Annotated in this window: 56 protein-coding genes and 2 tRNA genes (1 of these 58 running past the window's edge); 21 read left to right on the top strand and 37 right to left on the bottom strand. The window is 66.9% G+C overall.

The genetic code is table 11. The features are described 5' to 3' along the window. Positions 1-20 precede the first annotated feature (20 nt). The 3 genes from SCH01S_RS00805 to pspF form a co-directional block, all read right to left on the bottom strand. Positions 21-665 (bottom strand): superoxide dismutase, encoded by a 645-nt coding sequence (locus tag SCH01S_RS00805; RefSeq protein ID WP_046346838.1) that lies wholly within the window; start codon positions 663-665, stop codon positions 21-23. Between the two features lie 96 nt (positions 666-761). Further along, positions 762-1,316, bottom strand: coding sequence for a tetratricopeptide repeat protein (locus tag SCH01S_RS00800; RefSeq protein WP_046346837.1), 555 nt, complete (start codon positions 1,314-1,316; stop codon positions 762-764). A 32-nt stretch (positions 1,317-1,348) separates the two neighbouring features. Beyond that, on the bottom strand, positions 1,349-2,383 hold the full coding sequence (gene pspF, locus SCH01S_RS00795) for a phage shock protein operon transcriptional activator (protein ID WP_046346836.1): 1,035 nt from the start codon (positions 2,381-2,383) through the stop codon (positions 1,349-1,351). Positions 2,384-2,561: 178 nt separating this feature from the next. On the opposite strand from pspF, the gene SCH01S_RS16695 reads away from it, so the two are divergent. The 8 genes from SCH01S_RS16695 (at position 2,562) to SCH01S_RS00760 (ending at position 5,615) form a co-directional block, all read left to right on the top strand. Then, positions 2,562-2,705 carry a hypothetical protein gene (locus SCH01S_RS16695; protein ID WP_169746338.1) on the top strand — a complete coding sequence of 48 codons (144 nt, stop codon included), beginning with the start codon at positions 2,562-2,564 and terminating at the stop codon, positions 2,703-2,705. 73 nt (positions 2,706-2,778) lie between these two features. Continuing rightward, positions 2,779-3,447 (top strand): phage shock protein PspA, encoded by a 669-nt coding sequence (gene pspA / locus SCH01S_RS00790; protein WP_046346835.1) that lies wholly within the window; start codon positions 2,779-2,781, stop codon positions 3,445-3,447. A 2-nt stretch (positions 3,448-3,449) separates the two neighbouring features. Further along, positions 3,450-3,728, top strand: coding sequence for an envelope stress response membrane protein PspB (gene pspB, locus SCH01S_RS00785; protein WP_046346834.1), 279 nt, complete (start codon positions 3,450-3,452; stop codon positions 3,726-3,728). A gap of 3 nt (positions 3,729-3,731) precedes the next feature. Further along, a complete protein-coding gene (gene pspC, locus SCH01S_RS00780; RefSeq protein WP_046346833.1) occupies positions 3,732-4,112 on the top strand; it encodes an envelope stress response membrane protein PspC in 381 nt (126 codons plus the stop codon). 183 nt (positions 4,113-4,295) lie between these two features. After that, entirely contained in the window at positions 4,296-4,496 is a 201-nt protein-coding gene (locus SCH01S_RS00775) for a hypothetical protein (RefSeq protein WP_439645791.1), read from the top strand. Positions 4,497-4,521: 25 nt separating this feature from the next. Beyond that, positions 4,522-4,779, top strand: a complete 258-nt coding sequence (locus SCH01S_RS00770; RefSeq protein WP_046346832.1) for a hypothetical protein — start codon at positions 4,522-4,524, stop codon at positions 4,777-4,779. A gap of 54 nt (positions 4,780-4,833) precedes the next feature. After that, positions 4,834-5,046, top strand: coding sequence for a hypothetical protein (locus SCH01S_RS00765; RefSeq protein WP_439645790.1), 213 nt, complete (start codon positions 4,834-4,836; stop codon positions 5,044-5,046). A gap of 164 nt (positions 5,047-5,210) precedes the next feature. Beyond that, positions 5,211-5,615 carry a SufE family protein gene (locus tag SCH01S_RS00760; protein WP_046346830.1) on the top strand — a complete coding sequence of 135 codons (405 nt, stop codon included), beginning with the start codon at positions 5,211-5,213 and terminating at the stop codon, positions 5,613-5,615. 265 nt (positions 5,616-5,880) lie between these two features. Here the strand turns inward: SCH01S_RS00760 and SCH01S_RS00755 are convergent, their stop codons facing one another. Next, positions 5,881-6,411 carry a J domain-containing protein gene (locus SCH01S_RS00755; RefSeq protein ID WP_046346829.1) on the bottom strand — a complete coding sequence of 177 codons (531 nt, stop codon included), beginning with the start codon at positions 6,409-6,411 and terminating at the stop codon, positions 5,881-5,883. A 36-nt stretch (positions 6,412-6,447) separates the two neighbouring features. After that, the gene (locus SCH01S_RS00750; RefSeq protein WP_046346828.1) at positions 6,448-7,248 is read right to left on the bottom strand and encodes an LD-carboxypeptidase; all 801 of its coding nucleotides are present in this window, start codon (positions 7,246-7,248) and stop codon (positions 6,448-6,450) included. A 46-nt stretch (positions 7,249-7,294) separates the two neighbouring features. On the opposite strand from SCH01S_RS00750, the gene SCH01S_RS00745 reads away from it, so the two are divergent. Beyond that, positions 7,295-8,689 (top strand): glutamate ligase domain-containing protein, encoded by a 1,395-nt coding sequence (locus SCH01S_RS00745; RefSeq protein ID WP_046346827.1) that lies wholly within the window; start codon positions 7,295-7,297, stop codon positions 8,687-8,689. Here the strand turns inward: SCH01S_RS00745 and SCH01S_RS00740 are convergent. Beyond that, a complete protein-coding gene (locus SCH01S_RS00740; RefSeq protein ID WP_046346826.1) occupies positions 8,652-9,626 on the bottom strand; it encodes an MBL fold metallo-hydrolase in 975 nt (324 codons plus the stop codon). The genes SCH01S_RS00745 and SCH01S_RS00740 overlap by 38 nt on opposite strands. Before the next feature lie 55 nt (positions 9,627-9,681). On the opposite strand from SCH01S_RS00740, the gene SCH01S_RS00735 reads away from it, so the two are divergent. After that, complete coding sequence (locus SCH01S_RS00735; protein ID WP_046346825.1) at positions 9,682-11,064, top strand: L-serine ammonia-lyase; 1,383 nt, start codon at positions 9,682-9,684, stop codon at positions 11,062-11,064. Positions 11,065-11,073: 9 nt separating this feature from the next. Here SCH01S_RS00735 and tdh read toward each other — a convergent pair whose 3' ends face one another. The 5 genes from tdh to cpdR form a co-directional block, all read right to left on the bottom strand. Next, positions 11,074-12,141 carry an L-threonine 3-dehydrogenase gene (tdh, locus tag SCH01S_RS00730; RefSeq protein WP_046346824.1) on the bottom strand — a complete coding sequence of 356 codons (1,068 nt, stop codon included), beginning with the start codon at positions 12,139-12,141 and terminating at the stop codon, positions 11,074-11,076. Beyond that, positions 12,138-13,337, bottom strand: coding sequence for a glycine C-acetyltransferase (locus SCH01S_RS00725; RefSeq protein ID WP_157032750.1), 1,200 nt, complete (start codon positions 13,335-13,337; stop codon positions 12,138-12,140). Before SCH01S_RS00725 ends, tdh begins: the two co-directional genes overlap by 4 nt. A gap of 69 nt (positions 13,338-13,406) precedes the next feature. Then, positions 13,407-13,958, bottom strand: a complete 552-nt coding sequence (locus SCH01S_RS00720; protein WP_217995390.1) for a helix-turn-helix domain-containing protein — start codon at positions 13,956-13,958, stop codon at positions 13,407-13,409. A gap of 58 nt (positions 13,959-14,016) precedes the next feature. Then, positions 14,017-14,091: transfer RNA gene (locus SCH01S_RS00715), tRNA-Val, on the bottom strand. Positions 14,092-14,134: 43 nt separating this feature from the next. Then, entirely contained in the window at positions 14,135-14,512 is a 378-nt protein-coding gene (cpdR, locus tag SCH01S_RS00710; protein ID WP_046346872.1) for a cell cycle two-component system response regulator CpdR, read from the bottom strand. Positions 14,513-14,648: 136 nt separating this feature from the next. Here cpdR and SCH01S_RS00705 point away from each other — a divergent pair, with 136 nt between their 5' ends. Next, complete coding sequence (locus tag SCH01S_RS00705; protein WP_084689318.1) at positions 14,649-15,503, top strand: N-formylglutamate amidohydrolase; 855 nt, start codon at positions 14,649-14,651, stop codon at positions 15,501-15,503. Between the two features lie 154 nt (positions 15,504-15,657). Here SCH01S_RS00705 and SCH01S_RS00700 read toward each other — a convergent pair whose 3' ends face one another. Genes SCH01S_RS00700 through SCH01S_RS00690 form a run of 3 tightly spaced genes read right to left on the bottom strand, consistent with a single transcriptional unit; the run spans position 15,658 to position 18,530 of the window. After that, on the bottom strand, positions 15,658-16,239 hold the full coding sequence (locus SCH01S_RS00700; protein ID WP_046346820.1) for a cytochrome b: 582 nt from the start codon (positions 16,237-16,239) through the stop codon (positions 15,658-15,660). Further along, entirely contained in the window at positions 16,239-17,012 is a 774-nt protein-coding gene (locus tag SCH01S_RS00695) for a SapC family protein (protein WP_046346819.1), read from the bottom strand. Before SCH01S_RS00695 ends, SCH01S_RS00700 begins: the two co-directional genes overlap by 1 nt. A gap of 45 nt (positions 17,013-17,057) precedes the next feature. Continuing rightward, the gene (locus tag SCH01S_RS00690; RefSeq protein WP_084689323.1) at positions 17,058-18,530 is read right to left on the bottom strand and encodes an FAD-binding oxidoreductase; all 1,473 of its coding nucleotides are present in this window, start codon (positions 18,528-18,530) and stop codon (positions 17,058-17,060) included. Positions 18,531-18,578: 48 nt separating this feature from the next. Between SCH01S_RS00690 and SCH01S_RS00685 the strand changes: the two genes are divergently transcribed. Beyond that, entirely contained in the window at positions 18,579-18,992 is a 414-nt protein-coding gene (locus SCH01S_RS00685; protein ID WP_245612120.1) for a hypothetical protein, read from the top strand. Between the two features lie 88 nt (positions 18,993-19,080). Continuing rightward, positions 19,081-20,442, top strand: coding sequence for a DEAD/DEAH box helicase (locus tag SCH01S_RS00680; protein ID WP_046346817.1), 1,362 nt, complete (start codon positions 19,081-19,083; stop codon positions 20,440-20,442). A gap of 2 nt (positions 20,443-20,444) precedes the next feature. Here SCH01S_RS00680 and SCH01S_RS00675 read toward each other — a convergent pair whose 3' ends face one another. Next, positions 20,445-20,867 (bottom strand): Lrp/AsnC family transcriptional regulator, encoded by a 423-nt coding sequence (locus SCH01S_RS00675; RefSeq protein WP_052733693.1) that lies wholly within the window; start codon positions 20,865-20,867, stop codon positions 20,445-20,447. Positions 20,868-20,975: 108 nt separating this feature from the next. Here SCH01S_RS00675 and SCH01S_RS00670 point away from each other — a divergent pair, with 108 nt between their 5' ends. After that, the gene (locus tag SCH01S_RS00670) at positions 20,976-21,542 is read left to right on the top strand and encodes a cysteine hydrolase family protein (RefSeq protein ID WP_046346815.1); all 567 of its coding nucleotides are present in this window, start codon (positions 20,976-20,978) and stop codon (positions 21,540-21,542) included. A gap of 3 nt (positions 21,543-21,545) precedes the next feature. Here SCH01S_RS00670 and SCH01S_RS00665 read toward each other — a convergent pair whose 3' ends face one another. From SCH01S_RS00665 to tgt, 3 genes are all read right to left on the bottom strand, one after another. Then, the gene (locus SCH01S_RS00665; protein ID WP_046346814.1) at positions 21,546-22,451 is read right to left on the bottom strand and encodes a sulfotransferase domain-containing protein; all 906 of its coding nucleotides are present in this window, start codon (positions 22,449-22,451) and stop codon (positions 21,546-21,548) included. A 95-nt stretch (positions 22,452-22,546) separates the two neighbouring features. Further along, on the bottom strand, positions 22,547-23,113 hold the full coding sequence (locus SCH01S_RS00660) for a PilZ domain-containing protein (protein ID WP_046346813.1): 567 nt from the start codon (positions 23,111-23,113) through the stop codon (positions 22,547-22,549). 79 nt (positions 23,114-23,192) lie between these two features. Then, entirely contained in the window at positions 23,193-24,323 is a 1,131-nt protein-coding gene (gene tgt, locus SCH01S_RS00655; protein ID WP_046346812.1) for a tRNA guanosine(34) transglycosylase Tgt, read from the bottom strand. Between the two features lie 72 nt (positions 24,324-24,395). Here tgt and SCH01S_RS00650 point away from each other — a divergent pair, with 72 nt between their 5' ends. Continuing rightward, positions 24,396-25,955, top strand: coding sequence for a spinster family MFS transporter (locus tag SCH01S_RS00650; protein ID WP_046346811.1), 1,560 nt, complete (start codon positions 24,396-24,398; stop codon positions 25,953-25,955). 13 nt (positions 25,956-25,968) lie between these two features. Here SCH01S_RS00650 and SCH01S_RS00645 read toward each other — a convergent pair whose 3' ends face one another. Beyond that, positions 25,969-26,202 carry a hypothetical protein gene (locus tag SCH01S_RS00645; protein ID WP_046346810.1) on the bottom strand — a complete coding sequence of 78 codons (234 nt, stop codon included), beginning with the start codon at positions 26,200-26,202 and terminating at the stop codon, positions 25,969-25,971. Between the two features lie 36 nt (positions 26,203-26,238). Then, the gene (locus SCH01S_RS00640) at positions 26,239-26,685 is read right to left on the bottom strand and encodes a DUF6456 domain-containing protein (RefSeq protein WP_046346809.1); all 447 of its coding nucleotides are present in this window, start codon (positions 26,683-26,685) and stop codon (positions 26,239-26,241) included. Between the two features lie 92 nt (positions 26,686-26,777). Here SCH01S_RS00640 and SCH01S_RS00635 point away from each other — a divergent pair, with 92 nt between their 5' ends. Further along, positions 26,778-27,341: a helix-turn-helix domain-containing protein gene (locus SCH01S_RS00635; protein WP_046346808.1), complete on the top strand. Its 564-nt coding sequence runs from the start codon at positions 26,778-26,780 to the stop codon at positions 27,339-27,341. Positions 27,342-27,347: 6 nt separating this feature from the next. Here the strand turns inward: SCH01S_RS00635 and SCH01S_RS00630 are convergent. From SCH01S_RS00630 to SCH01S_RS00615, 4 genes are all read right to left on the bottom strand, one after another. Further along, positions 27,348-27,423: transfer RNA gene (locus SCH01S_RS00630), tRNA-Val, on the bottom strand. Positions 27,424-27,468: 45 nt separating this feature from the next. Beyond that, positions 27,469-27,864 carry a TadE/TadG family type IV pilus assembly protein gene (locus SCH01S_RS00625; protein WP_052733692.1) on the bottom strand — a complete coding sequence of 132 codons (396 nt, stop codon included), beginning with the start codon at positions 27,862-27,864 and terminating at the stop codon, positions 27,469-27,471. Further along, positions 27,861-28,331 (bottom strand): TadE/TadG family type IV pilus assembly protein, encoded by a 471-nt coding sequence (locus SCH01S_RS00620; RefSeq protein WP_052733691.1) that lies wholly within the window; start codon positions 28,329-28,331, stop codon positions 27,861-27,863. The genes SCH01S_RS00625 and SCH01S_RS00620 overlap by 4 nt, the downstream gene beginning before the upstream one ends. Then, positions 28,328-29,608: a pilus assembly protein TadG-related protein gene (locus SCH01S_RS00615; RefSeq protein WP_046346807.1), complete on the bottom strand. Its 1,281-nt coding sequence runs from the start codon at positions 29,606-29,608 to the stop codon at positions 28,328-28,330. The genes SCH01S_RS00620 and SCH01S_RS00615 overlap by 4 nt, the downstream gene beginning before the upstream one ends. A gap of 185 nt (positions 29,609-29,793) precedes the next feature. On the opposite strand from SCH01S_RS00615, the gene SCH01S_RS00610 reads away from it, so the two are divergent. Further along, on the top strand, positions 29,794-31,569 hold the full coding sequence (locus SCH01S_RS00610; protein ID WP_046346806.1) for a chloride channel protein: 1,776 nt from the start codon (positions 29,794-29,796) through the stop codon (positions 31,567-31,569). 206 nt (positions 31,570-31,775) lie between these two features. Here SCH01S_RS00610 and SCH01S_RS00605 read toward each other — a convergent pair whose 3' ends face one another. Genes SCH01S_RS00605 through SCH01S_RS00595 form a run of 3 tightly spaced genes read right to left on the bottom strand, consistent with a single transcriptional unit; the run spans position 31,776 to position 35,529 of the window. Next, the gene (locus SCH01S_RS00605) at positions 31,776-32,156 is read right to left on the bottom strand and encodes a DUF1318 domain-containing protein (RefSeq protein ID WP_046346805.1); all 381 of its coding nucleotides are present in this window, start codon (positions 32,154-32,156) and stop codon (positions 31,776-31,778) included. Continuing rightward, a complete protein-coding gene (locus SCH01S_RS00600) occupies positions 32,153-32,332 on the bottom strand; it encodes a YnbE family lipoprotein (protein ID WP_046346804.1) in 180 nt (59 codons plus the stop codon). The genes SCH01S_RS00605 and SCH01S_RS00600 overlap by 4 nt, the downstream gene beginning before the upstream one ends. A gap of 47 nt (positions 32,333-32,379) precedes the next feature. Next, the gene (locus SCH01S_RS00595; protein WP_046346803.1) at positions 32,380-35,529 is read right to left on the bottom strand and encodes an intermembrane phospholipid transport YdbH family protein; all 3,150 of its coding nucleotides are present in this window, start codon (positions 35,527-35,529) and stop codon (positions 32,380-32,382) included. A 47-nt stretch (positions 35,530-35,576) separates the two neighbouring features. Between SCH01S_RS00595 and radC the strand changes: the two genes are divergently transcribed. Next, positions 35,577-36,254 carry a RadC family protein gene (gene radC, locus SCH01S_RS00590; RefSeq protein ID WP_046346802.1) on the top strand — a complete coding sequence of 226 codons (678 nt, stop codon included), beginning with the start codon at positions 35,577-35,579 and terminating at the stop codon, positions 36,252-36,254. 117 nt (positions 36,255-36,371) lie between these two features. Here radC and SCH01S_RS00585 read toward each other — a convergent pair whose 3' ends face one another. Together SCH01S_RS00585 and SCH01S_RS00580 are read right to left on the bottom strand one after the other, a co-directional pair. Next, entirely contained in the window at positions 36,372-36,716 is a 345-nt protein-coding gene (locus SCH01S_RS00585) for a hypothetical protein (RefSeq protein ID WP_046346801.1), read from the bottom strand. Next, positions 36,713-37,327, bottom strand: a complete 615-nt coding sequence (locus SCH01S_RS00580) for a hemerythrin domain-containing protein (RefSeq protein ID WP_046346800.1) — start codon at positions 37,325-37,327, stop codon at positions 36,713-36,715. Before SCH01S_RS00580 ends, SCH01S_RS00585 begins: the two co-directional genes overlap by 4 nt. 117 nt (positions 37,328-37,444) lie before the next feature. On the opposite strand from SCH01S_RS00580, the gene SCH01S_RS00575 reads away from it, so the two are divergent. After that, positions 37,445-37,990, top strand: coding sequence for a DUF4142 domain-containing protein (locus SCH01S_RS00575; protein ID WP_084689316.1), 546 nt, complete (start codon positions 37,445-37,447; stop codon positions 37,988-37,990). Here the strand turns inward: SCH01S_RS00575 and mtnA are convergent, their stop codons facing one another. From mtnA to SCH01S_RS00550, 5 genes are read right to left on the bottom strand one after another with little or no spacing between them, the layout of a single operon-like run. Beyond that, positions 37,991-39,025 carry an S-methyl-5-thioribose-1-phosphate isomerase gene (mtnA, locus tag SCH01S_RS00570; protein ID WP_046346799.1) on the bottom strand — a complete coding sequence of 345 codons (1,035 nt, stop codon included), beginning with the start codon at positions 39,023-39,025 and terminating at the stop codon, positions 37,991-37,993. Then, positions 39,022-39,612 carry an acireductone synthase gene (gene mtnC, locus SCH01S_RS00565; protein WP_046346798.1) on the bottom strand — a complete coding sequence of 197 codons (591 nt, stop codon included), beginning with the start codon at positions 39,610-39,612 and terminating at the stop codon, positions 39,022-39,024. The genes mtnA and mtnC overlap by 4 nt, the downstream gene beginning before the upstream one ends. Next, entirely contained in the window at positions 39,609-40,106 is a 498-nt protein-coding gene (locus SCH01S_RS00560) for a 1,2-dihydroxy-3-keto-5-methylthiopentene dioxygenase (RefSeq protein WP_046346797.1), read from the bottom strand. The genes mtnC and SCH01S_RS00560 overlap by 4 nt, the downstream gene beginning before the upstream one ends. After that, on the bottom strand, positions 40,103-40,687 hold the full coding sequence (gene mtnB, locus SCH01S_RS00555) for a methylthioribulose 1-phosphate dehydratase (protein WP_046346796.1): 585 nt from the start codon (positions 40,685-40,687) through the stop codon (positions 40,103-40,105). The genes SCH01S_RS00560 and mtnB overlap by 4 nt, the downstream gene beginning before the upstream one ends. A gap of 4 nt (positions 40,688-40,691) precedes the next feature. Continuing rightward, positions 40,692-41,282, bottom strand: a complete 591-nt coding sequence (locus SCH01S_RS00550; protein WP_046346795.1) for an NADPH-dependent FMN reductase — start codon at positions 41,280-41,282, stop codon at positions 40,692-40,694. A 58-nt stretch (positions 41,283-41,340) separates the two neighbouring features. On the opposite strand from SCH01S_RS00550, the gene SCH01S_RS00545 reads away from it, so the two are divergent. Beyond that, positions 41,341-42,495, top strand: a complete 1,155-nt coding sequence (locus tag SCH01S_RS00545; RefSeq protein WP_046346794.1) for an aminotransferase — start codon at positions 41,341-41,343, stop codon at positions 42,493-42,495. Between the two features lie 73 nt (positions 42,496-42,568). Here SCH01S_RS00545 and SCH01S_RS00540 read toward each other — a convergent pair whose 3' ends face one another. Further along, complete coding sequence (locus SCH01S_RS00540) at positions 42,569-42,829, bottom strand: hypothetical protein (protein ID WP_046346793.1); 261 nt, start codon at positions 42,827-42,829, stop codon at positions 42,569-42,571. Positions 42,830-43,135: 306 nt separating this feature from the next. Between SCH01S_RS00540 and SCH01S_RS00535 the strand changes: the two genes are divergently transcribed. Next, positions 43,136-44,173, top strand: coding sequence for a rod shape-determining protein (locus SCH01S_RS00535; RefSeq protein ID WP_046346792.1), 1,038 nt, complete (start codon positions 43,136-43,138; stop codon positions 44,171-44,173). Between the two features lie 16 nt (positions 44,174-44,189). Here the strand turns inward: SCH01S_RS00535 and SCH01S_RS00530 are convergent, their stop codons facing one another. Both SCH01S_RS00530 and SCH01S_RS00525 read right to left on the bottom strand, forming a co-directional pair. Further along, positions 44,190-44,870 carry a DUF2490 domain-containing protein gene (locus SCH01S_RS00530; RefSeq protein ID WP_046346791.1) on the bottom strand — a complete coding sequence of 227 codons (681 nt, stop codon included), beginning with the start codon at positions 44,868-44,870 and terminating at the stop codon, positions 44,190-44,192. A 707-nt stretch (positions 44,871-45,577) separates the two neighbouring features. Then, a protein-coding gene (locus SCH01S_RS00525) for an LLM class flavin-dependent oxidoreductase (protein ID WP_046346790.1) crosses the window boundary here: on the bottom strand, positions 45,578-46,459 show its 3' portion. Its footprint extends 135 nt past the window's final position; the window shows 882 of its 1,017 coding nt (coding positions 136-1,017); its start codon lies beyond the right edge, outside the window — the gene reads right to left on this strand; its stop codon occupies positions 45,578-45,580.

The following is a 46,459-nucleotide window of genomic DNA, read 5'->3' as shown; positions in this document are numbered from 1 at the left end:
CGCAAGCGGGAGGGGAGGATTTACGCCGGTTCGCCCGCCATCGCCGGCTCCTGATCGGCACGGCTGACGCCTCGACCGTCCAGATTTTGCGCGACGAAATCCCAGTTGATCGCGCGCTTCAGCAGCGCATCGACATAGTCGGCCCGGGCATTGCGATAGTCGATGTAATAGGCGTGTTCCCACACGTCGATCGTCAGCAGCGGCTTCATGCCGTCGTACGCGACGGGCGAGTCGCCGTCGTGCAATGAGGTGACTTTCAGCTGATCGCCGTCGAGCACCAGCCAGCCCCAGCCGCTCGCGAAATGATTGACCGATTCCGTCTTCAGCTTCTCCAGCAACGCGTCGGTCGAGCCGAATGCCTCGTCGATCTTCTGCTTTAGCGCGCCAGTCGGCTGCTGAGCTTCCGGGCTCAGGCATTGCCAGTAGAAGCTATGGTTCCACAGCTGCGCCGAGTTGTTGAACAGGCCTTTGTTGCCGCTCTCCTTCGCGGCGCGGATCACGTCGGAGAGACGGCGCCCGTCAAGCCCAACCTGCGGTGCCAGCTCGTTGGTCTTGTTGACATAGGCGCGGTGGTGCTTGCCCCAGTGAAAGTCGAAGGTTTCTGCCGAAATGATGTCGCCGAAGGCGGACTTGTCATAGGGCAAAGGGGGAAGCTCGAACGCCATTGAAGGTCTCCTTGTTGGGAAGGCTCGCCTACCCAACGCGCGAGCGCGCTCCAAGGGCCTTTCGGAAATCTCGTTCAGGCCATCCGACCCGGTCGATCAGCCGCGCTTGCGGACCGAAAAGCGGGTCAGCTCTTTTTTGGGTTCGGCCCAGTTCGGCGCCAGCTCGCTTGCTTTCTGGTAATCGGCAAGCGCGCCGGCGAAGTCGCCGGCCAGCTCGTTGGTGATCGCACGGCCGAAATAGGCGAATTCGGGTCGCCTGGTGCGATACTGCAGCGCCGCATCGAACAGGTCGCGCGCCAGCCGCCAGTCGTGCTGGGTTTTAAGCACCAGCGCGCCCTTGTTCAGATAGGCTTCGGGCTGCTTGGGATCGAGCCGGATGGCGTGATCGTAGTCCGCCAGCGCGCCCGGCCAGTCGTCCATCCGAGCGCGAATGATGCCGCGATTGACATAGGTCGCGACCTCGTCGGCGAACGACAGCGGCTCGTCGGCGATCGCGCGGTTGCAGGTGTCGAGCGCAGCGGGGCTCGCCCGCTCCGCATCCGCCGCTTCATAGCACATGCGGGCAAGGCCGGAGCCGATCACCAGACTGGATGCGGAGGCGGCGCCGGGGATCAGCACTGCGGCGGCCGCGAGACAGGGGAATAAGCGCATTCCACCCTCCACAGCTTAGGCCGCGGAGAATATCACGAACCCCCTGCCTGCAGCAAATCATGACGGCGCAGCGCATGCCGCAATTGATCGTAGGTCAGCGCCAGCGCCTTCGCCGTCAGCCGCTGGTTGAACCGGCAGCGACGGAGCGCCGCTTCGAGTAATTTCCGCTCGTGCGCGTCGCATGCAGCTTTGAAATCGTCGCACTCAAGTTCGTCGTTGGCGGCAGCGGGCACCAGCGCCTGGGCGGCGGGTGCTGCGGGCGTGAGGGACCGCGCGGCGTCGCCTTTGGGCCGCCACGGCGAGGCGAACGGATCAAACTCGATCGCGTCGATCGGATGCGCCGGATCTTCCCAGCGATAGACCGCCCGCTCGATGACGTTGCGCAGTTCGCGCACATTGCCGGGCCATTCGTAGGCGACCAGCGTGTCCGTGGCGGCTTTTGAAAAGCCCGGCCAGCGCTCCCATTCCAGCTCCGCCGCCATGCGTCGGCCGAAATGATCGGCGAGCACCGGAACATCGCCTTCGCGCGCGCGGAGCGGCGGCAAGGTGATCACCTCAAAGCTTAGCCGGTCGAGCAAGTCGGCCCGGAACCGGTTCGCTTCGACCAGAGCGGGCAGGTTCTCGTTGGTCGCCGCGACGATACGGACGTCGACATTGACCGGCCGCGACGCGCCGATGCGCGTCACTTCGCCATATTCGACCGCCCGCAGCAGCCGTTCCTGCGCCGCGGCCGACAGCGTGCCGAGCTCGTCGAGGAAAAGGGTGCCCCCATCGGCCTCCTCGAACCGCCCCGCCCGCGCCCGCGTGGCGCCGGTGAAGGCACCGGCTTCGTGCCCGAACAGCTCGGCCTCGATCAGCGTCTCGGGCAGAGCCGCGCAGTTCATCACGATCAGCGGCCCGTCCCAGCGCGGGGAGAGGCGGTGAAGGCGCTCGGCAACCAGCTCCTTGCCGGTCCCGCGCTCGCCTATCACCAGCACCGGGCGGTTCAGCGCCGCTGCCCGGCTCGCCCGTTCGACCGAGTCCAGGAAGGCCATCGATTGGCCGATGAATGCGCTTTCCCGTTCCATTCCCACAACATGGCGTATTTTCCCAAGCCTTGGCAAGCATCATCGCGCTGCGACCGACATCAGCGCCTAGAAAACCGCAGTTTTCAGCCACTTTCACGACTTGGCACGCCGCCTGCAAAAGATGGGATGAAGCCGGACAATCCCGGCGAACGGATACACAGGTTCACAGGAGCACGTCATGTTCAACTCGTTCGAAGCCAAGAAGACCTTCTCCGCCATTCTCTGCACGATCGTGTTCAGCGCCACCTGCGTGCTGAGCGCGATTGGCCCGGCGGGTGCGGTCGAGGCCCGGCCTTTCGTCGCCAGCAGCGTTCGCGCCTGACGACATCACCGCCGGGGCGGGCGCTGCCCCCTTGCACCGCCCCGGCACCCTCTTTCGATCCAGGAGTACCCAGATGGGCATTTTTTCCAGAACCCGCGACATCGTAGCCGCCAACATGACCGACCTGCTGGATCGCGCCGAAGACCCGGCGAAGATGATCCGCATGATCATCTTGGAAATGGAAGAGACGCTGGTCGAGGTTCGCGCCTCGGCTGCGCGCACGATCGCGGACCAGAAGGAAATGCGCCGTCACATCGCCAAGCTCGAAAACCTCCAGGCGAACTGGACCGAGAAGGCCGAGCTGGCGCTCAGCAAGGACCGCGAGGACCTCGCCAAGGCCGCGCTGATCGAGCGCCAGAAGGCCGCCGACATGGCCGACCAGCTGAAGGCCGAGATCGAGGTGCTGGACGATGCGCTCCAGGCGTCCGAAGCGGATATCGCCAAGCTGCAGCAGAAGCTGCGCGAGGCGCGCGCCCGCCAGAACTCGATCATGGCCCGCATGGAAAGCGCGCATAACCGGATGCGGCTGCGCGAGGCCTATTCGGGCGCGCGCGTCGAGGATGCGTTCAGCCGCTTCGACGTGCTGGAACGCCGCGTCGACCTGGCCGAAGGCCGTGCCGATGCCGCCGGCATGGGCGAGCCGAAGAGCCTGGAGGACCAGTTCTCCGAGCTGCGCTCCAGCGACAAGGTCGATGCCGAACTTGAGGCGCTGAAGGCCCGCATGGCGAACAAGGAGGGCTGAGGATGGACGAAAGCATCATCATCGCACCGGTGGTCGTCGGCATCCTGTTTATCGGCCTGCCATGGATCATCCTCCACTACATCACGCAGTGGAAGAAATCCGGGAGCATCAGCCGGGAAGACGAGAATCTGCTCGATGACCTCTACGAGACCGCCCGCCGGCTGGATGACCGCCTGCACTCGATCGAGCGCATCGTCGCCGCCGAAACGCCGGAGCTGGAGGTCCGCCGCCCCGCGCCGGAACTGCCCCGTTCCGACATCCGCCAGATCAGGGAGAAATAAGAGATGAGCGCCAGCCGCACCCGCTTTTACCTCGACAAGCAAAACAAGAAATGGCTCGGGGTGTGTTCGGGAATTGCCGACTATATGGGATGGGACGTGACCCTGGTCCGCATCGGGCTGGTCGTGATCACCCTGGCCGGCGCGTTCCCCTGGACGCTGGTCGCCTATTGGGCCGCCGCCTGGGCCGCCAAGCCCAAGCCCTACGGCCTCTACAGCGACAAGGAAGAAGAGCAGTTCTGGCAGGGCGTGCGCCGGTCGCCGGCGCGGACCACTCGCGAAGTGCGGGGCAAGCTCCGCGACATCGATCGCCGCCTGGCCGACGTCGAGCTCTACTATACCAGCCGCAACCGGACTCTGGCCGACGAGATCGACAGCCTGCGCTGAGCCTTGCAGCTGACGCATCGTCAACTGCTACACCGGACGAACCGAAACACACTTTCGTCGAAACATCATAGCCGCTGATCGGGACACCCGGTCAGCCGAGATTGGGGAGCTTTGACTATGAGCATGGGTGCCTTTTCGATGATGATCGGCTTTCTGTTCACGATCGCCTTCATCATCGCCGGAATGGCGAAGCGCTTCTTCGACTTCAAAGAGAAGCAGCTGCAGGCCCATGCGGGCCTCACCGCCGAGAAGGCCGCGCAATATGCCGCCCATACCGAACGGCTGGAACAGCGCGTCCGGGTGCTGGAGCGCATCGCCACCGATCGCGGCGCGGACATCGCAGGCGAGATCGATCGCCTCCGCGACCAGCCGCCGCTGAACTGAACCGGATTACGGGGAGAATAGGATCATGAACCCGTTTGAAATGGTGCTTGGCATCATCATCGTCATCACGATCGGTCGCGTGCTGCAGGCGAAATATGGCTATCGCCATCGCCGCCGCGGCGGAATGGAGCCGATCGCCGACGATGCCGAAACCCGCCGCCTGCGCGACGAGGTCCGGGCTCTCAAGGAGCGGATCGCGGTGCTGGAGCGGCTGGCGACCGACGATGCCGGGCCGCGCGCCCTGGAACGTGAAATCGAAGCTTTGCGGTCCCGCGACGCCTGATCGCGCGCAACCGCATCGAGGAGAAGACGGATGGAACCGAGCGTCTATCTTGAAATGGGCCTGGTAGGACTGGCCGGCATTGGCGTCCTCACCGCCGGCGCCCTGCGCGGCTGGCGCGGCTGGCTGGAGCTGAAGCGGCTGGAACTCCAGGCGCGGACTTCCGACGCCGACCTGCCCGCTCCCACGATGAGCTCCCGCATCGAACTCGCCGACCTGAAGGAACGCATCCGCAAGCTGGAAGCGATCGCCGCGGGGGTGGATATCTGAACGTAAAAATCCTCCCCTGTAAGGGGAGGTGGCGCGCGAAGCGCGACGGAGGGGTGTCAGCGGCGGAGAATGAATCTCGAACGCTGACGCCCCTCCACCACGCCGCTTCGCGGCGCGGTCCCCCTCCCCTTCCAGGGGAGGATCGTCGGCCCTATGTGCACCTCATGCTTGCACTCCAGGATGTCTTTTCCGACTACGAACTGCTCGACTCCGACGACCGCTACCGGCTGCTGATCGACCTCGGCCGGGCGCTGGAGCCGATGCCCGACCCGCTGAAGACCGAAGCGACCAAGGTTCGTGGATGCTCGGCGCAGGTCTGGCTCTATCCGGTGCGGCAGCCCGACGGGCGGCTTCACTTCCTGGCCGACAGCGACGCGCACATCACCAAGGGGATCGTCGCATTGGTGCTGCTGACGGTGCAGGACCATACCCCGGACGAAATCCTCGCGACCGATATCGAAGGCGCGCTCGCCCCGTTCGACCTCAAAAACCAGCTGAGCTCCAATCGCACGCAGGGCGTTCCCAACATGATCGCCCTGATCCGCGCGACCGCGGAGCGCTACGCCTAGGGTGTGTACTCGATAGCCACATCGAGCGTGATCGCCTGGAGAGGCGCGCTGGCGAGGAGCGCGGCGCAGACGCGTAGCTGAAGCTACGCGCAAGCAAGCGACGCGGCCAGCGCGCCTCTCCAGGCGACCCCTTCGGGGCGGGGCGTCTTTTGGCCCGTGGCGGCGTCGCTCGTCGGGCGCGATGTCCCACATCGCCGCCCTCCTCGCTCCTATCCACAGGCCAAAATACGCCCCGTCACGCCGACGTGGCTATCGAGTACACACCCTAGGCTGCCGCTCGCCGCTCCTCGGCGCGGCGGAGCACGTCATAGGCCGCCTGGACCTGGCGGAAGCGTTCGGCGGCTTCCTTGTCGCCGGGCTTGACGTCCGGGTGATTGGCCTTGGCGAGGCGGCGCCAGGCAGCCTTCACCTGGTCGAAGCCGGCGTCCGCCTCCAGATCGAGGACGTCCAGCGCACGCATCTCGTCGCGGCTGCGGGTGCCGTCGCCGGGGCCGCCCCAGGCATAGTGCGACGATTGGCGAAAGCCGGAAGCGTCGCGCTGCTCGTCCGCCTCGCGCGCCGCGGCTTCCTCGGCATTGAGCCCTTCGAAATAGTTCCAGCCCCGATTGTATTCGGCGGCGTGGCTTTCGCAGAAATACCAGCGGTCGCGGCTGTTCGGCGATTTGGGCGCCGGGCAATCGCCGGGCTGATCGCAACCGTCACGATCGCACATGCGCACCTTTGCCGCCCCTCGCTCGGAGCCATAGGAACGCCAGCGGGGAAAGCCCCAGTCCATCGATCGGGAAGAACGCGCCATGCGCGCCCGAGATAGTCGCTTGTGCGCGCGGCGCAACTATCCGAACGGCACGACCTTGTTATCCGCGTCGTGACCGATGTCCGCCGAACCGAGGAACGGTATCCCGGCGCGCGCGCACCAATCGCGCACGACCGCTTCAGGCTGGGCGCCGAAATCCGGATCGTTGTCGGGAACATGGCTGATCCGGCCCATGCGCAGGCCGGCGGCGGCGCGGATCGACGGATGCTGGACGATCTGGGCCAGATCGCGGTCGGTGCGGTAGAGATATTCGGCCACTTCCTCGATCATCAGCACATGCCCGACCAGGTCGGGAAGGTGCCCGGTACCGATCAGGTGCGCGAGGATGACGATGTTGAACGCGGCTGCGGGCGCTTCGCCCAGCGACGGCTCCAGCGACGCCGGCGAGCCGTCGACCAGCCAGTCGAGCGCACGGACGACGGCCGTTTCGCCCCCGTCACGCCGAATGTCGGCCGGCATCGGCCCGTGCGCGACGCGGCCGATTCCGCGGGCGTAGAGCGCGCCGAGCAACGTGCCCGGGTCCGAATAGCCGAGATAGGTCTTGTCCCGCGCCGCCGGGCCGAGCGCGTCGATGACCCGGTCGACGATCCGGCACGCGCCATAGCCGCCGCGCGCGAACCAGACTGCGTCGATCGTGGCGTCATTCGCGACCTCGATCAGCGCCTCCGCCCGCGCAGAGTCAGGTCCGGCGAAATGGCCGTCGGACAGAAAGCATTGCAGATGCCAGACCAGCTCCGCCCGCCCCTCCGCCAGGGCGGAGACGCGGCTCACCACGTCCTCATCGATCCGGCAGCTCGGCGCAACGATGCCGATCCGCATGCCTCTTCTCCTTGTCGGCGGCCCCGAACCGGCTAGTAACGCGCGGATGACGGGTTCCAAATCCTATTTCTTCTGCGGGATCGGCGGCAGCGGCATGCTGCCCCTCGCCTGCATCGTGCGCGCGCAGGGTGCGGAGGTCGCCGGCTCCGATCGGGCGCTCGACCAGGGCCGCACCGCGCCGAAGTTCGAGTTCCTGGCCGGGCAGGGGATCGGCCTGTTTCCGCAGGACGGCAGCGGCGTCACTGCCCACGAGCAAATCCTGGTCGCCTCGGCAGCAGTCGAGGAAACGGTGCCCGACGTGCAGGCCGCGAACCACCTTGGCTGCGCGCGGATGAGCCGGGCCGGCCTGCTCGCGGAGCTGTTCAATGCGGCGCCTGAGCGGATCGCGGTCGGCGGCACCAGCGGCAAGTCGACCGTCACCGGCATGATCGGCTGGATCCTTCACGCGACGGGGCGGGCGCCGACGGTCATGAACGGCGCTGTCATGAAGAATTTCGTCAGCGACGAAACGCCGTTCGCCAGCGCGCTGGTCGGCGGCGGCGCGGTGTTCGCCAGCGAAGTGGACGAAAGTGACGGCTCGATCGCGCTGTTCGATCCGACCGTCGCGGTGCTGGGCAATATCAGCCTCGACCATAAAGAAATGGACGAACTGCGCGCGCTGTTCACCGACTTCGTGCTGAAGGCGCGCACGGCGGTCGTCAACGTCGATCACCCCGAAGTCGCCGCGATCGCGAGCGAGCTGCATCAGGACCGGCTGCTGACCTTCGGCTTCGAGCAGGAAGCGCAGCTGATCGGCCATCACGTCGAGGAGCGCGCCGAGGGCGTGACTTTCCACGTCACCGACCGGTCCAGCGGCGACACGGCCGAGGTGCGGCTGCAGGTGCTCGGCCGGCACAACGCCGTGAATGCGCTTTCGGCGATTGGGGCAGCAGTCGCTGCGGGCGTTCCGTTCGCCGAAGCCGCGGAAGCGCTCGCCGGCTTCACTGGCCTGCGCCGTCGGCTGGAGCGGGTCGGCGAGGCGCACGGCGTCACCGTCTATGACGATTTCGGGCACAACCCGGACAAGATCGCCGCCACACTGGACGCGCTGCACGCCTTTCCCGGCCGGCTGCTGATCTTCTTCCAGCCCCACGGTTACGGTCCGCTGCGGGTAATGGGCCGGGAGCTGGTCGAGACGCTGGGGCAAAAGCTTGGCCCCGAGGACGTGTTGATCCTGAGCGATCCCGTTTATTTCGGCGGCACCGTCGATCGCTCGGTGGGCAGCGGGACCATCGTCGAGGGCATCCGCGCCGCCGGCCGCCGGGCCGAGCATATCCCGGCCCGCCCCGACATCGCGAACCGCCTGACCGCGCTCGCCCGCCCCGGCGACCGCATCGTCGTCATGGGCGCCCGCGACGACACGCTCAGCCAATTCGCGGGCGATCTGGTGGCGCGACTCTGAAGGCCGCGTTCACCTCCGCCAGCATCGCCTGCTCCGCGCCGTCATAGCGGGGCGAAAAATGGAACGACTCCAGCCGCCGCACGCCTGCCGCACGGGCGATTTCACCGGCTGCGCGGGTCGTGAGATGGGCGCGGTCGCGGGCGAGGGCGAAATCCGCGGCGGCGAAGCGGGCTTCGAGGAAAAACAGATCGGCGCCGCGCGCCAGATCGGCGATCGCTGCGCGGTTTGCGGGCGTGTCGGCGACGTCCGTCGCATAAGCGAGCTTCTGGCCCGGCTCCACGCTGACCAAGTCGCGCAGTTCGCGGAGCGGGGCCTCGCCGCCAGGCACCGGAAGGCGCGCGTCGTCGGCGCAGCCGTCCCGCACGGCGCCCTTCAAGGTCTGCAGCCATTGGCCGGGCGCGAGGCCACGCTCCTCCAGCCGGTTGCGCCACACATTCACGTGCAGCGGCTCGGCGAGCGCATAGCCGACGCTCGGCCCGTGATGCTCAAGCACCGCCCAGTCGAGCGTCATTCCCGGAATCGCGAACGGCTGGTCCAGCGGCTCGCGGGCAAAGCCGGTCTTGAACCGAAAGCGTGCGGCTGCCCCGCCTGTTTCCCAAACGTCGAAGCACAGCTCCTCGGCATATTTGTTCACCAGGTCCCAAGTGTAACCGCGGAGCTTATGGCCGACCGCATCGATCAGCCCATCCGGCCCGATCATCCGAATCCGCTTCTCCCGCCCCACATTCACGCGAAGCAGGGCGTCGAAGCCGATGAAGTGATCGATATGCATGTGGCTGATGCACACGGTTTCGACGTGCAGCAGGTCGCGCGCCGAAAGCGACGCCAAGTCGCCCAGGTCGAACAGGACCGCCTCGCGCCGGTGCAGCATTTCCACGAACAGCGCCGGATCGCCGAAGCGTCCGTTGGCGAGGCGCGGGTGCAGCGTCGGGCGCATGGATGACGCAACGGCGCGGTAGCGCTTTCGCTCCGTTGGTCCTAGATGCGCGCCTATGCCTCACAGCGTATTCGACCTGTTCAAGATCGGCGTCGGCCCGTCCTCATCGCACACCATGGGACCGATGTCGGCGGCCTGCGCCTTTACCGAGCAGCTGCGTGAGCAGGGGCGTCTCGACGGCACGGACCGTGTGCTGGCCGAACTCTACGGCTCCCTCGCCTTGACCGGCAAAGGCCATGGCAGCGATCGCGCCGTGCTGCTGGGCCTTGCCGGCAAGCGGCCCGACGGCATCTGCCCGGACGAGGCGGACCGGATCGTGACCGGCATCCGCGCGAGCCACCGGATCATGCTCGGCGGCACGCACGAGATCGCCTTCGACGAACCGAACGACTTGCTGTTCCACCAGCGCGAGCGGTTGTCCTTCCATTCGAACGGGATGCGCTTCACCGCCTTCAACGGTGCCGGCGCCGAACTGCTGTCGGGCATCTGGTACTCGATCGGCGGTGGCGCGATCGTCGCCGAGAGTGATATTTCAGGCAACGCGCCGCCGGAAGGGCTGGTGGCGGACGTGCCCTACCCCTTCCATTCCGGCGAGCAACTGCTGGCGGTCGCCGATCAGGCCGGCCTCAGCATCGCCGACCTGGCGCTCCGGAACGAATTGGCGCGCATACCCGAAGCGGAGGTGCGCGAGCGGCTCGCTGCAATCCGCCGGACAATGTCCGCCTGCATCGACCGCGGCATGGGCCAGCACGGCATTCTGCCCGGCGGTCTTCATGTGCGCAGGCGTGCGCCCGAAGTGCACCGCAAGCTGGTCGAGCGGCAGGAGCGCGCATTGTCCGACCCGCTGACGGTGATCGACTGGGTCAACCTCTGGGCCTTGGCCGTGAACGAGGAGAACGCAGCCGGCGGCCGCGTCGTCACAGCGCCGACCAACGGCGCCGCGGGCATCGTACCGGCGGTGCTGCGCTATTACGAACGCTTCGTCGCGGGGGCGAACGACGAAGGGGCCGACCGCTTCCTGCTGACGGCCGCCGCGATCGGGTCTCTCTTCAAGGAAAATGCATCGATCTCCGGGGCAGAAGTAGGTTGCCAGGGCGAGGTCGGCGTCGCCTGCTCGATGGCGGCGGCCGGACTGACGGCCGCGCTGGGCGGCAGCAACGGCCAGATCGAGAACGCCGCCGAGATCGGCATGGAGCATAATCTGGGGCTCACCTGCGATCCGGTCGGCGGCCTGGTCCAGGTGCCGTGCATCGAGCGCAACGCGGTCGGCGCGATCAAGGCGATCGAGGCGTCCCGCCTGGCGCTGCTCGGCGACGGCACGCACCGCGTCAGCCTCGATCAGGTGATCGAGACGATGCGCAAGACCGGCGCCGACATGAGCGCCAAATACAAGGAAACCGCGCTTGGCGGGCTCGCCGTTAACGTGGTGGAGTGCTGAGGCTCGGGCCTACCAGCTCAGCACGACCTTGCCCGACGCGCCGGAGCGCATCGCGTCAAAGCCTTCCTGGAACTGCTCGACCGGCAGGCGGTGCGTGATTAGGGGCTCGAGGTTCAGGCCGCCTTTGATCAGGCCGAACATCTTGCGCCAGGTCTCGAACATTTCGCGGCCATAGACGCCCTTAATGGTCAGCGCCTTCATGATGACGTCGGACCAGACCACGTCCATCGCGCCCGACGGAATGCCGAGCATCGCGAGCTTGCCGCCCATCGTCAGCGCGTCGATCGCCTGACGGATCGCCGGCTGGGCGCCCGACATCTCCAGCGCGACGCCGAAGCCGTCGGGGATCTTCTCAGCGGCCATTACGTCGCGCAGATCTTCGTTCGCGACATTCACCGGGCGCACATCGGCGAGCTTGGTCGCAAGGTCGAGCCTGGTCGGGTTGACGTCGGTCAGCACGACCGAGCGGGCGCCGGCGTGCCGCGCGACCGCGGCCGCCATGATGCCGATCGGGCCTGCGCCCGTCACCAGCACGTCCTCGCCGAGCAGGTCGAATTGCTGCGCGGTGTGGACGGCATTGCCGAACGGATCGAGAATCGCGCCGACATCGTCGCTGACTTCGTCCGGCAGCGGCACGACGTTGAACGCCGGAATGCACAGATATTCGGCAAACGCGCCCTGCCGGTTGACGCCAACGCCACGCGTGCCCGGATCGAGGTGAAAACGCCCGGCGCGCGCCGCGGCCGAGTTCATATCGATGATATGGCCCTCGCCCGACACGCGCTCGCCGATCTTCAGCGGCCGCGTGACCTCGGAGCCGATCGCGACGATCTCGCCAGAGAATTCATGGCCGACGATCATCGGCACCGGGATCGTCTTCGACGCCCAGGCATCCCAGTTGTAGATATGAATGTCGGTGCCGCAAATCGCGGTGCGCTTCACCTTGATCAGCACGTCATTGGGGCCGGGTTCCGGCACCGGCGCCTGGGTCATCCAGATGCCTTCGCGCGCTTCCAGCTTGGCGAGGCCCTTCATCGTGTGCGCGGTATCGTCGATCAGGCGGGGAGACGTGCTCATTTGATGGCTCCAATGGCGCGGCCCGCTTCGGCAAAAGCGGCCAGCGCGCGGTCGATATGGTAATCCTCGTGCGCCGCCGACATCTGGGTACGGATGCGGGCCTGTCCCTTGGGAACGACCGGGAACGAGAATCCGGTCACATAAACGCCCAGCTCCAGCAATTTCGCCGCGAGCTGCTGCGCAAGGCGCGCGTCGTAGAGCATGACCGGGATGATCGGGTGACCGCCCTCGATCAGATCAAAGCCGGCCTCTGCCATGCCCGAGCGGAAACGCTTCGCATTGCGCGCGATCTTGTCGCGCAGAGCGTCGCCGTCGGGCCCTTTCGAAATCTCGATCGCCTTCAAGGCCGCGCCGCAGACCGCAGGCGCCAGCGAGTTGGAGAAGAGATAGGGCCGCGCGCGCTGGCGCAGCAGGTCGATCACCGGCTTGCGCCCCGCGATATAGCCGCCCATCGCGCCGCTCAGCGCCTTGCCGAACGTGCCGGTCAGGATATCGACCTTGTCCTCGACGCCGTGGAACGCCGCCGATCCGCGGCCGCCCGGTCCGATGACGCCGGTCGCGTGCGCGTCGTCGACCATCACCAGCGCCTCGTATTGCTCGGCAAGCGCGGTGATCCGGTCGAGCTTGGCGACATGGCCGTCCATGGAGAAAACACCGTCGGTCGCGATCATGATCGTGCGCGCGCCTTCCGAGCGGGCCTCCTTCAGCCGCGTTTCCAGCTCGTCGATGTTGCCATTGGCGAAGCGCTTGCGGGCCGCCTTGCACAGCCGCACGCCGTCGATGATCGAGGCGTGGTTCAGCGAATCGGAGATGATGCAGTCCTGCTCGCCCAGCAGCGGCTCGAACACGCCGCCATTGGCATCGAACGCGGCCGCGAACAGGATCGCGTCTTCCTTGCCCAGATAGGACGCGATCGCCGCTTCCAGCTCCTTGTGGATTTCCTGCGTGCCGCAGATGAACCGCACCGAGGCCAGGCCCGCGCCCCAGCGCTGCGTCGCTTGGATGGCCGCCTCGACAATGCGCTCGTCGCCACCGAGCCCGAGATAGTTGTTGGCACAGAAGTTCAGCACTTCTTGGCCAGCCACCTGCACCGCCGCGCCCTGGCGCGACTGGATCACCCGTTCGGGCTTCCACAGCCCTTCGGCTTCGATCGCCGAAAGCTCGGCGGACATGCGATCATAGAATGAAGCTGGCACGGACTCGTCCCTTCGTTGCGGTCCGGCCGATGCGCTATATTGAACGCGAAGTCCAGTATATCGGAAATTTTAGAAAGCAACGATCAGCAGCGCGCGTGCGGGCCGATCGGTGGCATTCTCGATCGCGTGGGCGCTGTCCACCGGATAGCGGGCAGTGGCCCCCGGCCCGACCTCCATATGATGCCCCTCCAGATGGACCGTCAGCGTGCCGTCGAGCACGGTCAGGTGTTCGCGGCTGCCGCGGGCATGAGCTTCGGACGCGAGGACGCTGCGGGGCTGGAAGGCGAGTTCATACCATTCGAGCCGGCCGACGCTATCGCCGGGGCTCAGCACGCGGATCAGGCAGCCGCCATCGTCGCTGCGCATTTCGGGAATCTGGGCGGCAGGGCTGACCAGGATCGCGCGCTCCGGTCCGGCCTGGTCGATCAGCTCCGACACGCCGATGCCGAACGCATCCGCCAGCGCCCAGACAGTCGCCAGCGTCGGATTGGCCTGCCCGCGTTCGACCTGGGACAGCATCGACCGCGACACGCCCGAGGCTCGCGCAAGATCGTCGAGCGTCATCCGCCGCTGTTTGCGCAACCGCTGGATGTGCGGCCCGATATCCCGAGCGCTCGACATGCCGCCCCCATTCCGCGGCATCGCACAAGGGAGACAAAGACTTAGGGGGTCGGGAAAATGGTGGGCGCGGCAAGGATTGAACTTGCGACCCCTGCGATGTCAACACAGTGCTCTACCACTGAGCTACGCGCCCACGAGGGGGGGGCTCTAACGAAGCCTCAGCCCCATAGCAAGCGTCAGTTCAATCCGCTGGCGCTGCCGATGTCGAACAGGCGGTCGACCTCCAACACGAGGTCGCGCAAATGGAAGGGCTTGGACAGAACCTTGGCCTGCGGCACGGCCTTGCCAGCCTTAAGCGTCACCGCGGCGAAGCCGGTGATGAACATCACCCGCATGTCCGGCGCGATCGTGCCGGCGCGCTGCGCGAGCTCGATCCCGTCCATTTCGGGCATGACGATGTCGGTCAGCAGCAGATCGAATCGTTCCTGCTCGATCAGCGGCAGCGCCGCCGTGCCGCGGTCGACAGCAGTGACCGAATAACCGGCGCGCTCCAACGCGCGTTCCAGATACACGCGCATCGCCCCGTCATCTTCGGCCAGCAGGATTCGGATCATCGACAGCCTCATTGCGCCGCTTCCCAACGCACGAGAAGCGATCCGCGCCGCGAATTATGCCCGGTTAGATTAATTATTTCTAGGCAGTGCGCCAAAGCGTTGCTGCGAAGCGCCGCCTTCCCTAGCAATTGAAGGCGTGACGCCCGCGAGTCCCTCCCTGGAGCTGATCGACCGCGAGACCGGCGGCCCGGTGGTCCTGTCGGTGCCGCACGGCGGTCGCGACTATCGTCCGGAACACCGTGCACAGCTGCGTCCACCCGTCGAGAGATTGGCTGCTCTCGAGGATCGGCTGATCGACGAACTCGCGACGGGAGCCGCCGCGCCGACGTTGATTGCGCGGCTGCCGCGGGCGTGGATCGATCTCAATCGGCACGAAGCGGAGATCGATCCGGGTCTCGTCGAGGGCGCCATCGCGTCCCGGCTGATGCTGAGCCCGAAGGTGCGGAGCGGCCTGGGCCTGATTCCGCGGCGGCTGGCGGGAGTCGGCGAAATCTGGCGCGGCCGGCTGGCGCTCGCCGATGTCGAAGCGCGCGTGGCCCATGTCCATCGGCCCTATCACACGACGCTTGCCGAACTGCTGGGCGGTGCGGCCGCGATGCATGGGGTCGCCGTCTTGGTCGATCTGCACTCGATGCCGCCGCTCGCCCGCAAAGGCGGTGAAAGCGCCCCGCAGGTGGTGATCGGCAATCGCTTCGGCCACAGCGCTGCCGCTTGGGTGACCGCGCAAATCGCGAGCACCTGCGCCCGGTTCGGTCTCAGCTGGCGCGAGAACAGCCCTTATGCCGGCGGCCACATCGTCGAACGGCATGGCGCGCCTGCCAAGGGCATGCACGCGGTGCAGCTGGAGCTCGATCGCTCGCTGTACCTGGATCCGCTGCTCGAAGATTGCGACCCGGCCGGCCTCCTCTTTTGCCGGAGATTCGTGCGCGAGCTGATTGCCGATCTGCGCGCCGCTGCGCTCGACAGGGCCATGCCTCTGGCCGCCGAATGAAAAGACCGCCCCGTGCGATGCACGGAGCGGCCAAGGTTCAGGGAGGAACACGCCCGAAGGCGTGATAACGCCGGGGAGAAAGGGGGGAACTCCCGAGCGTCACTTGAGAATTTAGGAAGCGGGAAAATGGTTTCAAGCCATTCGTCCCGGAAATTTAACCGCTTGTGGCAGACCGGCCGGGCCACATCCGCGCAAGCAAGCGGGTCTGGTCGAAATAATGGTGTTTCAGGGCCGCCGCGACGTGAAGCGCGATCAAGGCGATCATCGCATAGCCGAGCACTTCATGCGTTTCGTGCGCGAAGCCGCCTACCGCCTTGTCGCCCTGAACCGGCAGATAGGGCAGGCCGAACAGACCATACCAGCTGAACGGCTTTCTCTGGCCGGCGGCGGAGATCATCAGCCAGCCGCTGAGCGGGAGAACGATCATCAGCACATAAAAGAGCCAGTGCACCGTGCGCGCGACGACGGCTTCCCAGCGCCGGATGACGGCGGGAAACGGTGGCGGGCGATGCGCGAGCCGCCATGCGATCCGGGCGATGCTCAGCACCAGAATCGTCAGGCCGGTCGCCTTGTGAATCTGCATTGCCGCCGACCGCGCGGGCCCATGCCAATCGTCCGTTGCCAGCGCAATGACGATGTTCGCGATGATCAGCAGCGCGATCACCCAATGAAAGGCAATCGCGCCGGCCGAATAGCCCGAACGGGCGGCGCCGGGCTCCGACGGCCGCGACTTCATCAAGCGGGGACGCCCACCGGCGGCAGCTTGTTCTGCGCCGCCTGGCGCCCGTACACCTCGCGCATCAGGTCGAGCGAGAAGAGGTGCGCCAGGATCAGCGTCAGCATGCCGCTCTGCATCATCTTGCGGAGCTGATCGCCGCGGAGTTCGCGAAACTTTTCCTCATTCACCATCTTGAAGCCGCGATAGATGTGCGGCTGGAAATTGCCCTCGGGCTGGATCGAGACTTCGCCGTCCATCAGCAGGTCGAGATCCTGCAGTTCCTTCACGAATGCGCCGGTGCGCTGCGCGCCCTGCTCGAACGATTCGCAGAAGCTCAGGATGTCCCGGGTGCCTTGGGTCGGCTGGCCGTTGTCGAACAGCTTCGCGACATCGCCGTCCGGCGTCACGGCGCCCGAGGTCGGATCAAAGCAGAGCGACAGTTCCTGCGGGTTCGGCCCCAGCTGGGCGAGCATGAACGGATAGCGGCGCACATAGGCCGGCACGTAAAGCTGCTGAACGAACTGGCCCTCGTCGTCGACGAAGACGTTCACGCCCTCGTTCAGGCCCATCAGCGCCAGCGGGACGGGATTGTCCGCATCGGCGAAGATGATCGGGAAGTGCCGCTGCACCTGAACGAATTCGTCGACGATGACGGGAATCGCGTGCTGGTTCTTCAGGAAATGCGCGCCGCCGAGCGATTTGGTGCCCCAGCCAGCATGTTGCTCCGACGAAAGAGGCACGAGATCATTGTAGAGAATGGGAAGGCCGGTCTGCTGGGGCGCGCTCGCCATAAGAACTCCAAGAGTGATGGGGCAGTCGCCCGATTGGAGCGCGTCCTATGGCGCGGTTGCGTCCGACGCAAGGCTCGGCACGAGCTTGCCCGGATTCATGATGCCGAGCGGGTCGAAGGCGGCCTTGAGCGCACGGAGCGCGTTCAGCCGCGCCGGATCGGTCAGGCGCGCGAAGGTATCGAGCTTCATCTGCCCGATCCCGTGTTCGGCAGAGATCGATCCGCCGACCGCCACCACATGATCGTAGACGAATGCGCTGACCGCCTTCCCCTGCTCGCCTAGCCAGCGCCCCGGATCGGCGCCGGCCGGCGCGCGAACGTGAAAATGGACATTACCGTCGCCGAGATGACCGAAGGCGCTGGCGCTCGTCCCCGGAAAGGCGCGCTCAACCTCCGCTGCGGCCGACAGCATGAAATCGGGCATCGCTGAGACCGGCACCGAAATATCGTGCTGGACCGCGGGACCGCTCGCCCGTTCGGCCTCCGAAATGGAATCGCGAATGCGCCAGAACGCGGCCGCCTGGGCCTGATTGCCGGCCAGCACGCCGTCGCTGGCAAGGCCCTGGTCAAGAGCGTCGGCAAGCGCGGCCTCGACCTGATCGCGCAGCCCGCGGGCGCCGGTCACTTCGACCAATGCGTTCCATGGCGGCGCCGAGTCCAGCGGCGGCCGAGTGCCGGGAATGTGACGCAGGACGAGACGCAGCGAATCGGCCGGAACCGACTCGAAGCTTTCGACGGCAAAGCCGGCCCGCTCCAGCCGGCGGAGCAGCGCCAGGGCACTCTGCGGCGAGTCCATGCCGATCCAGGCCGTGGCGGTCTCTTCCGGCTCGGGCACAAGCTGCAGCGTCGCCGCAGTGATGACGCCGAGCGTGCCTTCCGCGCCGATCAGCAATTGCTTCAGGTCGGGCCCGCGATTGTCCTTCTTCAAAGGCGCCAGGCTGTCGAGAACCGAGCCATCGGGCAGGATGGCCTCGAGCCCGAGCACGAGCGAGCGCATCGTGCCGAAGCGCAGCACCTGGGTGCCCCCTGCATTGGTCGAGCACAGGCCACCGATCGTCGCCGACCCCTTGGCGCCGAGCGACAGCGGGAAGCGAACGCCGCGGGCACGTGCCGCGTCGTGAAGGTCGCTCAGGATCACGCCGGCCTCGACGACGGCCGCACCTGCGTCCGGATCGAGGCGGCGCACGCGGTTCGTGCGCCTGAGCGACAGGATCAGCGCGCTTCCCGTCGCGTCCGGAACGGCGCCGCCGACCATCGACGTGTTGCCGCCCTGGGGAACGATCGGCACCCGATGCTCCGCACACAGCCGCACTGTCGCCGCGACTTCTTCAGTCGTGGATGGCATCGCCATAGCCAACGCCGCGCCATGATAGCGGCCGCGCCAGTCGGTCAGCCACGGCGCAAGCGCGTCGGCGTCGCGGGTCAGACCCTTCGGCCCCAGCATGGTGCCCAGCGCGTTCAGGAAATCGTCTTTCGCCACATAGCCGTTATAAGTCCCGAAACGGGGAAGGGAATTCATGGCGCGTTCAATGTTCGACAGCCATTCGCGGACGATGGGGTGCTCGCGGTGACAGTCGGAATGATTGTCGCGCTGCTGCTGGCCGGCAGCGGCGGCGGCCCGGTCATGCTTGCGCAACTCACGATCCGGCAGCAGCTGATCATCCGCGTGCCGTCGCACGTGCGCCGACCCGCGGACCCGGTCCTGTACCGGGAGAAGAATGGCCCGAAATGCATCTCCGCCGGCGAACTCGCCGGCGCGCAGATCTCGAATTATGGCGTCGATCTGCTTTTGAGGGGCGGCAACAGGGTGCGGGCGAAGCTTGCGGGCGACTGCCCCCCGCTCGATTATTATTCCGGCTTCTACATCCGCCAAGGACTCGATGGGCAGGTCTGCGCCGAACGCGATTCGATCCGCGTTCGCTCCGGCGGTTCGTGCGAGATCGAGCGATTTCGAAAGCTGGTGCCGCTCAGCAAGAAATAGCCCCCGTCCTTGACTTTGGGCGGCGCTTCCAGCAAGCGCGCCCACTGGGCGCAGCGGCTTGTCGCCGCCCCTTTTCTTCAGGATTTCGATGAGCTTTGCCGATCTCGGCCTTTCCGACGAGCTTCTGAAAGCCGTCAACGATTCCGGCTATACGGAGCCGACGCCGATCCAGCGCCAGGCGATTCCGTCGGTGCTGATGGGACGCGACCTGATCGGCATCGCCCAGACCGGCACCGGCAAAACGGCCAGCTTCGTGCTGCCGATGATCGATATCCTTGCCCATGGCCGCAGCCGGGCGCGCATGCCGCGCTCGCTGATCCTGGAGCCGACCCGCGAGCTGGCGGCGCAGGTCGCCGAGAATTTCGACAAGTACGGGCGTTACCACAAGCTCTCGATGGCGCTGCTGATCGGCGGCGTGTCAATGGGGGATCAGGTGAAGGCGCTCGAAAAGGGCGTCGACGTGCTGATCGCGACGCCCGGCCGCCTGATGGACCTGTTCGGGCGCGGCAACATCTTGCTGACCGGCTGCGAGCTGCTGGTGATCGACGAAGCCGATCGCATGCTCGACATGGGGTTCGTTCCCGACATCGAGGAAATCTGCACCAAGCTGCCGAAGAAGCGGCAGACCCTGCTGTTCTCCGCGACGATGCCGGCGCCGATCAAGAAGTTGGCCGACAAATTCCTGACCGAGCCCAAATCGGTCGAAGTCGCGCGCCCGGCGAGCGCCAACTTGCTGATCGAACAGCGGCTGGTCGAAACTTCGTCGCGGGACAAGCGCGACACGTTGCGCAAGCTGCTGTCGGCCGACGACGTCGCGACGGCGATCATCTTCGCCAATCGCAAGACGACGGTGCGCGATCTCGCCACAAGCCTGAAGCGCGCCGGCTTCGCGGTCGGGCAGATCCATGGCGACATGGAACAGCCGGAGCGGCTACGCGAGCTCGACCGGTTCAAAACGGGCGAGATCAACATCCTCGTGGCGTCCGACGTCGCGGCGCGCGGCCTCGACATCAAGGGCGTCAGCCACGTCTTCAATTATGACGTGCCCTGGCATCCCGACGATTATGTCCACCGGATCGGCCGCACCGGGCGCGCGGGGGCGACCGGCAAGGCCTTCACGCTCGCGACGAGCGAAGATGCCGAGGCCGTCGCCAATATCGAGAAGCTGACCGGCCAGAAGATCGAGCGCGTCGCGATGCGCAAGCCCGACGCGCCGAAAGTGGTCGAGGCCGAAGAGGCCGAGCGCGCCGAAGCCAAGGAACGGCCGGCGCGCCGGCAGCGCGCCGAGCGCCCGCGACGCGATGAGGCGGCAGAGTCGCCCCGCGAGGATCGCGCCGAACGCCCCCGCCGCGACCGGCACCCGCGCCCTGCCCCCGCGCCTGCCGAAGCGCCGGACGAGGGGTGGAACGGCCCGATCCCTGCATTCCTGGACGTCGGCTTTCCCGCCTGATTTCAGCCGAGATGGCGATCCAGTAAGATCGACGTCGCGACGCTCGCGATGCCGGACACGGCCGCGGCCGCTGCGCGCGCCTGCTCCACATCGGCAATGCCGTCGCCATCGACGCGGAGCAGCAGGTCGATCGGCCCGGTCAGCGAGTGGATCAGGCTGACGAACGGGATTTTCCTGAGCTTCGGCACCACTTCCGCGCACCGGCGGCCAGGCGCCAGCGTCAGCATCAGATAAGCGCATTGGCGGCCGCCGGCATCACTGCCCTCCACGGTCGTGAAGCCGGCGATCGCTCCGGACGACACGAGCCTTGCCAGCCGATCCTGCGTCGCACTGCGCGACAGCCCGAGATCGCGGGCGAGCGCAACGATCGAGCTGCGCGCGTTGCGGCGCAGCAGCGTCAACAAAAGCCTGTCTTTTTCGTCCATCGGAATCCCCGCTCGGCCGGCGATCTGCCGGCCTTTCCGGCATCATGCCGGGTGCAACCGGCCAAGGAAACGGCGATACGACCGGCGAACCGACAGGAAAGGCAGGAAATGATCGACTTCGCCCACGCCGTGCTGCTGCCCATCGACATGCAGCAAGGTTTCGACGCACCCGGAACGCCGCGGCGGTGGAACCGGGCGGTCGACGCGAACGGGCTTGCGCTGCTCGCCGCATGGCGCGCAGCCGGGCGGCCGATCGTCCATGTCCGCCACGATTCCGTTGAGCCGGGATCGGTCTTTGCTCCGGGAACGCCGGGCAATCGGCACCGGCCCGGCTTCGAGCCTCTTCCCGGCGAACCGCTGGTCACCAAGAGCGTCAATTCGGCCTTTATCGGGACCGATCTGGACGTCCGGCTGCGCCGGCTGGGCGCGAAGCACGTCGTCGCGTTCGGAATGGTGACCGACATGTGCGTGTCGACCACCATTCGCACCGGCGCGAACATGGGATGGGACATGATCCTGGTGCCGGATGCGTGCGACTGTTTCGACCTGCCCGACGGCCAGGGCGGAACGATCCGTGCGGAGGACATTCAGGCAGCGCACGTCGCGACGCTCCGCTATGAATTCTGCCGGCTGATGTCGGTTGCGGAGCTGACGGAGGAGCGTCGGGCGGCCTGACGCTCAGGCGCAGCCGCCGCTTTCCAGCCACCTGGCGCAGTCCGGCCCGAGCTGTTCGATGGCGAGCTGGCGGTAGCGGCAATTGTCTTGCTCCGTCAGCATGTCGCGCCAGCGGCCGTTGGTGCCCTTGTTGATGAAGCGGCCCGTGCCGCCTTCCCACAGCAAGCCGCCCAGCGGCGCCGCCTTGTCCGCGTTCCGCTTCATATAGTCGAAGCTGCAATGCTCCAGGATGCGCGGCCAGGCATCGTCGGCCACCGCGATATCGAGGAAGGCCGCCAGTTCCCGGATCTTACCCTGGGGATCGGCCTTCAGGTCGGCGAAGTGCAGCAGCATCACATTCGGCAAATGACGAATGTCCCACCACGTCCGGATATTCTCCCAGAACGACCAGAGCGGATACCCGTCCTGCTCAAGCCATTCGAGAAAGAAGCGGCGGATATCCGCAGGCGGCCGATCGAGCGCCGGCCCGACCCGGCCTGGCGTGTCGTTGATCAGCCGGTAGAATTCGTCGGTGCCGTAGAACAGGTGGTTGTGAAGGCTCCACGCCACGTCGCGGCCATCGCGGACGATGTAGACGTATTTGGCCTGCCGGCTGAAGACGAGGGCATCTACGGGCAGATGGGTCTTCATGAAGCGCCGGTGCGGCTGCGCCTCAAGTGCGGCGAGCATTTCCGCGCGCGGCATGATCCGCATGTCGACCCAGGGGGACAGCGCGGGCACATCGATCCCTTCCGCCCCGCCGAAGATCAGCTGCGATACGATCTGCTGCGTCCAGGTCGTGCCTGACTTGGCATAGGTGCCGATCACGATATCGTCGTCACGAAAACGGAAATCGTTCCACACGGTCGAATCCATGTGGTGGTTGTGCAGCTCGCGGAGCTTGCACGGCCAACTGGTGCGCTGAAGCATCGGTGTCTCCTCACTCGCGGCGGCCCCTGGCCTGCCGCGCTCGCGAGGGCAGCTATCGTGCGACGGGAGTGCCGGCTGTGACGACCGGCACGCGATCAGCAGCGGCCGGGTGCGTCCGGCGCCGACAAATTTCCGACGAGCTTGCGCAGCAACTGCTCGACCTCGTCGAGCTGCTGCAATGAAACGCCATAGCGGCTGAGAATATAGGCATCGTCCGCCAGCGTTTCGTTGACGCTCTCGGCGAGGCGGAGCGCATAGCCGAGCTCGTCGGTCAGCCGTTTGCCGACCGCCGCCGCGCCGACCAGCTGCTCGGTTTCCGAAAAGATCGGCACCGGCCGGTTCTCGCGCAGTGCGCGCTGGATCTGGTCGATCCGCGATTGGTGCGCGGGACCACCCTTGCGCCGGATCAGATCGTCGACCTTCACCAGATGCGCGAACGACAGGCCGCAGCGCCCCTCGGCGCGCCACATGACCGTGGCTGGAATGCGATGGTCGCTGCGGTGCAGCTCCACGCTTTCGCCCTGTTCGGGAAGATTGCGCCCCTCGACCAGGGCCCCTGCCTTGGACAGGTTCCGCACGAACACGTCCGCGCTATGGCTGCCGAACTGGATCGTCGCCGCCAGCATCGTGTTGGTGCGCGCGTGGCGCCGAATCTCTTCCAATGCCGCTGCGGACAATTTGACCTCGACCTTCGATGCTTTCGCGCTCTCTAGCGTGGCGAAGCTTGCGAAATGGTTTGCGTCAGCCGGCCCTGTGATAGCGGTCGCGGAACGTCGCGGCGAAGGGGGCAAGCTGCCCGGCGCCGATCGCCTGCCGGAGCCGTTCCATCAGCTGCTGATAGAAGCTCAGATTATGCTCCGTCATCAGCATCGCGCCCAGGATTTCGCCGGCGCGGACGAGGTGGTGGAGATAGGCGCGGCTCCACGTCGCGCACACGGAACAGCCGCATTCCGGATCGAGCGGATCCTGATCCTCGCCGAAACGGGCGTTGCGGATGTTGATCGGCCCGTCCCAGGTGAAGGCCTGGCCGGTCCGCCCGCTGCGCGTCGGCAGCACGCAATCGAACATGTCGATGCCGCGCTCAACCGCACCGACGATGTCGTCGGGTTTGCCGACGCCCATCAGATAGCGCGGCCGGTCGACCGGAAGCTGGCCGGGCGCATAATCGAGCACGCCGAACATCGCGTCCTGCCCCTCCCCCACCGCGAGGCCGCCGACCGCATAGCCGTCGAATCCGATCTCGATCAGCCGCTCGGCGGAAACCTGCCGCAGATCGCGGTCGAGCGCGCCCTGCTGGATGCCGAATTGCGCCGCGCGGGCAGCATGATCGCCGCCGCCCAGAAAGGCGTCGCGCGAGCGCCTGGCCCAGCGCATCGAGCGCTCCATCGCCGCCGCCTGCACGTCGCGCGGCGAGGTGGTCGGGACCAATTCGTCAAAGGCCATGACGATATCCGAGCCGAGCAGCCGCTGGATTTCGGTCGAGCGCTCCGGCGTGATCAGGTGGCGGGCGCCGTCCAGGTGCGACTTGAACGCGACACCTTCCTCGGACCGCTTGGTGAGCTCGGCGAGGCTCATCACCTGATAGCCGCCGCTGTCGGTCAGGATCGGCCGCTCCCAGCCCATGAAGCCGTGCAGCCCGCCCAGCCGCGCGACCCGTTCGGCGCCGGGGCGGAGCATCAGGTGATAGGTGTTGCCGAGGATGATGTCGGCGCCGGCCGCGCGCACGTCCGCGGGCTTCATCGCCTTCACCGTCGCCGCGGTGCCGACCGGCATGAACGCAGGCGTGCGGATCTCGCCCCGCAGCATATGGATGGTGCCGGTGCGGGCAGCACCGTCGGTGGCGTGAATCGAAAAGGCGAAGCGGTCGGCCATTGCGGATTGCCTTTGGCAGGGCGGCCGAAGCTCTGCTAGCCCCCGCCGGGAACAGCGAGAGGGGATAAGCGATTGGCCCGCAACGATGACGCTCGGACGGTCCGGCCGGGAGGCGCCTATGCGCGCTACGTGCTTGCGGTGCTGTTCCTCGTTTACGTGCTGAACTTCGTCGACCGGCAGATTCTCAGCATCCTCGCCAAGGACGTGAAGCGCGACCTGGGGCTCGACGACGCCGATATCGGCTTTCTGTTCGGGACCGCGTTCGGCGTCTTCTATTCGCTGTTCGGAATTCCGCTCGGCAGGCTGGCCGACAATTGGCACCGCGTGCGGCTGATCACGGTCGGCCTCGCGATCTGGTCGGCCATGACGGCGTTTTCGGGCCTGGCGCGCGCAGGCATGCAGCTGACGATGGCGCGGATCGGCGTCGGCGTCGGCGAGGCGACCGCCTCTCCCTGCGCCTATTCGCTGATCTCCGACTATTTCCCGCGCGAGCGGCGGGCGACCGCTTTGGCCGTCTATTCGTCGGGCATCTTCATCGGCGGCGGACTGTCGCTGTTCATCGGCGGCGCCATTGTCGACAGCTGGAACCACGCCTTCCCCGCCGGCCATTGGGGACTTGTCGGCTGGCAAGTCGCGTTCATGGCGGTCGGCGTGCCGGGGCTGCTGCTGGCGGCTTTGGTCTCGACGCTGCGGGAGCCGGTGCGCGGGGAATCGGACGGCCTGCTGATGGCGCCTTCCGCAGCCCCGTTCCGCGATTTCCTCGCCGAGCTCGTCGCGATCATTCCGCCGCTGACCCTGGTCGGCGCCGCGCGGCGGGGACCGCGGGCCTTGATCGTGAACCTGATCGCGCTGGCCGTTGCCGCCGTGGCGACATGGTTGCTGACGCTTGCGACCGGCGATCCGGCGCAATGGCTGGCCGTAACCGGCGGTGCTTATGCGGTATTTTCATGGGCATGCGCGCTCAGGGACCGCGATCGGCCCACCTTCAGGCTGATCTGGGGAACGCCGGCCTTTCTTTACGTGTCGCTCGGCTATGGCCTGATCGCATTCGTCTCCTACGGGGTCGCGGCCTTTGGCGCGCTCTATGCCGAGACCGTCCTGCAGCAGCCCAAGACCGAGGTCGGTCTCTTCCTCGGCGGCGGCGCCGCGGCGGGCGGGTTCCTGGGCATCGTGCTCGGCGGCCGGATTGCGGACTGGATGAAGCAGCGCCACGCCTGGGGCCGGATCCCGGTGATCATGGCCGGGACGCTGCTGCCGGTGCCGTTCCTCGTCTTCGGCTACACGACCAGCAGCGCGACGGGCTTCTATATAGCGAGCTTCATGATGAGCGGGCTTGCGAGCGCGGCGCTGGGGCCGGCGGGCGCGACGACGCAGGACCTGGTGCTGCCGCGGATGCGCGGAACGGCCACGGCAACCTTCTTCATCGCGACCGCGCTGATCGGACTCGCCCTCGGCCCCTATTTTGCCGGCTTCATGTCGAAAGCGAGCGGCGGCAACCTGCGGCTGGGCGTGCTGTCGCTGCTCGTCGTCGGCCCGGTGTCGCTGCTCCTGCTGATCCTCGCCTGGCGCACCGTCCCGGCCGCGGAAGCGACGGTGCGCGAGCGCGCGCGAGCGGCCGGCGAAGCGATCTGATGCCGCGCCTCAACTAGCCGTCCATATCCGCCCGCGTCGGCACGCGCGTCTCCGCCTTGTCGCTCTTGCGGACGCGCGTGTTGGTGGGCTCGTCGCCCGTCGCCTGCTTCAGTTCGTCGCGGGTGCCGATATTCTCGGCCGGCCCCGCGCCCGATGTGCCGCTTTGCGAGGGCATCGGCTCGCCGCCTTCGATCAGGTCGCGGTCGTCATGGGCGCGGGCGGACTCGGTGCGGGGATTCTCGGCCATGTCTGTTCTCCTCGTGGGGTTCAACGCCCGGCGCGTTCAGCGGATGCGGTAGAAATCGGCCAAACGGTCGAGCGCGAGGCCGAGCACCAATTTGCCCGACCGCGCCGGCCAGCCGAGCGCCCGCTCCGCCTCTGCCAGTCCCTCGTTCGCGCAGACGACGCGCCACAGCACGTCCGCCAGTCCGCTGCCGACGTGCGCCACCGCCGCGTCAAAGCGCTGCCTGGCGTCGATCTGCGATGTCGTCGGGTCTGGCGCGCGGGCGCCGGCCCTTGCGGCACGGGGCGCCACGTCCCAGCGCATCGTCGTGCTCGGCCCCAGGCCGGCGCGCTCCCAGTCGCTGCGCAGCGCGTCCCCTGCGACAAATTGGCGCTCGCTGATCCGGCCGTGCGAGGCCAGCCAGGATAGCGATGATTCGGCCAGGTTCACCGTGACGCTGCGGTTCCCCGCTCCCTTCAGCCGCCGCTCCGCCAGCGCTTGTCCCATGCAACAGTCTCCTCAATCCCGAGTCGAATTCCACTTGCCACAACGGCGATGGTGTAGGACAGAGAAGAACCACATTGGTTCACGAGGATAGAATGATCACAGCCATTCGCGAAGTCCGCCGCGCCAAGGGATTGACGCTTGAGGAGGTCGGCAAGCGCTGCAAGCCGCCGACCACCGCGCAGACGATCGGCCGGCTGGAGACGGGCACCCGCACGGTGTCGGTCGGCTGGCTGAACCGCATCGCCGACGCGCTCGGCGTCACCGCCGCCGATCTGGTGAAACTGCCCGAGCGGCCCGACCTGCCGGTCGCGGCCGTGCTTGGTCCGGACGGCGCGCGCGCGCCCAGGCGCGAGGCGGTGGTCATCGCCCCGCAACCGGCGCCGGAGCTGGTCGCAATCACGGTCGAGGCGTCCGTCGGCGACTATCGCGCGGGCGACGAGATCTGGTGCGAGCGGCTGGCGCCGGAGCAGTTCGCAAACGCGCTCAACCGCGACGTTCTCGTCCCGCGCCCCGCCGGCCGCTTCGCGTTCGGCCGTCTGCTCGGCCGCGAGGACGCGAAGCTCCACCTGCTCCCGTTGGGCGCGGGTGCCCGCCAGCAAGTCTATGCCGACCCACCCTGGATCGCGCGCGCGGTGCGGCTGGTTCGTTCGCTCTGACGGGAATGGTGGGCGGTGACGGGCTCGAACCGCCGACCCTCTCGGTGTAAACGAGATGCTCTACCAGCTGAGCTAACCGCCCTTGGGCCCCGCGCTGTGCCTCAAGGGCGCGCAGTCCGCAAGCGGATCACGAGAGATAGACGCGCCGCGTCTGGGTCATCGTCACCGGGGGCGTCGAAAAGAAGACGAAGTTCAGCGGCGCCGAATATTTCATCGTGATGTCGATATAAGGCACGCCGTTCGCGGTGCCGTGGACAAGGGTCGGCGTCTGCAGATAGTCGCTCTGCACCATGAACCGTTTCTGGCTGATCCGGGCGGCAATCTGCGCGTCCGTCGGTGTCGGATAAATGTTTGCATAGCGCGCGCCTTCATTGACGCCGCTCGCCATGCCGGCCCGCGCGCCGAACAGCAGCCCGACCTGGACGAGGCCGATCACGAACAGCAGCAGCACGGGCGCGGCGAAGGCGAACTCGACCGCGGGCGACCCCGAACGATCGCGAAGGAGCTTCTGAATCCCGATCATTGCAGCCTCACCGATGCCTTGCCCTGCAGCGTGATCGTCCGGCTGATATTGTAGCCGAGCCCCGCGAGCGACGCGGCGAACCACGGCGCATAGCTTTTGCTGATCACGACCGAGGCGTACCGCCCGATCTCCTGCGTGTTCGTGCAATCGCCGTTGAACGAAGCCTGGCGAACCCGATCGCACTCCAACCAGGTCTGGACCTGCACCTGGCTCATGCTCACGCCGGCGGCGGCCGCGGCCTCCGCCTGCAGATTGGTGAAGGCGGCGCTGTCCAGCCCGCCCGCCGAGACCATCTCCATCGTGCGCGAAGCCGCCTGCTGCAGCGTCATCTTGCCGACAACGGCGCGCGACGCATCGACAGTGCCGAGCACCAGCATCGCGAAGAAAGGCGCGAGCATCCCCATTTCGACGAAGCTGGTGCCGCGCGCATCGCTGCGCAGCCGGCGCATGAATGTGTGCCCGATCATCCGATCAGCCTCACCGCGGTTCCGGTGAACGAATGCGCGCCCGAAGCAGCCGGACAGACATTCTGGATCGAGCTGTTGCCAAGGAACTCCACCCGGCGACCAACAATCTGCATACAATCGGTCGACATGCCGGCGGTGCCGTTGAAGGTCACCTGCTGCTTCGGGAAATAGAGCGCACCCTGGTAGAAGGAATTGGTGTTGCCGTTGACCTTGTTGGCGGAGCCGTCGGCCGCGCGCCGGTCCTGGTAGAAGATCAGGCCCTGATAGGTGCCGTCGCTGGGCGCGCTGAGGTTAATTTCGGCGCCGCCGTTCATGGTCACTGTGGCGATGGTCGCGGGCTTCGTCGCCGCGTCCTTGCTGGTCAAGATGATCGTGACATTCTGGCCGACGATCTTGCCTTGCGAGCCGACGCTGAACGTGCTGCCGTCGACATAATAGATGCCGGCGCCGAGCGTGAGCGTGCCCTTGATATCGACGCCGCCGGTCAGGCACGTCGCCGTTGCCGGATTGAAGCTGGACGTCAGGCTACCGTTGCCGTGCGGGCCGATGCTGTAGCTGCTGACGCAGTCGGTGCGCGTGCTGATGTCCGGATCGGGCACCGACGCGAACGGGTCCGCCTGCGGGATTTGATGCGACTTGAAGACAGTGTCGCCATTATAGTTGCCGCTGGGCACGACTGTGCCCACCGCCGCGATCGGCGTCGCCGTGATCGAGCTGTTGCCGCCCGCCGATACGGCGTTGCTCGAGCGGGAATTGGTCGCCATCCCGCAGCCCATGTTCACCGTCGAGCTACCGGTCATGGTGATGCCGGCCATCGTCGTCGGCTCGAGCGCGATCACGCAATAATGCCCGTCCTGGACGACCGCCGCGGTCGACTCCGCCTTGATCGTCGGCGGCGTCACCAGGAACAGGCTCGAGAAAGCGAGGCTATGGCTGGTCTGCACGGCCACGCGCACCGCGTTCGTATTGCCCGCGCCCGCGCCCGTCGAGGGTGGCGTCTCGATAAGGGGGGCTGCGGTCAGGGCCACTTCGGCCGTTCGGGCGATATCGGCAGTCGCACTGGTCGAGGCGCTCTTCCCCTGGGCGAGCGCGAAGGCGCCCGACAGCGCGGCCGAGTCGGCCTGGCGCTGGAGCTGGCGCTTCCACAGCACCCATTGCAGCGTATCGGTCGCGAGACCGGCGCTCCCGATCACGACGGGAAGCGAGGCGGCGGCGGCGACGATGACGTTGCCCCGGCTGGCCCGCGCCAGTTCCAGAAGTTTCACGAATGCACGCATGACAGGCCTCCTCGGCGCCACCACTTGGCCGCAGCGCGGTTAGGGACGCCTCAAGAGAAAAGGTTAACGCGCCCTCTCCTACGTCATGGATGTCGTTGAGAATTTGTCCCCAAAGGCCACAGCTGCTTGCAATATGCGGCCGATGGACACATGCGCGCCTCTCCCGATACAGCATGAGGAACGACATGGCGGATAGCGGCCTCGCCCAGCGCGCGCCCAGCGGAACGACGCACGCGCCCAAGCTTGCAGACCATAGCGCCGACAGGCGCATGCTGGTGCTGATGGCGATGGCGCTGGTGACCGGCACCGGCGGCGCGGCGGCGGCCTGGGTGCTGCTGAAGCTGATCGCGCTCGTCACCAACCTGATCTGGTATCAGCGGCTGTCGGCGGAATCGCTGCCGATCGCAGCGGCCGCCACCGGCCCGCTGGTGCTGCTGGCGCCGGTGCTCGGCGCGCTGGCGATCGGGCTGATGGCGCGATTCGGATCGGACAAGATACGCGGCCATGGCATCCCGGAGGCGCTGGAGGCGATCCTGTACGGCGAAAGCCGGCTGTCGCTGAAGGTCGCGCTGCTGAAGCCGATTTCGTCCGCGATCTCGATCGGCAGCGGCGGCCCGTTCGGCGCCGAAGGCCCCATCATCATGACCGGCGGCGCGATCGGATCGCTGTTCGCGCAGCAATTCCGGCTGACCGCGGCCGAGCGCAAGACGCTGCTGGTCGCGGGCGCCGCAGCCGGCATGACCGCGATTTTCGGCACGCCGCTCGCCGCCATCCTGCTCGCCGTCGAAGTGATGCTGTTCGAATGGAAGCCGCGCAGCTTCGTGCCGGTGGTCGCAAGCGTGTTGACTGCGCTTGCCTGGCGACCGCTGCTGATCGGATCGGGGCCGCTATTCGCCTTTACCGGCACGCTGGGCGAAGCGGGGCCGACCCTGCTGATCGCCGCGCTGATGGGCTGCATTGCCGGCGCTGTCGCTGCCTTGCTGTCGACGATGCTCTACCGGATCGAAGACGGGTTCCACCGGCTGCCGGTGCACTGGATGTGGTGGCCGGCGATTGGCGCGGTCGCAGTCGGCATCGGCGGCCTGATCGAGCCGCGCGTGCTGGGCGCAGGCTATAACAACATCCAGGACCTGCTCGATGGACGCCTGGTTCTGGGCGCGATGATGCTGCTGTTTGCAGCCAAGGCCGTCGTCTGGCTGATCGCGCTCGGCTCAGGCACGTCGGGCGGCATCCTCGCGCCGCTGCTGATCATCGGCGGCGCGTTCGGCGGCATCCTCGGCCACTGGCTCCCGGGCGGCAGCGGGCCGTGGGCTATGATCGGCATGGCCGCCGTGATGAGCGCGTCGATGCGCGCGCCGCTGACCAGCGCGATCTTCACGGTCGAGCTGACCGGCCATTTCACCGCCCTGCCCGCGACTGTCGCTGCCTCGGGCGCAGCGTTCGCGGTCGCGGTGCTGGTGCTGAAGCGCTCGATCCTGACCGAGAAGGTGTCGCGGCGCGGCCGTCATATCAGCCAGGAATACAGCATCGACCCGCTCGCGCTCGGGTTGGCGGGCGACCTCATGACGCCGAAGCCGGACACGCTGCCGGAAGACATGACGATCGCCGAAGCGCTCAAATTCTTTGAAGCCGGCGCGAAGCATCGCAGCTATCCGGTCGTCGATCCGGCCGGGCGCCCGATCGGCCTTGCCTCGCGCTCCGACGCGCTGCGCTGGGGCCAGGGCGAAGGCGAGCTGGACGAGACGATCGGCGAGCAGCTATCCGACCGCTCGCTGCCGGTCGCCACGCGGATGACGCCAGCCAATCAGGTCGCGAACCTGATGATCACCGAGAATATCGGCCGCATCTGCATCGTCGATTCAAAGACCGGCAAGCTGCTCGGCATCGTCGCGCGGCGCGACCTGCTCCGCTCCCGCGCCGAGCATCTGCGCGCGGAGCGGGAGCGGTCGCCGAAAGCCTAGGCTGTATCGACATTCAGCAATCCTCCCCTTCGAGGGGAGGTGGCAGCCCGAAGGGCTGACGGAGGGGTGTCAGCGCTTGAGAATGAATCTCCAGCGCCGACACCCCTCCACCACCCGGCTGCGCCGGGCGGTCCCCCTCCCCTCAAAGGGGAGGATTTGACGCTCGTCTGCGACCCCAATGCGTAAATGTCGATACGCTCTAGGGCCTAAGGGCAGTTCGCCGGTTTCGGCGCCGCATCGCCGGCGCCGCGCACGGCCCAACCGCCGCCGAGATTATAGGCCTGGCCGACGCCGACGCGCTGCATCGCCTGGCAGGCGGTCGCCGCGGCGATCGCTTCGACGGCGACGCCGCGTTCCTGCGCGCGGCTGGTGTAGAGCGCGCGGCGCTTGATGTTGATCTGCTCGACTTCGGCCTTGACCGCGTCCGAGACAGAGCCGCGCACGCCCAGATAGCCGTCCGCGCGCTCGCCGACCTGGCCTGCCGCCATCGCCGCGCTCACGCCGCCGCCCTGCGCCCATGCCGCGCCGGCGAGCCCGAGCAATGCGACGCCAAGACCGCCGAGAATGAGTTTACCACGTCTGGTCATTTCGGAAACAACTCCGGGTTCTGGTCGATGATCTCCTGCGCGTCGCGCTGGAGCTTCACGAGCACTTCCTGCTTCACGTTGACGTTCAGGTTGATCTCGATCGGCTTGTCCGGCGCGGTCACCTGCACGCACCCGGCCGCCCCGATCAGGATCGCCAGAGGTCCTGCCCATCGCATTCCCGGATGGCTCGCACCCCCGATCCGTTGCGTCAACTCATGTCTCTTCATCGCTTATTCTCGCTTGCGGAGGGCTGAACGGGCGGTTTCTCGGCCTGAAAGCCGGGGCCGAGCTGGTCCTGGATCAACAGGCTGGGATCGGAAAAGCTGCGCGCGCTGGCGATGAGGCCGCGGAACGGCGCGCGGATGCGGATGTTGAAGATGAAGGGCAGCTGCTGCAGCTGTTTCGCCAACTGCCCGCCGACGCGGGCGATCAGCCCGGTCGCAACCGGCTTGATCGTGCCGCGGCTGACGCCGTTGAAGCGGATTTCGCTCACCATCTCGCCGTCCAGCTTTCCGTTCAGCTGGATCGACATGCTCTTGTACGCGATCGACTTTAGCGCATCGAACGCGATGCCGCCCCAGATGCCGAGATCTGCGTTCGAGACCTGGCCGTTATAGGCCAGCGTGCCGCCCGGCTCACGCGATGTCAGCGATCCCGCGACGATCCGCCCGCCATCACGATCGAAGATCATCGGCAGGGTGCCGTCGAAAATGCCGGTCGCGTTCAGATTGTCGAACTCGAGCTTGTTGATGAACTTCGCCGCATCGAGCCCGGCGATGTCGAAGGTCAGGTGGCGTGCCGCCTCTTCGGAGAAATCGAGCACGGTCGGGCGCAGGGTGAGCGTCCCACCCGCAAACGGCCAACGCGCGCTGGCGACCGCGACCTTGAAGTCGGGAAGAACGCGGTAGTGCACGACCCCGTCCTCGACCAGGATGCCCGGATTGACCGTCGCCACCGTCATCACCTGGTCCGGGGCCGTGACCAGGCCCAGCAGGTCGGTGAAGCGGATATCGCCTTTGACGCCTGTCACCGGCCCGAACGGCGCCGCAAGCGTGTCGGCCGCGACATGGAACAGGCCGGTGCTGGTCACGCCCTTCGCGTTCCAGTCGATCTGGCCCTTGCCGCTGAGCGTGCCGTTCACGTCCGCAATCACGCCGAGCGTCAGGCGAGTGAGCTTTTCAGGCTGCAGGCCCGGCCCGAATGTGAGGCGGTCGACGCCGATATCGGCGCTGCCGATCCCGCTTCCCAGATCATGGCGCAGATCGACTGCGGCGACGCGCGCGCCGCTTTGCGGCTCGATCAGCGTGCCGGTCGCGGTCAGCGCCTGGCCGCGAATACGGAGCGCGACATCATGCGAGACGAGCGGGTTGAAGCGCGCGGGTTTGAGCGCATCCGACAGTGTCAGGCCGCCCGAGACAGCCAGCCCGCCGTCCGCGAAACGCCAGCGCCCGGCTGCGTCGCTGACGATCAGCGGCACATTGCCGATCTGGCCGGTCGCGCCGGCGAAGCGGCCGCCGATCCCCTGCCCGGGCGTGCTGCTCAGCTCGGTCACCTCAAGGCGGCTGACCCGTTCGGCCGAGCCCAGCCGCGCGGCCAGGTTGGCGACATTGAAGCCAGCGCCGCCGAACCTCACCCGGTCGGCCGCGAGCGTAATCGGGCTCGAGCCGAGCGTCCCGCGCAGACGCGGCGCCTCCACCGCACCGGTGACGCGCCCGTTCGCGACCAGCGCGGGGCCGACCGGGCACAGCCGCAGCTGCGCCGGTTCCAGCTTGAGACCGGAAACGGCCAGGCTCTCGAACCCGACCGGAACACAGCGCGGATTGAGCACCAGGCCAGCCGGTCCCAGTCGCCCTTCGAGCGGTAGCGTCGCGCCTTCGATCCGACCGCCGGCCAGCGGACCGCTTGCGGTCAGCACGGTGCTGAAGCGGCCATTGTCGAACCGCACCGGCGCGATCGCCACCCGCGCGTCGGCCGCCTCGAACGGCGCCATCTGCACAAGGCCGGAGATCGGCGCGCCGGGCGCGCTCTGGTGCAGCTCGGCCAGGATGCGCGGCACTCCCTCGCCGGTCATCGCGATCTGCCCATCGACCTGCACCGTGCCGGCCGCGGGCCAGATTAGCCGCACGCCCTCACCGCCCGAAAAGCGAAGCTGCGCGCCGGCGCCGGTCAGCTCGGCCGAGGCGATCCGCACCGATCCGGCACCTCCGCGGGTCGCGAGAGTGAGGCTCGCATGCATGTCCGACGAACGTCCGGCTGCGGTCGCGACGCGCGTCAGAGCGCGGGCGAGCGGCTCAAGCGGCGTGCCCGCGACGCTGTCGGCCAAGCCGCCGAGCCGCGGCGCGCTCGCGAGCGCCACGTTCTGCGCCGTCAGCCCGCCATCGAAGCGGATGCTGGTGGCCGTAGTCGCCGGGCCCTGATCGAGCCGCTCGGGGCGCGCGGCCTCGATGACATAGCTGCCCCCCAGCTCCGCGTGCGGCGTGCGGGCCGGCGGGCCGGCGACACCCAATCCGACGAGCCGCAGCGATCCGGATGTCCGCGTCGGATCGCCGGCAAAATCGACCTGACCGCGCGCGCCGTCGGCCGACCAGTCCGCGACTTTCACGCCTTCGGAGGCAAGCTTGGCCTGACCGCGCCACCCATCAAGCCCCGGCTGGAGCGTCGCGTCGAAATTGCTGGAGATCGCCGCCACCTGCACATTGCCGCACGCCAGTCGTTGCGCCTTGGCAGGGCCGCTGAAATTCGGCTGGGCCGCGCGGGTGGTCACGCTTCCCTCCAGGCTCAGGGCCGTCAGCGTGCAGCCGCCCAGCGCAAGAACGGGCGCCGCCGCGGTGTAATGCCCGACAAAGGCGTTGGCGAGATTGCCGCGTCCGTCGACGCGAAGATCGACCCGGCCTGCCGGCGTGTCCAGCGCCAGCCGCGCGTCGCTGAGCGCGACCGCAAGATCGGGCAATCGGAACGGCGCCGCGGTGGGGGCAGGCAGCAATTTGTCGACCGCGCCCAGCCGCAGGCGCCCATTCACCAGCCGGCCGCGAAGCCGCACGCCGCCGGCCCGGATTTCCCGGACCTGAGGCGTGCCGAAGGTCGGCGTCAGATCGACCTCGACCCAATCGGCCGTCAGATCGGGAGATTGCGGATCGCCGATGCTGACGCCTTCCAGCCGCTGGGTGCGAAACCCGATCCGTTTCACCTCGTACCGTGCCGGGACGCCGCGCCGCGCAAGTTCGCGGTCGATCAGGTCGGTCGCGATCGGCTTGCGTTCGAGCCACAGTGCGAGGAGCGCCAAAGCCACCACCGCGAGCACGACGATCAGCAGCGTGCGCCCACGCCGCCGCCGCACCGCCGTGACCGGCTCGTCCGGATTGGCCTCAGCCATCACGCGGCATTTGCTCCGTTGCGATCCGCCGCTTAAGCCTGGCGGCCATGACGGGGGAAGACGAAGGGGCAGGCCACCGCGCGCGCCTGCGCGAGCGGCTGCTGCGCGGCGGTCCAGACGCGCTGCTCGACCACGAAATCGTCGAATATCTACTCGCTGTCTTCATCCCGCGCCGCGATACCAAATCGCTTGCGAAACGCTTGCTGAACGAATTCGGTGGCATCGGCGGATTGTTCGCCGCGGATGCCGAGGCGATCGAACGGGCCGGCTTCAGCGAAACGGCGGTGGCATCCTTGAAAATCGTCAACGCCGCCGCTCTCCGGCTTTTGGCCGCAGAGATCAAGACGCGTCCAGTCCTCAACAGCTGGAACGCGCTGCTGGACTATCTCCGGGCCGACCTCGCCCATCTCGGCGTCGAACGGGTGCGGGTGCTTTATCTCAACGCGAAGAACATGCTGATCCGCGACGAGTTGATGAGCGAAGGTTCGACCAGCGAAGCGGCCATGTATGCGCGCGAAGTGATCCGCCGCGCGATCGACCTGCACGCATCAAGCCTGATCCTGGTCCACAACCATCCGAGCGGCGACCCCTCCCCTTCGCGCCAGGACATCGCCGTCACGCGCGACATCGTCGAAGCCGGCAAGCGCCTCGGCATCCAGGTGCACGACCATGTGATCATCGGCGCGCAGGGGCACAGCAGCATGCGCGCGGCGGGGTTGCTCTAGAAGAACACTCCCGTCACCCCCGCGAAAGCGGGGGTCCCGCTTCTTCTTTTTTCGTCGGCCGAGGGAAGAAGGCAGAAGAAGCGGGATTCCCGCTTTCGCGGGAATGACGAGGTAAAGCTACCGCGCCCGGTCCTTCTCCGGATAGTCGTCCGGCGTCACCGTCGACTGGTTCTTCACCGCCTGGTGAATCTGGTCCTCTTCACCCACGCTGGCGTTCGGCGCATCCGCGAGGTCGCCGCCGCCGGCGACAGCATCGTCGTCATAATCCTCGCGCATGTTGCCGCCGCCCGCTCCGGCGCCGGAGCCGCGGACTTCGCCGTTTCGGGCAATGAACGCGGGATTGCCGCGGTCGCTCTGCTCGTCCTCGGGCGTGCGGGCCTGGTTCTTGTCCATCGTGTCGTCCGGCCGGGCGGCGTCGCCGGGCCGCTGGTGCTCGGTCGAGAGGGTGCGCTTGTCGGTCATGCCAGCTTGAACCCTTCCTTGTTCATGGCCATCGTCAGCGCCTTGTTCTTTTCCGGGCTCAGCTTGGCCTTCAGCTTCGGGAAAATCTGGTCCTCTTCCTCGCGCACATGCTCTTCGACGGCGCGGCGGAACTCGCCCACCTTCGCCATGAACGCCGGCGAATCCTTGGGCATATTGTCGAGATCGTAGAGGAACTGCTTCACATAGCCGTGATCGTGGTTGAGGTGATCGGCCTCTTCCGTCTGGCCGGAATCGCGCAGGCACGGATAAACGGCATTCTCTTCCTCCAGCGCATGCTTGGCGAGCGCATGCTTCAGCTGCATCAGCAGCATCGAGCGCTTGGTGGTATTCTTGTCGGTCGTGGCCTGGATCGCGTCGAACAGCTTCAGCGTGGCGGCATGTTCGGCGGCCAGCGCCTCGTCCCAGTCGCCGGCCATCAATGTCGGCGCCTGCACCGCCGCCTTGCGGCCGAGATTGGCCATCAGTCCGACGGCAACACCCGCCGCGGCGGCGCCGATCAGCGCGCCCGTCGAGCTGCCGGACTTGCCATTGTCACGGTTGTTCGATCCGGAACGGGAACGCGTCGATTTGGCCGCAGCTTCGGTCGCCATTGATCATCTCCTCATGGATTGAGCGCCTGGCATCAAAACCCCTGGAGGAAGCGCACGTTCCGTGATCGGAACCCCGCCACCGGCAATGGGTTAACCGGCGCAGACTGCAGGAGAACGATGATGAGAAGCATGATCGCGATTGCATTGCTCGGCATGGCCGGCGCGGGAGTTCCGGCCCTCGCGCAACCAGCGGCTCCAGATCCCGGCTATTACGCCCAGAACAGTGCTGCAACCTATGTGTCCAAGGCGATGTCCGGCGACAATTATGAAATCCAGTCGAGCAAGATGATGCTGGCGATGGCCGCGAATCCCGACGTGCGCCGCTTTGCCCAGATGATGATCGACGATCATACCAAGACCAGTGCCGCGCTGATGGCCGCTGCCAAGCAGGCGAGCCTCGGCAACTCCACCAACCTGCTGCCGCCTGAGGCGGCGATGCTGAAGAACCTGCGCTCGATCGACAAGAGCAAGGCTGAACGCCTTTATGTCGACCAGCAGGTGATGGCGCACGAAAAGGCGCTGGCGCTGCACCAAGGCTATGCCGAACATGGCGACAATCCGGGCCTGAAGGCGGTCGCGGCAGAGGCCGTGCCGATCATCCAAGGCCATCTCGACGAGATTCGCCGCATCCAGACCGCGATGGGCGGTCCGATGCAGCCATGATCAGATCGTCGCCGTCACGCCGCGCTCGGTGATGTAACCCGTCACCAGCCGCGCGGGCGTGATGTCGAACGCGGGATTGTGGACCGCCGAGCCGGTGACTTTCACGGTCGCCAGCTCGCCAGTCTGCATGGGCCCGGTGATCCACGCCAGCTCATCACCGCTCCGGGCCTCGATCGGAACCTCGCTGCCTGACGCGAGGCTGCGGTCGATCGTCGTGTACGGAAGCGCCACATAGAAGGGCACGCCGTTATCGCGCGCGGCGAGCGCCTTCAGATAGGTGCCGATCTTGTTGCAGACATCGCCGTTGGCGGTGACGCGATCGGTGCCGACAATCACCAGATCGACCTCGCCCTGCTGCATCAACAAGCCGCCGGCATTGTCCGCGACGACCGTGTGCGGGACGCCGTGCCCGGCCAGCTCGAACGCGGTCAGCAACGCGCCCTGGTTGCGCGGCCGCGTCTCGTCGACCCAGACGTGGAGCGGCACCCCCCGATCATGCGCGAGATAGATCGGCGCGGTCGCGGTGCCGTAATCGACGGTCGCGAGCCAGCCGGGGTTGCAGTGCGTCAGAATGTTGAGCGGCCGATCGGGATTGCGGGCGTGCAGCTGTTCCAGCAGCGTCAGCCCGTGCTCCCCGATCGCGCGGTTGAGCGCGACATCCTCGTCGCAGATCGCATCGGCCCGCGCGAACGCCGCTGCGGCACGCGCGTCGAGCGGCAGATTGCGGACATGATCGCGCACCTGGTCGAGCGCCCAGCGCAGATTGACCGCCGTAGGCCGGGCGTCCAGCAGCTGCGCATAGGCCGGGTCGAGCGCCAGCGGATCGTTGCGCAGCGCCATGGCCAGGCCGTATGCCGCCACTGCCCCGATCAGCGGCGCCCCGCGCGTCCACATCTCCCGGATAGCCCGGGCCGCCATCTCTGCCGAGGCCAGCTCGACCCATTCGATATCCCAGGGAAGCCGGCGCTGATCGAGGATGCGCACGCCCCGTTCCGTCCGCGCGATCGAGCGGACCCACGAACCGTTCAGGTTCAATGCCGGATGCTCTCGAACGTATCGCCGCGCACCCGGTCGATCAGCTGCGCGCGGAGCCCGGCGGCCCGGGCTGCGTGAACTTCCCGATCGCTGTCGGACAGGAACAGGATATCGGCGGGCGCAACGCCGATCCGTTCCGCGATGCGGCGGTAGGATTCGGGCTCGAGCTTCGACCCGACCGAAAGGTCGAAGAACCCCTCGAAGAGCGGCCTCAGATCGCCGGCCTCGCAATTGCCGAACAGCAATTGCTGCGCCTCGACCGATCCGGACGAATAGACGAACAGCCGCAGCCCCTGTTCGCGCCAATGCCGCAAGGCCATGGCGGCATCGGGGTAGATATGGCCCTTCAGCTCGCCGCGCGCATAGCCGTCGCGCCAGATCCGTCCCTGGATGCGCTTCAGAACCGGTTCCTTGCGATCCTCGTCGATCCAGCGCTCCAGCGTCTCGACCGGCACGCCTTCGCTCTCGTCCGGATGCTCCGCCAGATAGTCCCGCAGCCGCGCGCGGGCATAGGGAAACAGCGTTTCGGCCACGAACGCGATGCTGCACGTCGTGCCCTCGATGTCGGTGAGGATCGCCCGGATCATGCCGGTTCCAGCCGCGGGAAGCGCTCCGCAATCGCGTCGCCGGTGAAATCGCCGACCCAGCCCTCGGGCGTGCGGAAGAAGCGGACCGCCGTGAAATGCGGCCGCGGCCCCATATCAAACCAGTGGCGCATGCCGGCGGGCACGGAGATCAGGTCACCGCTTTCGCACAGCACCGCATAGACGCGTCCGCCCTCGCGCAGCGTGAACAGGCCGGCGCCCGCGACGAAGTAGCGCACCTCGTCCTCGGCATGGCGATGCTCGGACAGGAACTTTGCCCGCATCGCGGCGCGGTCGGGGTGATCGGGGGAGACCGAGACGGTGTCGACCGTCGTATAACCCTGCGCCCGCAACAGCGCGACCTGCGCATCCAGGTCCGCCGCCGGCCAGCGTTCGAAACGGACCCCGATGCCGCCCAGCGTCGTCGCGATCGCGTCGGCGTCCTGGGTTGCGCCGAGCTTGGCGCCCCCTTCGTCGAAGATGGTCAGCCGCGTCATGCCCTGAACCTCCGCTCCGCCAGCTCCGCCTCCGCCAGCCATTCCAGCGCCTCGATCACGCGCTCCGCCTCGGCGATGCTGCGGCCCCAACCATACATCCCATGGCCCCGAATCATAAAGGCCGGGCTGTTGCCGAGGCGCGGCATTACGGCCCTTTCGATCGCGGCTATGTCCTGGCTGTTTTCGACGATCGGGATTGCGACGCTGGTGTCGTGCGTGTCGATGCCCGGCAGCGCCTTCAGCAGTTCGTGCCCGGCAATCGTCCAGTCGTCACCGCTTGCGCGCCCGAGCCCGACAGAGATCGCGGCGTGGCTGTGGAGCACGGAACGGACTTCAGGAAAGGCGCGATACACGGCCAGATGCAGCGCCGTCTCCGCCGAAGGGCGGCGCGGATCGCCCGCGTCGAGCAGCATGATGTCGCCCCGCGTCATCCTTCCCTTGTGCGCACCCGACACCGTGATCGCGATCCGCCCGTCATCAATCCGGGCCGAGTAATTGCCCGATGTCGCAGGGGCCCAGCCGCGTGCGTGGAACGCCTGCCCGACCGCCACCAGCGCGTCGGCTGCCTCTTCGAACGTCATCGGTTCAGTAGGGCGGCTGGCGCCGGGCGCGCTGCGCCTGCCCTGCCTCCGCCCACCATTCGAAGTCGGCCGCGAAGCGCGGGAAGGCGCGCGCCAGCGCCGCGCCTCCCTCGCCGGTCGGCGCGCCGTCCCCGTCGAGCGCAGAGGGTATCTGGCCAACCGTGATCGTGCTCGAAATCACGACCATGCCCATCTCCGACAGCGTGCCGTGCCAGGTGAGGTTCGACCGTGCTCCGCCGATCCGGCCAAGCGAATAGCTGACGATCGCCGCCGGCCGCCAGAACCACTCCTCCAGATAATGGTCGGTCAGGTTCTTCAGCCCCGGCTGAACGCCCCAATTATATTCGCCGGTCACGAACAGGAATCCGTCGGCGGCGCGGATTTTGTCGCCCAGCTCGGCCATGTTGGCGGGCGCCTCTCCGGGCGGAAACTCCTTCAGCCGTCGGTCGAGCATCGGCAGCCCGACCGCTTGCGCGTCGATCAGCTCGACATCATGGCCGCGCCTGCCCAGCTCCGCCACGCAATAGCGCGCGAGCCGGATGCCGAGCCGATCGCGCCGATAGGAGCCGTAGAAGACGAGGAATCTCACCAGCATTTAACTAACCGTTCGGGCCGAGCTTGTCGAAGCCCTCCCTTTCTTTTCTAAGGCGATCATGAACCCCCTCTACGCCCAGATGCCGACCACGATCTTCGAGCATATGTCCGCACGGGCGCGGGAGACGGGGGCGATCAATCTGGGGCAGGGCTTTCCCGATTCGAATGGCCCAGCGGATGTCGTCGATGCGGCCGCGCGCGCGCTGACCGAGCGATCGAACCAATACCCGCCGATGGCCGGCATCCCCGAATTGCGCGAAGCCGTCGCGGCGCACTACCAGCGTCACCAGCAGCTCGATCTCTCGCCCGCCGAGGTGATCGTCACGTCCGGTGCGACCGAGGCGATTGCCGCCGCGATCCTGGCGCTGGTCACGCCCGGCGACGAAGTCGTGCTGTTCCAGCCGCTCTACGATGCCTATCTGCCGCTGGTCCGCCGCGCGGGCGGCGTGCCGAAGTTCGTCCGCCTCGCCCCGCCCGATTGGCGCGTGACCGCGGAAGCACTGGACGCCGCGTTCAGCGAACGGACCCGCGTCGCCATCCTCAACACCCCGCTCAATCCGGCGGCGACGATCATCGGCCGCGACGAGCTCGCGCTGATCGCCGAGCGCGTGATCGCTTCAAACGCGGTTCTGATCAGCGACGAGGTGTGGGAGCATCTCGTGTTCGATGGCCTGAAGCACGTCTCGCCGATGACCTTGCCCGGCATGCGGGAGCGGACGGTGAAGATCGGCTCGGCAGGCAAGATCTTCTCGCTGACCGGCTGGAAGGTCGGCTGGATGTGCGCCGCGCCAAACCTCGCCGCGCCGCCGTCGCGCGCCCACCAATTCCTGACCTTCACCACGCCACCCAATCTGCAAGCCGCCGCCGCCTACGGACTCGCCAAAGACGACAGCTATTTCGAGGGGATGCGCGCCGCGTTCGCACGCTCGCGCGACCGATTGACGGCCGGCCTGCGCGAGGCGGGCTGGGCCGTCCTGCCAAGCCAGGGCACCTATTTCCTGTCGGTCGACCTTGCCGCGTCGGGCCTTGCGCTCGACGACGTCACCTTCTGCGACCGCCTCGTCGCAGAGTTCGGCGTCGCGGCCATCCCGGTCTCCGCCTTCTATGCCGAGGACCCGGTGACCCACATCGTCCGCCTCTGCTTCGCCAAGCGCGACGAGACGCTGGATGCCGCCGTGGAGCGGATGGAAGCAGCGCTGAAGGCGTTGCGCTGAAGGGTGCGTCCGCCCGGCGTCCTTCGGCGCCGGACGGACGTGCTCAAAGCAAATAAGGCAGCGATCTGCCTGCTCAGCGCTTCGGCCGGTGCTTGTGCTTGCCGGTCTTGGCCGTGTCCGTGGCGGCAGCGGAATTGTCGGCCGGGGGCGTCGCCTCCGTCGCGGCGGGCTGGGCCGGATCGGTCGCCGTCGCATCCGCCGGCGGGGTGGCAGCCATCGTGTCGGCCGGGGCGGCAGCGGCGTCGGCGGTGGGCGCCGGCGCGGGCTGGGTGTCTTGCGCGTAAAGGGCCGTGCCGAGCATCGAAACGGCCGCAATGAACAGAATCTTTTTCATCTGGATTTCCCCGTAAAGGTGGAGCGAAGCGGGTTCAGGTCACCCGCCCCGTGCGCACGACCGGCCAATTTCGGTGAACGCCAGATGAACCTCGTTTCGGCCGCGCGACAGTCCGTGTGGCGGTTCCGGGCGAGCCGAAGCTTTGAAACATAAGTCAAGGATTTCAACGACTACTCGGTCCGGCGCACGTCCGAAACGGCTGGCCCGAGTTCGGAGCCCGGACCGCGCCGAGCCGAAGTCCGGTCCGCTTGGCGGGCGCCTTCGGATGGCGCTTGGTGCGCGCCTCACTCCGGGGTGGTATCAGTTATGCTTTCGCGTCTCATTCGCCTGTCGTCGCACGACATGGCCATCGATCTTGGCACCGTGAACACGCTCGTCTGGGTGCGCGACAAGGGCATCGTGCTGAACGAGCCGTCGGTGGTCGCGCTCGAAACCCGGGACGGCGTGCAGAAGGTCCGCGCGGTCGGCAGCGACGCCAAGCTGATGATGGGCAAGACGCCTGCCAACATCCGCGCGATCCGCCCCTTGCGTGACGGCGTCATCGCCGACCTCGAGGTTGCCGAGCAGATGATCAAGCACTTCATCGACAAGGCGCAAGGCGGCCGCTCCATGCTCTCGCGCCGGTCCGAGGTCGCGATCTGCGTGCCGTCGGGCTCCACCTCGGTCGAGCGGCGCGCGATCCGCGATGCCGCGACCAATGCCGGCGCCGGCAAGGTCTGGCTGATCGAGGAGCCGATGTCGGCCGCGATCGGCGCGGACCTGCCCGTCACCGAACCGGTCGGCGCGATGGTCGTCGATATCGGCGGCGGCACCACCGAGGTCGCGGTGCTGAGCTTGCGCGGGCTGGCCTATAGCGGATCGGTGCGCGTCGGTGGGGACAAATTGGACGACGCGATCGCCGCCTCGATCCGCCGCCGCCACAATCTCGTCGTCGGCGAAGTGACCAGCGAGCGCATCAAGCACAAGATCGGCACCGCGGCCGCCGACGAAGGCGAAGAGCCGCACATGAAGGTCAAGGGCCGCGATCTGGTGGCCGGCAAGCCGCGCGAGATCGAGATCGGGCAGAAGGAAGTTGCCGATGCCATCCAGGAGCCGGTCGGGCACATCGTCCATGCAGTGCGCGCGGCGCTCGAGCAGACGCCGCCCGAACTCGCCGCCGACATCATCGACCGCGGCATCGTGATGACCGGCGGCGGCTCGCTGCTGCACGGCATCGACCGCCGTATCTCCAAGGCGACCGGCCTGCCGGTCACGGTCGCGAACGACGCGCTGGTCTGCGTCGCCCGCGGCGCCGGCCGCGCGCTCGAAGACCCGAACTACCGCGGCGTTCTGCTGGCGGCCTGATCGCGAGAGGCGCCGGTCAGAACGAAAGGCCCAGCGTCACCGTCGCGGCGTGGTCGTCATTGTCGGGGCCGTTCGGCACGAAGCTGTACTGGTTGAGATAGCCGACCTCCAGGTTGACATGCTTCGCCAGCGGCGTGGTGACGGCGATGGCGTTGCGCATCCTTTCCTCGCCCTCGACGCGCTGGAAGCTGGTGCTGTTCAGGTCGATGAAGCTTTCGTGGCTGAGCACCAGCGCGGTCTTGTGGCCGGGCCGGAACGGCAGGCTGTATTTGACGTAAGGCCGAAAGCGCCAGGCGGTGCCGTCGATCCCCTCGCGCCAGCGCTGCTCCAGCCGCAGCCGGCCGCTCAAGGTGCCGCCGCCGATCTTGACGACATTGTCGAACGTCACCTGCTCGCGCGCACGGTGCTCCATCACGGTGAAGTCGCCGGCGCTGTAATTGGGATCGTGGGTGTAGCCCGCCCAGAGCGTCACCTTCTTGCTGACGCTGTAGCCGAGCAGCGTATTGCTCTCGATCTCGTACAGGCCGTTGCGATTATCGCTGAACCGCGCGGTCAGGTCCTGCGACAGCTTGAAATTGCCGCCGAGCTTCACCGTGGCAGTCATGCCCGTCCAAAGCTGCGCATCATCGCGCGCCTGGGCCGCGCCGGGAATGAACAGGCCGGCACCGGCAGCCAGCATCGCAAGATATACGCGCATCGTACTGAATCTCCCGCCGCCCACCGCGGCGCGACGGCCGATTATGACACGCAGATTGCAGTTTAAAGACAGCCGCGGAATTTATGACAAATCTGCTGCAAGCGAGAGGGACAGACGCCCCGGTTCCGGACAACATGGACGACTTTTACATGGAATCAGGAAAATTCCCCGCTTCCGAGAAGTCCGGCTTTGCCAATCTGAACAGGGTCAAAGAGCCGCGCCGAGTCCCGACTCGGCGGGTAGAGGTTAGCTGGGCAGAAGCCCTGTAGGACAGCGCGAATGATCCGAGCCGCCCGTGAGGGTGAAATGCGGATATGGCGACTAGGTTTGGCGATATGGCGCTGTCGTGATATGATCGCGTATCGGGCGCCTTACCGAAGCATTCGCCCGGCCGAGAGACATTCGTCGTGCTCCCGCTTATCAGCCTGGAGCAGTCAAATGCCCTCCGAAGACCTTCGACATTGGTATCAGTCCGCGCGTGAGCAGCGGGAACGAGCGTTGGCGGCAACCGACCCTGGCATTCGCGCAACACACCTGGAACTTGCTGCTCATTATGAAGAGTTGGTGGACCGAGTGCGTCGCGATCCTCAGCTCCAATCATCACGCGATGCCATTCGTCGCTCCATCGCGTTGCTGTCTGACACGCGCAGACAGGTGATACCCGCTTGAGCCGCGGCGAACGCGCGACTGGGAAGGCGAACTGATTCTTACGCCGTCCCGATCACCTGGGCTGCGAACCGCTCCATTTCCTCGGCCTGCGGGCTCATCTGGAGGAGGAGCAGGTCGAGGCCGGCGGCTTCGTATTCGGCGATGCGTTCCTTAAGTTGTTCGGGCGTGCCGACCAGGTTGGGGCGCAGGCCGCGGTTGGAAACGGCATATTCCTGGATCTTGAGCTCGCGTTCCAGCTGCGTGCCGGAAAGCCATTGGTCGAAATTCGCATAGCCCGCCGGCAGCTCGCGGACGGTCGTGATCCGCTCCAGCTCCCGCTTCGCCTCCGCCTCGCTGTCGCGGACGATCGCATAGGCAGCCATGCCGAAGGCCATCGGCTTGCCGCCGGCCTTTTCCCGCCGCGCGTTCATGTCGGCGATCTTGGGCGCGATCGCGGCGGGCGGGTCGCCGTGCATCACATAGGCATCGCAAAGGCTCGCGATCATCGTTTTCGCCGATTCGCTCTCGCCGCCGGCATAGATGGTCGGCTTGCCCGCCGGCTTCGGCGCGCAGATCGCGTTGTCGGTCCGATAATAGCGGCCGTCGAAATCGAACCGGTCCTGCGTCCACAGCCCGTCGACGACCTGAAGCCATTCGGTCGTGCGCGCATAGCGGTCGTCATGCTGATCGAATTGCAGCCCGTACTGCTTCGCCTCGTCCGCCCACCAGGATGAGACGACGTTGAGCGCGAGCCGCCCGCCCGAAATGCGGTCGATGTTCGCCGCCGCCTTCGCGAACAGCGCCGGCTGGTGGAAGTTCGGCCGGACCGCGACCATCAGCTCCAGCTTCTCAGTCACCGCCGCCAGCGCCGCGGCGGTCGACCAGGCATCGAGCGCCGGCTGTTCGACGCCCTTGATGTCGTTGAGGTTGAGTTCGGCGAT

It is taken from the genome of Sphingomonas changbaiensis NBRC 104936 (assembly GCF_000974765.1).
Classification (GTDB): Bacteria; Pseudomonadota; Alphaproteobacteria; order Sphingomonadales; family Sphingomonadaceae; genus Sphingomonas_B; species Sphingomonas_B changbaiensis.
Note: the sequence above shows the minus strand (reverse complement) of the source record. Positions and strands in the feature narration are given on the sequence as shown.

Bases quoted from the DNA above. Each gene is read 5' to 3' on its own strand.
- SCH01S_RS00645 (WP_046346810.1), bottom strand. From the start codon at position 26,202: ATGGCCGAGAATCCCCGCACCGAGTCCGCCCGCGCCCATGACGACCGC.
- SCH01S_RS00635 (WP_046346808.1), top strand. From the start codon at position 26,778: ATGATCACAGCCATTCGCGAAGTCCGCCGCGCCAAGGGATTGACGCTT.
- SCH01S_RS00740 (WP_046346826.1), bottom strand. From the start codon at position 9,626: ATGCGCCCGACGCTGCACCCGCGCCTCGCCAACGGACGCTTCGGCGAT.
- SCH01S_RS00615 (WP_046346807.1), bottom strand. From the start codon at position 29,608: ATGCGTGCATTCGTGAAACTTCTGGAACTGGCGCGGGCCAGCCGGGGC.
- SCH01S_RS16695 (WP_169746338.1), top strand. From the start codon at position 2,562: ATGTTCAACTCGTTCGAAGCCAAGAAGACCTTCTCCGCCATTCTCTGC.
- SCH01S_RS00625 (WP_052733692.1), bottom strand. From the start codon at position 27,864: ATGATCGGGATTCAGAAGCTCCTTCGCGATCGTTCGGGGTCGCCCGCG.
- SCH01S_RS00720 (WP_217995390.1), bottom strand. From the start codon at position 13,958: ATGTCGAGCGCTCGGGATATCGGGCCGCACATCCAGCGGTTGCGCAAA.
- SCH01S_RS00670 (WP_046346815.1), top strand. From the start codon at position 20,976: ATGATCGACTTCGCCCACGCCGTGCTGCTGCCCATCGACATGCAGCAA.
- SCH01S_RS00605 (WP_046346805.1), bottom strand. From the start codon at position 32,156: ATGACCAGACGTGGTAAACTCATTCTCGGCGGTCTTGGCGTCGCATTG.
- SCH01S_RS00620 (WP_052733691.1), bottom strand. From the start codon at position 28,331: ATGATCGGGCACACATTCATGCGCCGGCTGCGCAGCGATGCGCGCGGC.
- SCH01S_RS00695 (WP_046346819.1), bottom strand. From the start codon at position 17,012: ATGGCGAGCGCGCCCCAGCAGACCGGCCTTCCCATTCTCTACAATGAT.
- tdh (WP_046346824.1), bottom strand. From the start codon at position 12,141: ATGAGCACGTCTCCCCGCCTGATCGACGATACCGCGCACACGATGAAG.
- SCH01S_RS00545 (WP_046346794.1), top strand. From the start codon at position 41,341: ATGAACCCCCTCTACGCCCAGATGCCGACCACGATCTTCGAGCATATG.
- SCH01S_RS00775 (WP_439645791.1), top strand. From the start codon at position 4,296: ATGGCGAAGCGCTTCTTCGACTTCAAAGAGAAGCAGCTGCAGGCCCAT.
- pspA (WP_046346835.1), top strand. From the start codon at position 2,779: ATGGGCATTTTTTCCAGAACCCGCGACATCGTAGCCGCCAACATGACC.
- SCH01S_RS00800 (WP_046346837.1), bottom strand. From the start codon at position 1,316: ATGCGCTTATTCCCCTGTCTCGCGGCCGCCGCAGTGCTGATCCCCGGC.
- SCH01S_RS00735 (WP_046346825.1), top strand. From the start codon at position 9,682: ATGCCTCACAGCGTATTCGACCTGTTCAAGATCGGCGTCGGCCCGTCC.
- SCH01S_RS00550 (WP_046346795.1), bottom strand. From the start codon at position 41,282: ATGCTGGTGAGATTCCTCGTCTTCTACGGCTCCTATCGGCGCGATCGG.
- SCH01S_RS00640 (WP_046346809.1), bottom strand. From the start codon at position 26,685: ATGGGACAAGCGCTGGCGGAGCGGCGGCTGAAGGGAGCGGGGAACCGC.
- tgt (WP_046346812.1), bottom strand. From the start codon at position 24,323: ATGGCCGACCGCTTCGCCTTTTCGATTCACGCCACCGACGGTGCTGCC.
- SCH01S_RS00595 (WP_046346803.1), bottom strand. From the start codon at position 35,529: ATGGCTGAGGCCAATCCGGACGAGCCGGTCACGGCGGTGCGGCGGCGG.
- pspF (WP_046346836.1), bottom strand. From the start codon at position 2,383: ATGGAACGGGAAAGCGCATTCATCGGCCAATCGATGGCCTTCCTGGAC.
- SCH01S_RS00755 (WP_046346829.1), bottom strand. From the start codon at position 6,411: ATGGCGCGTTCTTCCCGATCGATGGACTGGGGCTTTCCCCGCTGGCGT.
- pspB (WP_046346834.1), top strand. From the start codon at position 3,450: ATGGACGAAAGCATCATCATCGCACCGGTGGTCGTCGGCATCCTGTTT.
- SCH01S_RS00745 (WP_046346827.1), top strand. From the start codon at position 7,295: ATGACGGGTTCCAAATCCTATTTCTTCTGCGGGATCGGCGGCAGCGGC.
- SCH01S_RS00760 (WP_046346830.1), top strand. From the start codon at position 5,211: ATGCTTGCACTCCAGGATGTCTTTTCCGACTACGAACTGCTCGACTCC.
- mtnB (WP_046346796.1), bottom strand. From the start codon at position 40,687: ATGACGTTCGAAGAGGCAGCCGACGCGCTGGTGGCGGTCGGGCAGGCG.
- SCH01S_RS00580 (WP_046346800.1), bottom strand. From the start codon at position 37,327: ATGGCGACCGAAGCTGCGGCCAAATCGACGCGTTCCCGTTCCGGATCG.
- SCH01S_RS00540 (WP_046346793.1), bottom strand. From the start codon at position 42,829: ATGAAAAAGATTCTGTTCATTGCGGCCGTTTCGATGCTCGGCACGGCC.
- SCH01S_RS00575 (WP_084689316.1), top strand. From the start codon at position 37,445: ATGATGAGAAGCATGATCGCGATTGCATTGCTCGGCATGGCCGGCGCG.
- radC (WP_046346802.1), top strand. From the start codon at position 35,577: ATGACGGGGGAAGACGAAGGGGCAGGCCACCGCGCGCGCCTGCGCGAG.
- SCH01S_RS00675 (WP_052733693.1), bottom strand. From the start codon at position 20,867: ATGGACGAAAAAGACAGGCTTTTGTTGACGCTGCTGCGCCGCAACGCG.
- SCH01S_RS00805 (WP_046346838.1), bottom strand. From the start codon at position 665: ATGGCGTTCGAGCTTCCCCCTTTGCCCTATGACAAGTCCGCCTTCGGC.
- SCH01S_RS00560 (WP_046346797.1), bottom strand. From the start codon at position 40,106: ATGACGCGGCTGACCATCTTCGACGAAGGGGGCGCCAAGCTCGGCGCA.
- SCH01S_RS00600 (WP_046346804.1), bottom strand. From the start codon at position 32,332: ATGCGATGGGCAGGACCTCTGGCGATCCTGATCGGGGCGGCCGGGTGC.
- SCH01S_RS00680 (WP_046346817.1), top strand. From the start codon at position 19,081: ATGAGCTTTGCCGATCTCGGCCTTTCCGACGAGCTTCTGAAAGCCGTC.
- mtnC (WP_046346798.1), bottom strand. From the start codon at position 39,612: ATGATCCGGGCGATCCTCACCGACATCGAGGGCACGACGTGCAGCATC.
- SCH01S_RS00765 (WP_439645790.1), top strand. From the start codon at position 4,834: ATGGGCCTGGTAGGACTGGCCGGCATTGGCGTCCTCACCGCCGGCGCC.
- SCH01S_RS00690 (WP_084689323.1), bottom strand. From the start codon at position 18,530: ATGAATTCCCTTCCCCGTTTCGGGACTTATAACGGCTATGTGGCGAAA.
- SCH01S_RS00750 (WP_046346828.1), bottom strand. From the start codon at position 7,248: ATGCGGATCGGCATCGTTGCGCCGAGCTGCCGGATCGATGAGGACGTG.
- SCH01S_RS00585 (WP_046346801.1), bottom strand. From the start codon at position 36,716: ATGACCGACAAGCGCACCCTCTCGACCGAGCACCAGCGGCCCGGCGAC.
- SCH01S_RS00530 (WP_046346791.1), bottom strand. From the start codon at position 44,870: ATGCGCGTATATCTTGCGATGCTGGCTGCCGGTGCCGGCCTGTTCATT.
- cpdR (WP_046346872.1), bottom strand. From the start codon at position 14,512: ATGATCCGAATCCTGCTGGCCGAAGATGACGGGGCGATGCGCGTGTAT.
- SCH01S_RS00770 (WP_046346832.1), top strand. From the start codon at position 4,522: ATGAACCCGTTTGAAATGGTGCTTGGCATCATCATCGTCATCACGATC.
- SCH01S_RS00610 (WP_046346806.1), top strand. From the start codon at position 29,794: ATGGCGGATAGCGGCCTCGCCCAGCGCGCGCCCAGCGGAACGACGCAC.
- SCH01S_RS00535 (WP_046346792.1), top strand. From the start codon at position 43,136: ATGCTTTCGCGTCTCATTCGCCTGTCGTCGCACGACATGGCCATCGAT.
- SCH01S_RS00700 (WP_046346820.1), bottom strand. From the start codon at position 16,239: ATGAAGTCGCGGCCGTCGGAGCCCGGCGCCGCCCGTTCGGGCTATTCG.
- pspC (WP_046346833.1), top strand. From the start codon at position 3,732: ATGAGCGCCAGCCGCACCCGCTTTTACCTCGACAAGCAAAACAAGAAA.
- SCH01S_RS00665 (WP_046346814.1), bottom strand. From the start codon at position 22,451: ATGCTTCAGCGCACCAGTTGGCCGTGCAAGCTCCGCGAGCTGCACAAC.